Annotated in this window: 61 protein-coding genes, 1 pseudogene and 1 riboswitch (2 of these 63 cut by a window edge); of the genes and pseudogenes, 33 read left to right on the top strand and 29 right to left on the bottom strand. The window is 35.8% G+C overall.

The features are described 5' to 3' along the window. The 5 genes from IR022_RS18285 to IR022_RS18265 form a co-directional block, all read left to right on the top strand. A protein-coding gene (locus IR022_RS18285; protein WP_194204809.1) for a nitroreductase family protein crosses the window boundary here: on the top strand, positions 1-592 show its 3' portion. Its footprint begins 47 nt before the window's first position; the window shows 592 of its 639 coding nt (coding positions 48-639); its start codon lies beyond the left edge, outside the window; it ends in the stop codon at positions 590-592. Positions 593-926: 334 nt separating this feature from the next. Beyond that, a complete protein-coding gene (locus tag IR022_RS18280) occupies positions 927-1,997 on the top strand; it encodes a pyridoxal phosphate-dependent aminotransferase (RefSeq protein ID WP_194204808.1) in 1,071 nt (356 codons plus the stop codon). After that, positions 1,998-2,729 carry a sugar phosphate nucleotidyltransferase gene (locus IR022_RS18275; RefSeq protein WP_194204807.1) on the top strand — a complete coding sequence of 244 codons (732 nt, stop codon included), beginning with the start codon at positions 1,998-2,000 and terminating at the stop codon, positions 2,727-2,729. It begins immediately after the preceding gene. A 10-nt stretch (positions 2,730-2,739) separates the two neighbouring features. Further along, complete coding sequence (locus IR022_RS18270; RefSeq protein WP_194204806.1) at positions 2,740-3,792, top strand: CDP-glycerol glycerophosphotransferase family protein; 1,053 nt, start codon at positions 2,740-2,742, stop codon at positions 3,790-3,792. A gap of 86 nt (positions 3,793-3,878) precedes the next feature. Continuing rightward, the gene (locus IR022_RS18265) at positions 3,879-4,589 is read left to right on the top strand and encodes a hypothetical protein (RefSeq protein ID WP_194204805.1); all 711 of its coding nucleotides are present in this window, start codon (positions 3,879-3,881) and stop codon (positions 4,587-4,589) included. An 85-nt stretch (positions 4,590-4,674) separates the two neighbouring features. Here IR022_RS18265 and IR022_RS18260 read toward each other — a convergent pair whose 3' ends face one another. Further along, on the bottom strand, positions 4,675-5,016 hold the full coding sequence (locus IR022_RS18260) for a DUF2023 family protein (protein ID WP_194204804.1): 342 nt from the start codon (positions 5,014-5,016) through the stop codon (positions 4,675-4,677). 51 nt (positions 5,017-5,067) lie between these two features. Then, positions 5,068-5,568 (bottom strand): flavodoxin FldA, encoded by a 501-nt coding sequence (fldA, locus tag IR022_RS18255; protein ID WP_050709413.1) that lies wholly within the window; start codon positions 5,566-5,568, stop codon positions 5,068-5,070. Positions 5,569-5,816: 248 nt separating this feature from the next. On the opposite strand from fldA, the gene IR022_RS18250 reads away from it, so the two are divergent. Both IR022_RS18250 and IR022_RS18245 read left to right on the top strand, forming a co-directional pair. Further along, positions 5,817-7,940, top strand: coding sequence for a Tex family protein (locus IR022_RS18250; protein ID WP_194204803.1), 2,124 nt, complete (start codon positions 5,817-5,819; stop codon positions 7,938-7,940). A gap of 154 nt (positions 7,941-8,094) precedes the next feature. Next, positions 8,095-9,000, top strand: coding sequence for a sugar phosphate nucleotidyltransferase (locus tag IR022_RS18245; protein ID WP_194204802.1), 906 nt, complete (start codon positions 8,095-8,097; stop codon positions 8,998-9,000). Between the two features lie 82 nt (positions 9,001-9,082). Here IR022_RS18245 and IR022_RS18240 read toward each other — a convergent pair whose 3' ends face one another. The 4 genes and pseudogenes from IR022_RS18240 to IR022_RS18225 form a co-directional block, all read right to left on the bottom strand. After that, entirely contained in the window at positions 9,083-9,892 is an 810-nt protein-coding gene (locus IR022_RS18240) for a helix-turn-helix domain-containing protein (protein ID WP_194204801.1), read from the bottom strand. A 114-nt stretch (positions 9,893-10,006) separates the two neighbouring features. Then, complete coding sequence (locus IR022_RS18235; RefSeq protein ID WP_194204800.1) at positions 10,007-10,615, bottom strand: hypothetical protein; 609 nt, start codon at positions 10,613-10,615, stop codon at positions 10,007-10,009. A 199-nt stretch (positions 10,616-10,814) separates the two neighbouring features. Further along, a pseudogene (locus IR022_RS18230) lies at positions 10,815-11,945 on the bottom strand (class I SAM-dependent RNA methyltransferase); the annotation flags it as partial. Between the two features lie 94 nt (positions 11,946-12,039). Further along, the gene (locus IR022_RS18225; RefSeq protein ID WP_194204799.1) at positions 12,040-13,590 is read right to left on the bottom strand and encodes a glycoside hydrolase family 10 protein; all 1,551 of its coding nucleotides are present in this window, start codon (positions 13,588-13,590) and stop codon (positions 12,040-12,042) included. 269 nt (positions 13,591-13,859) lie between these two features. On the opposite strand from IR022_RS18225, the gene IR022_RS18220 reads away from it, so the two are divergent. The 7 genes from IR022_RS18220 (at position 13,860) to IR022_RS18190 (ending at position 21,345) form a co-directional block, all read left to right on the top strand. Next, on the top strand, positions 13,860-14,099 hold the full coding sequence (locus tag IR022_RS18220) for a hypothetical protein (protein WP_194204798.1): 240 nt from the start codon (positions 13,860-13,862) through the stop codon (positions 14,097-14,099). A gap of 16 nt (positions 14,100-14,115) precedes the next feature. Then, the gene (locus IR022_RS18215; RefSeq protein ID WP_194204797.1) at positions 14,116-15,378 is read left to right on the top strand and encodes a metallophosphoesterase family protein; all 1,263 of its coding nucleotides are present in this window, start codon (positions 14,116-14,118) and stop codon (positions 15,376-15,378) included. A 253-nt stretch (positions 15,379-15,631) separates the two neighbouring features. After that, positions 15,632-16,885, top strand: a complete 1,254-nt coding sequence (locus tag IR022_RS18210) for a hypothetical protein (RefSeq protein ID WP_194204796.1) — start codon at positions 15,632-15,634, stop codon at positions 16,883-16,885. An 85-nt stretch (positions 16,886-16,970) separates the two neighbouring features. Next, positions 16,971-18,530 (top strand): aldolase catalytic domain-containing protein, encoded by a 1,560-nt coding sequence (locus IR022_RS18205; protein WP_194204795.1) that lies wholly within the window; start codon positions 16,971-16,973, stop codon positions 18,528-18,530. Between the two features lie 74 nt (positions 18,531-18,604). Continuing rightward, positions 18,605-19,288: a cytidylyltransferase domain-containing protein gene (locus IR022_RS18200; protein ID WP_050710305.1), complete on the top strand. Its 684-nt coding sequence runs from the start codon at positions 18,605-18,607 to the stop codon at positions 19,286-19,288. Positions 19,289-19,376: 88 nt separating this feature from the next. Next, positions 19,377-20,417: a glycosyltransferase gene (locus IR022_RS18195; protein WP_194204794.1), complete on the top strand. Its 1,041-nt coding sequence runs from the start codon at positions 19,377-19,379 to the stop codon at positions 20,415-20,417. Next, positions 20,410-21,345 carry a glycosyltransferase family 2 protein gene (locus tag IR022_RS18190; protein ID WP_110310961.1) on the top strand — a complete coding sequence of 312 codons (936 nt, stop codon included), beginning with the start codon at positions 20,410-20,412 and terminating at the stop codon, positions 21,343-21,345. Before IR022_RS18195 ends, IR022_RS18190 begins: the two co-directional genes overlap by 8 nt. 75 nt (positions 21,346-21,420) lie before the next feature. Here IR022_RS18190 and IR022_RS18185 read toward each other — a convergent pair whose 3' ends face one another. Then, a complete protein-coding gene (locus tag IR022_RS18185) occupies positions 21,421-24,036 on the bottom strand; it encodes a valine--tRNA ligase (protein WP_194204793.1) in 2,616 nt (871 codons plus the stop codon). Between the two features lie 222 nt (positions 24,037-24,258). On the opposite strand from IR022_RS18185, the gene IR022_RS18180 reads away from it, so the two are divergent. From IR022_RS18180 to dinB, 4 genes are all read left to right on the top strand, one after another. Then, on the top strand, positions 24,259-24,600 hold the full coding sequence (locus IR022_RS18180; protein WP_194204792.1) for a TM2 domain-containing protein: 342 nt from the start codon (positions 24,259-24,261) through the stop codon (positions 24,598-24,600). 51 nt (positions 24,601-24,651) lie between these two features. Beyond that, positions 24,652-25,023, top strand: coding sequence for a TM2 domain-containing protein (locus IR022_RS18175; RefSeq protein ID WP_194204791.1), 372 nt, complete (start codon positions 24,652-24,654; stop codon positions 25,021-25,023). Then, positions 24,980-25,393, top strand: coding sequence for a DUF2752 domain-containing protein (locus tag IR022_RS18170; RefSeq protein WP_194204790.1), 414 nt, complete (start codon positions 24,980-24,982; stop codon positions 25,391-25,393). The genes IR022_RS18175 and IR022_RS18170 overlap by 44 nt, the downstream gene beginning before the upstream one ends. Positions 25,394-25,509: 116 nt before the next feature. Continuing rightward, on the top strand, positions 25,510-26,610 hold the full coding sequence (dinB, locus tag IR022_RS18165) for a DNA polymerase IV (RefSeq protein WP_262892257.1): 1,101 nt from the start codon (positions 25,510-25,512) through the stop codon (positions 26,608-26,610). Here the strand turns inward: dinB and IR022_RS18160 are convergent. The 11 genes from IR022_RS18160 to IR022_RS18110 all read right to left on the bottom strand — a co-directional run bounded on the left by IR022_RS18160 (position 26,591) and on the right by IR022_RS18110 (position 36,089). After that, complete coding sequence (locus IR022_RS18160; RefSeq protein WP_194204788.1) at positions 26,591-27,184, bottom strand: RNA polymerase sigma factor; 594 nt, start codon at positions 27,182-27,184, stop codon at positions 26,591-26,593. The genes dinB and IR022_RS18160 overlap by 20 nt on opposite strands. A 156-nt stretch (positions 27,185-27,340) precedes the next feature. Next, complete coding sequence (gene pdxH, locus IR022_RS18155; RefSeq protein WP_050710313.1) at positions 27,341-27,979, bottom strand: pyridoxamine 5'-phosphate oxidase; 639 nt, start codon at positions 27,977-27,979, stop codon at positions 27,341-27,343. A gap of 1 nt (position 27,980) precedes the next feature. Beyond that, positions 27,981-28,448: a hypothetical protein gene (locus tag IR022_RS18150; RefSeq protein ID WP_194204787.1), complete on the bottom strand. Its 468-nt coding sequence runs from the start codon at positions 28,446-28,448 to the stop codon at positions 27,981-27,983. A gap of 96 nt (positions 28,449-28,544) precedes the next feature. Continuing rightward, on the bottom strand, positions 28,545-29,369 hold the full coding sequence (tsf, locus tag IR022_RS18145; RefSeq protein ID WP_050710315.1) for a translation elongation factor Ts: 825 nt from the start codon (positions 29,367-29,369) through the stop codon (positions 28,545-28,547). 194 nt (positions 29,370-29,563) lie between these two features. After that, positions 29,564-30,406 carry a 30S ribosomal protein S2 gene (gene rpsB, locus IR022_RS18140; protein WP_194204786.1) on the bottom strand — a complete coding sequence of 281 codons (843 nt, stop codon included), beginning with the start codon at positions 30,404-30,406 and terminating at the stop codon, positions 29,564-29,566. A gap of 194 nt (positions 30,407-30,600) precedes the next feature. Beyond that, positions 30,601-30,987 carry a 30S ribosomal protein S9 gene (rpsI, locus tag IR022_RS18135; protein WP_050710317.1) on the bottom strand — a complete coding sequence of 129 codons (387 nt, stop codon included), beginning with the start codon at positions 30,985-30,987 and terminating at the stop codon, positions 30,601-30,603. 5 nt (positions 30,988-30,992) lie between these two features. Next, a complete protein-coding gene (rplM, locus tag IR022_RS18130; RefSeq protein ID WP_050710318.1) occupies positions 30,993-31,448 on the bottom strand; it encodes a 50S ribosomal protein L13 in 456 nt (151 codons plus the stop codon). A gap of 375 nt (positions 31,449-31,823) precedes the next feature. Beyond that, positions 31,824-32,618 (bottom strand): hypothetical protein, encoded by a 795-nt coding sequence (locus IR022_RS18125; RefSeq protein ID WP_194204785.1) that lies wholly within the window; start codon positions 32,616-32,618, stop codon positions 31,824-31,826. 38 nt (positions 32,619-32,656) lie between these two features. After that, complete coding sequence (locus IR022_RS18120) at positions 32,657-34,000, bottom strand: hypothetical protein (protein WP_050710320.1); 1,344 nt, start codon at positions 33,998-34,000, stop codon at positions 32,657-32,659. Then, the gene (locus IR022_RS18115; protein ID WP_050710321.1) at positions 33,997-34,545 is read right to left on the bottom strand and encodes an RNA polymerase sigma factor; all 549 of its coding nucleotides are present in this window, start codon (positions 34,543-34,545) and stop codon (positions 33,997-33,999) included. Before IR022_RS18115 ends, IR022_RS18120 begins: the two co-directional genes overlap by 4 nt. Positions 34,546-34,673: 128 nt before the next feature. Further along, the gene (locus IR022_RS18110; RefSeq protein ID WP_194204784.1) at positions 34,674-36,089 is read right to left on the bottom strand and encodes an ATP-dependent RecD-like DNA helicase; all 1,416 of its coding nucleotides are present in this window, start codon (positions 36,087-36,089) and stop codon (positions 34,674-34,676) included. A 198-nt stretch (positions 36,090-36,287) separates the two neighbouring features. Between IR022_RS18110 and IR022_RS18105 the strand changes: the two genes are divergently transcribed. The 8 genes from IR022_RS18105 to IR022_RS18070 all read left to right on the top strand — a co-directional run bounded on the left by IR022_RS18105 (position 36,288) and on the right by IR022_RS18070 (position 42,373). Then, positions 36,288-37,112, top strand: a complete 825-nt coding sequence (locus tag IR022_RS18105) for a DUF3822 family protein (RefSeq protein WP_050710323.1) — start codon at positions 36,288-36,290, stop codon at positions 37,110-37,112. After that, positions 37,109-37,657: an RsmD family RNA methyltransferase gene (locus IR022_RS18100; RefSeq protein WP_050710324.1), complete on the top strand. Its 549-nt coding sequence runs from the start codon at positions 37,109-37,111 to the stop codon at positions 37,655-37,657. The genes IR022_RS18105 and IR022_RS18100 overlap by 4 nt, the downstream gene beginning before the upstream one ends. Continuing rightward, positions 37,654-38,550 (top strand): glycosyltransferase family 2 protein, encoded by an 897-nt coding sequence (locus tag IR022_RS18095; RefSeq protein WP_194204783.1) that lies wholly within the window; start codon positions 37,654-37,656, stop codon positions 38,548-38,550. The genes IR022_RS18100 and IR022_RS18095 overlap by 4 nt, the downstream gene beginning before the upstream one ends. Positions 38,551-38,637: 87 nt before the next feature. Continuing rightward, positions 38,638-39,180, top strand: a complete 543-nt coding sequence (locus tag IR022_RS18090) for a DUF4924 family protein (protein ID WP_050710326.1) — start codon at positions 38,638-38,640, stop codon at positions 39,178-39,180. A gap of 77 nt (positions 39,181-39,257) precedes the next feature. Continuing rightward, positions 39,258-40,211, top strand: a complete 954-nt coding sequence (gene rfbD, locus IR022_RS18085; protein WP_194204782.1) for a dTDP-4-dehydrorhamnose reductase — start codon at positions 39,258-39,260, stop codon at positions 40,209-40,211. A gap of 96 nt (positions 40,212-40,307) precedes the next feature. Then, positions 40,308-40,757: a hypothetical protein gene (locus tag IR022_RS18080; RefSeq protein WP_194204781.1), complete on the top strand. Its 450-nt coding sequence runs from the start codon at positions 40,308-40,310 to the stop codon at positions 40,755-40,757. Between the two features lie 70 nt (positions 40,758-40,827). Continuing rightward, entirely contained in the window at positions 40,828-41,424 is a 597-nt protein-coding gene (locus tag IR022_RS18075) for a MarC family protein (RefSeq protein WP_373419311.1), read from the top strand. A 73-nt stretch (positions 41,425-41,497) separates the two neighbouring features. Beyond that, complete coding sequence (locus tag IR022_RS18070; RefSeq protein ID WP_194204780.1) at positions 41,498-42,373, top strand: aldo/keto reductase; 876 nt, start codon at positions 41,498-41,500, stop codon at positions 42,371-42,373. A 95-nt stretch (positions 42,374-42,468) separates the two neighbouring features. Here IR022_RS18070 and IR022_RS20280 read toward each other — a convergent pair whose 3' ends face one another. From IR022_RS20280 to IR022_RS18050, 4 genes are all read right to left on the bottom strand, one after another. Continuing rightward, the gene (locus IR022_RS20280) at positions 42,469-43,005 is read right to left on the bottom strand and encodes a biotin/lipoyl-containing protein (RefSeq protein WP_317174093.1); all 537 of its coding nucleotides are present in this window, start codon (positions 43,003-43,005) and stop codon (positions 42,469-42,471) included. 12 nt (positions 43,006-43,017) lie between these two features. After that, a complete protein-coding gene (locus tag IR022_RS18060) occupies positions 43,018-44,520 on the bottom strand; it encodes an acetyl/propionyl/methylcrotonyl-CoA carboxylase subunit alpha (protein ID WP_194204778.1) in 1,503 nt (500 codons plus the stop codon). Between the two features lie 17 nt (positions 44,521-44,537). Next, a complete protein-coding gene (locus tag IR022_RS18055; protein ID WP_194204777.1) occupies positions 44,538-46,079 on the bottom strand; it encodes an acyl-CoA carboxylase subunit beta in 1,542 nt (513 codons plus the stop codon). Positions 46,080-46,407: 328 nt separating this feature from the next. Next, a riboswitch (cobalamin riboswitch) is annotated at positions 46,408-46,617 on the bottom strand. 45 nt (positions 46,618-46,662) lie between these two features. After that, positions 46,663-47,523, bottom strand: a complete 861-nt coding sequence (locus tag IR022_RS18050) for a hypothetical protein (protein ID WP_194204776.1) — start codon at positions 47,521-47,523, stop codon at positions 46,663-46,665. Between the two features lie 231 nt (positions 47,524-47,754). Between IR022_RS18050 and eno the strand changes: the two genes are divergently transcribed. Further along, the gene (gene eno, locus IR022_RS18045; protein ID WP_050710335.1) at positions 47,755-49,050 is read left to right on the top strand and encodes a phosphopyruvate hydratase; all 1,296 of its coding nucleotides are present in this window, start codon (positions 47,755-47,757) and stop codon (positions 49,048-49,050) included. A 99-nt stretch (positions 49,051-49,149) separates the two neighbouring features. On the opposite strand, the gene IR022_RS18040 is transcribed toward eno, so the two are convergent. Further along, positions 49,150-49,773, bottom strand: a complete 624-nt coding sequence (locus tag IR022_RS18040) for an inorganic pyrophosphatase (protein ID WP_050710336.1) — start codon at positions 49,771-49,773, stop codon at positions 49,150-49,152. A gap of 127 nt (positions 49,774-49,900) precedes the next feature. Beyond that, positions 49,901-50,824: a site-specific tyrosine recombinase XerD gene (gene xerD / locus IR022_RS18035; protein ID WP_185099970.1), complete on the bottom strand. Its 924-nt coding sequence runs from the start codon at positions 50,822-50,824 to the stop codon at positions 49,901-49,903. A gap of 337 nt (positions 50,825-51,161) precedes the next feature. Between xerD and IR022_RS18030 the strand changes: the two genes are divergently transcribed. Next, positions 51,162-51,464 (top strand): FtsB family cell division protein, encoded by a 303-nt coding sequence (locus tag IR022_RS18030; RefSeq protein ID WP_050710337.1) that lies wholly within the window; start codon positions 51,162-51,164, stop codon positions 51,462-51,464. A gap of 18 nt (positions 51,465-51,482) precedes the next feature. Next, positions 51,483-51,830 carry a hypothetical protein gene (locus IR022_RS18025; protein ID WP_050710338.1) on the top strand — a complete coding sequence of 116 codons (348 nt, stop codon included), beginning with the start codon at positions 51,483-51,485 and terminating at the stop codon, positions 51,828-51,830. A 3-nt stretch (positions 51,831-51,833) separates the two neighbouring features. On the opposite strand, the gene IR022_RS18020 is transcribed toward IR022_RS18025, so the two are convergent. Further along, the gene (locus tag IR022_RS18020; protein WP_194204775.1) at positions 51,834-52,271 is read right to left on the bottom strand and encodes a hypothetical protein; all 438 of its coding nucleotides are present in this window, start codon (positions 52,269-52,271) and stop codon (positions 51,834-51,836) included. 272 nt (positions 52,272-52,543) lie between these two features. Between IR022_RS18020 and IR022_RS18015 the strand changes: the two genes are divergently transcribed. The 4 genes from IR022_RS18015 to IR022_RS18000 are packed head-to-tail and all read left to right on the top strand — an operon-like array spanning position 52,544 to position 55,095. Beyond that, entirely contained in the window at positions 52,544-53,386 is an 843-nt protein-coding gene (locus tag IR022_RS18015; RefSeq protein ID WP_082204164.1) for an RsiV family protein, read from the top strand. Positions 53,387-53,393: 7 nt separating this feature from the next. Beyond that, positions 53,394-54,014: a 16S rRNA (guanine(527)-N(7))-methyltransferase RsmG gene (gene rsmG, locus IR022_RS18010; RefSeq protein ID WP_194204774.1), complete on the top strand. Its 621-nt coding sequence runs from the start codon at positions 53,394-53,396 to the stop codon at positions 54,012-54,014. 18 nt (positions 54,015-54,032) lie between these two features. Beyond that, positions 54,033-54,401, top strand: a complete 369-nt coding sequence (locus IR022_RS18005; RefSeq protein WP_194204773.1) for a hypothetical protein — start codon at positions 54,033-54,035, stop codon at positions 54,399-54,401. Between the two features lie 49 nt (positions 54,402-54,450). Then, complete coding sequence (locus IR022_RS18000) at positions 54,451-55,095, top strand: MBL fold metallo-hydrolase (protein WP_194204772.1); 645 nt, start codon at positions 54,451-54,453, stop codon at positions 55,093-55,095. A gap of 129 nt (positions 55,096-55,224) precedes the next feature. On the opposite strand, the gene IR022_RS17995 is transcribed toward IR022_RS18000, so the two are convergent. From IR022_RS17995 to IR022_RS17980, 4 genes are all read right to left on the bottom strand, one after another. After that, positions 55,225-55,683, bottom strand: coding sequence for a DUF4293 domain-containing protein (locus IR022_RS17995; RefSeq protein WP_050711372.1), 459 nt, complete (start codon positions 55,681-55,683; stop codon positions 55,225-55,227). Next, a complete protein-coding gene (locus tag IR022_RS17990; RefSeq protein ID WP_050711371.1) occupies positions 55,684-56,016 on the bottom strand; it encodes a DNA-directed RNA polymerase subunit omega in 333 nt (110 codons plus the stop codon). It lies immediately after the preceding gene. A 30-nt stretch (positions 56,017-56,046) separates the two neighbouring features. After that, positions 56,047-56,910: an outer membrane protein assembly factor BamD gene (locus tag IR022_RS17985; RefSeq protein ID WP_194204771.1), complete on the bottom strand. Its 864-nt coding sequence runs from the start codon at positions 56,908-56,910 to the stop codon at positions 56,047-56,049. A gap of 120 nt (positions 56,911-57,030) precedes the next feature. Continuing rightward, positions 57,031-57,671: the 3' portion of a GH3 auxin-responsive promoter family protein gene (locus IR022_RS17980; RefSeq protein WP_194204770.1), read on the bottom strand. The gene runs 874 nt beyond the window's last position; only the last 641 of its 1,515 coding nucleotides appear in the window; its start codon lies beyond the right edge, outside the window; it ends in the stop codon at positions 57,031-57,033.

The following is a 57,671-nucleotide window of genomic DNA, read 5'->3' as shown; positions in this document are numbered from 1 at the left end:
ACGCCGCACAATTAGAAAATACAACCCTACCATAAAAATCAGCAAACAAGAAATGAGTAATATTTTGCAGGATGCATTAACTGCTCCTTCATCATTAAATCTTCAACCTTGGCGTTTTGTAATAATAGAGTCCGAAGAAGCTAAGAAACTACTAAGTTCACATATTATGTTCAATCAATTGCAGTGCGAAACATCTTCGGCTGTTATTGCAGTATTTGGAGACAGAGAAAACTTCACATATGCAGATGAAATATTTTCGGCAGCAGTACGATTTGGTTTAATTACCGAAGAGAATAAAAGATCGGCTCTTGAAAAATACGAAGCCTACCGATCGGTATTTACCGACGAGAGAATAAAAGATACTCTGCTACTTGATGGAGGACTTGTATGTATGCAAATAATGTTAGCCGCCAAAGGATATGGTTACGATACAAATCCTATCGGAGGATATCAAAAATTGGAATTAACGGAGGCATTGGGCTTAGATACGAAACGTTACATACCTATTTTACTAATATCAATAGGAAAAGCTGACGAAGAGGGGCACGACTCTATCCGTTTCTCCGCAGATGAGATTACCCAATGGGTATAAGCCAAACTTGGATTAAACAGTTTTCGATATAGCAATACGAGTAAAAAAAATCTTCCTTGAAATAAACGTTGGAGATATCACCTGCTTTACTTTAGCATAGAAATTAATCTATAAGAGATGGGGCTCATCTGTATATCGCAGATCATTAGTCCGAAAAGTATTTTTATATTAGTAACACAAAACACTCAATTTTTATCATGTTATTTTAATACCTTTGCAAGCAAATTTAAAAACACTTTGGCTACCCTTCTATATTCCATCAATAGAATTGAGATTGGTTTGCCTTGAGATCAGTCTAGTACTAGAACTTACAGTGTTTCATTAATTATGACTTATGAGTAATTCAGAAACAAAAGGTTTAATATACCTCGACCGAAATGAGTACAGCTACGAAGTATCTCCACTTGTAGCAAAAGTTCTGAAAGAATTCAATCCTCAGGATTTATGTACCTACACCCGCTGTTTTCAACATGGAATAAAAAGCGAGCTATCTCAATACATCGGAGACATGTATAATGTTGCCGAACAAAATGTAGTATTAGGATATGGTGGAGAAGATATTCTGAAAGGTATTATTCATTGCTTTCTTAGTCAAGGACATCAGCAACGTAAGATACTTATTCCCACATTCTCGTGGTGGTACTATAAATCTATTGCAGATGAGGTAAACGGAAAAACGATAATGTATCCACTTTATGAAGATGGATATGATTTTAAATATAATATTCCGGAAATAAAGAAAATAGCGGAAGCCGAAAACCCCGATATTGTTTTATTGGCTAGTCCCAATAATCCTACTGGAAATTCTCTTTCAGTAGATGAAATGAAGGATATAATTTCGAGCTTAGGTAAAGATACGATTGTAGTTATTGATGAAGCATATACATCTTTTGCAAATAAAGATATTACATACATTTCGAAACTGATAAAAGAGTTTCCTAATTTGCTTATTATCCGTACATTCTCTAAGTTTTACGGACTTCCCGGTTTGCGTTTGGGTTATGGATTTATGGGCGATGGTCTTAAGAAATTCACCAATTTCAGCACAATGTATCTGGGATATAACAAACTAACTGAAAAATTAGGTATTGCAGCACTTCAATCTACTGAATACTACAATGCGAATGCTGAAAAAATGCAACAGGATAAAGAATTATATAAAACAGGCTTAAACCCGATTGAAGGCTTTAAGGTATACAATTCGGATGCTAATTTTGTATTAGTAAAATATCCTACAGAACTAAAAGAGAAACTTCAAGAAGAATTCAAAAAAGACAACATCGTTGTAAAATTCATGAACGAAGAAGGTTTGCGTACTCATATGCGTATAACCTTGGGAACAACCCCCATCAATAAACAAGTTGTAGAAATAATACGAAGAGTTGCTCTTAATACAAAATCTTAAATGAAAGCAGTTATTCTGGCAGCCGGCATAGCCTCACGCCTGCGACCTCTTACTGATAATACTCCTAAATGCTTGCTCGAAGTAGGCCGCAAATGCTTATTAGGACGTACCATAGATTCTCTAATTTCGAACGGATTTAAAGAGTTTGTAGTTGTAACCGGATATTTAAAAGAGATGATTGAAGATTACATCTCAGTCAACTATCCAAAACTACAGGTAGAGTATATATTCAATGAAAAATATGCTTCTACAAACAATATATATTCTCTTTGGATGACTAAAGAGGCAGTGAAGGGTCAGGATATTATGCTACTTGATAGTGACATTCTATTTGACTCCCCCATCATTACAGCCCTATTAGAATCTCCACACAAAAACTGTTTAGCTCTTAATTCTCACGAATTAGGTGATGAAGAGATAAAGGTAATTGTGGATGAGACCAATAGAATAAAAGAAATAAGTAAAGTCTGTTCCATTAAAGATGCAGTTGGAGAATCGGTAGGAATTGAGAAATTCTCAGCACCATTAGTCAAACTTCTTTTTGATGAAATGGATGATATGATTCTTAACAAAAATCAGTCAGGCATATTCTACGAAGCAGCTTTCGAAAATATTATAGAAAAAGGAGCCGATATGTATATTGTAGACACTACTAATATATTTTCGATGGAACTTGATACCGTAGAAGATTTCGAAACTGCATGTAAGAAGCTACCCTCACACTTATTATAAAAAGACAGATATGAAAATCGTTCTTTTTTGTGAGCATAAATACGCAGTAAGTATTCTTGCTCCTTTGCAAGATGAGGCAAATAAAAGCCAACAACACGAAGTTCTTTGGTTTGTAGATGCTCGAAACATCCCTGACTTCTCTCTTAAAGATGAGGTTAGATGGACAAATTCGATACAAGAAACTTATGATTTTTTCCCCGAAGCAGTTTTCGTTCCCGGAAATATTGTACCCTATTATTTATCGGGCGTAAAAGCCGAAATATTTCATGGGTATGCTGCTGAAAAAAAAGATCATTGGGTTATTCGCCGATATCTGGATATGTACCTCACACAAGGACCTTTCTTCACAGAACCCTTTAAGAAATTAGCTGCTAAATATAAAGATTTTGAAGTAGTTGAAACTGGTTGGACTCGTCAGGACTGGATTTTCAACAATCTACATACTTTTGACGACTATAAACAACAGTTATTAGCTGACAATAAAAAAGATAAGGTTGTTTTATATGCACCTACTTTTTCGCCATCGCTTACCTCACTTCCTTTTATAAAAGAAAGCCTCAAAACATTAGCTAAAGAAAAAGATGTTGTTATACTTCTCAAATTCCATCCTCTAACAAAACAAGAATGGGTTGAAGAATATAAGCAACTAGCTAACGAAGTCGAAAATATCATCTGGATAGACGACCATAATATCACCAAATACATTTTGGCTTCTGATATTATGATCAGTGATACCTCATCGGCAGTATACGAATTCCTATTGTTAGATAAACCGGTGATTACATATAAAAATGTGGCTAAGGATAAATACTGGCTTGATCTGGATAATATTGATCTCCTAAGCGAAGCTTTTGAGACAGTACAAACCAGCGACGAATATAAAGAGAAACGCCAGTGGATTATAAACAACTACGATCCTTATCTGGACGGAAAAGTAGCTGAGCGAATGTTTGCTGCTGTTGAAGATTATATTGCCCGACATGGTGTTCCCAAAGAACGGAAGCTCAATCTTTGGAGAAAATACCAATCTATTAAAAAGTTTGGCAAAATCAAGCGAAAATAAAATCCTAGACTTTCTTATCACTTGACTAAATAAGTCTATTATAACTAAATCTAGAAATACCAATAATACATAATACTCTATCACACATGACCGAGAAAGAGCCATATTACGGAGATTTGGAGAAGACCACAATTTTAAACGAATTATTTAATGTTGAAGGAGAATTACGTGACGAAAATTGGAGAGCACAGTTCTTTGAAAATGTTGCCGACGCAAGTTTTGCTTGTAGTGATCCACAAATAATAAGTGGTCCCGATGGCTTTCCTTATTTTGTATTAAACACTCCAGAGCCTAATAAACAATTTCAATGTTATGTGATCAAGAATATGATTCCTGACTTTCTTTTAGAGCAAGGTTTTGGAGTCGTAATAAACCCTGAAAAAGGAAATCCTGATTGGGTATTCTCATACGGTGATATCGTAAACTATCATTTAAGAAACGAGTTCTATACAAAATCCGACAACTGGGATATGCAAAAATCCGATGAGGTTATAGCAGAAGAAGAGAAAGTATTAGTGGGACAACCATCCGAATATATAATACCTGTTCAGACAAGAGCTATCCTTCGTATGTTTTTCGAAAGTTTACAAATAAGCGATGCTAAAATAGCATTACTCAACCGACCTAAGGGTGAAGAATTCTCTCAACAACTTGTATTTAATCTTACTCCTGATAAATTTAAAGATCGAGAGCATTTTAATACCATTATGGCATACGTAGCTTGGTTCTTACCAAAGCACTACTCATATGCTTCGATGGACGAATCTACTCTTGGGAGTAATTTCTTACCCATATAAATTGGACTACAAAATATAATGCCCCAAGCTTCACAGCTTAGGGCATTTAATGATCAACTAAAAAACTATCAATAGAAATGATTCACTATAAACTGAATATGACGTTTGTTTCTTTTTTTCTTTTGCAATAACGTCTGCATTGTTCACTTACACTATATCCAAGCAGAGTACCGATCATAAAATCTTCTTCTGCCGATAATTGGTCTAAAGACTTATCTTTACATAGCTTGTCCACTACTACAAGACATTCCTTCTTTCCAAAAAAGACATTTATATTACCATTCTTCAATTTCTGTATCATATAACTAATCTCATTCCTTTCGAGCTTAGCCTTTACTTTCTCCTCCAGTTTCCCGGGAAGTGTACAGAGCACCATGTCTCTGACTCCTTTTTTGAATTCGTAAATATGATGATTAAATACTAACATAATTGAGAATTATGAGGTAAGGAACATATATTGTAAATTAGGTCTACGACCTTAAATTGCTTTTCTTAAATCCTCTAACCATAAAGCAACACGCTGATCGGTAAGATTAGATTCATTATCCTCATCGATAAGTAATCCAACAAACTGTCCGTCAACAATAGCCTCAGAGCTATCAAAAGTATAACCTTCGATAGATACGCGACCTATTACTTCGCATCCTTTATTTTTTATCACTTCATAAATTTTACCTAGAGCATCACCAAAAGTGTCGCTATAAGAAGAAGAGTCTCCACAGCCGAATAAAGCTACTTTTTTACCATTAAGGTCTGCATTCTTGACATCGTCGATATAAGATTCCCAATCGTCTTGAAAATCACCCATACCCATTGTTGATCCTCCAAACAACACCACATCATAAGCACTAAAGTCTGCCGAAGCTGATGCTACATCATGCACGTCAGCTGATGCTACGTCTAAAGCTTTTGCTAAACGCTCTGCTAAATCTTGAGTGTTACCGGTTGTAGAACCATAGTATATACCTATCTTTGCCATGTCTTTATTCTTTTGTATTTAGAATTAATTTTATTGATTTTGAATAATACAAAGAAAGCGGGCTTTTAGAGTATACACAATACCATAAAATAGGGATATTTTCATAAAATACTCATTATTAATAAGTACCAGACTCTAATAAGCAATTGATATACAAACGAATCTTGTTAATCTATTTTAACTAGCAAATACATAGCCTTAGATGGGGCAGGAAGTAGATTTGCAATAAAATATTATATACTGACTATATGACCATTAATAAGCTAATATCATCGGCTCTGAATATTAGAGAGAGCCAAATAGAAAAGACAATAGCCTTACTTAACGATGGAGCTACCATCCCATTTATCAGTCGTTACCGGAAGGAAGTAACCGGAGGACTAGACGAAGTTCAGATTGCCGACATCAAAGAGCAATACGACAAGCTGATAGAACTAACAAAGCGAAAAGAAACCATTTTAAAAACGATAGAAGAACAAGAGAAACTAACTCCCGAACTGAAATCGAGAATAGAAAATTGCTGGAATTCAACCGAACTCGAAGATATTTATCTACCCTACAAACCCAAACGTCAAACCCGTGCCGAAATAGCACGTAAAAAAGGGTTAGAAGGATTGGCTCAGGCTTTGATGCTACAACAGAAGTTTGATGTAGAATCTAAAGCTCTCACTTTTGTAAAAGGAGATGTGCAGGATACTAAAGAAGCCATAAATGGTGCTTGCGATATTATTGCCGAATGGGTAAGCGAAGACGAAGCTGCCCGTAATACAATACGTAATCTTTTTCAACGCGATGCTTTCGTAACATCTAAAGTAGTGAAAGGCAAAGAAGCGGAAGGAGACAAATACAGAGACTATTTTGATCTGGAAGAACGATTGAGTCGTTGTTCGTCTCACCGCATACTAGCTATGCGACGTGGTGAAGCAGAAGGATTCCTCAGAATAAATATTGCACCTCTAGAAGAAGACGCTTTGGAACGCCTCAACCGTAAATTCGTAAAAGGAGTTACAGAAGCATCCGAATATGTAGAAGTCGCTATCAAAGATGCTTATAAACGATTACTTAAGCCATCCATAGAGACAGAATTTGCTACCATGTCGAAAGATGTTGCAGATGAAGAAGCTATACGTGTATTTGTCGAAAATCTCAGACAACTGCTCCTAGCTGCTCCTCTAGGGCAAAAGCGAGTATTGGGTATAGATCCCGGATATAGAACAGGCTGTAAGGTCGTTTGTTTAGATGCGCAAGGAAATTTACTTCATAACGAAACGATATACCCTCATCCACCTCAAAACGAATCGTCTAAAGCTGCAGGAAAGATTTCACAAATGGTATCGACTTACAAAATTGATGCTATTGCCATAGGTAACGGAACTGCCAGCCGCGAGACAGAACATTTCATAACGAAGATCCGTTACGAAAAAGAAGTACAAGTATTTGTAGTAAGCGAAAACGGTGCATCTATTTATTCTGCATCTAAAATTGCAAGGGAGGAATTTCCAGAATACGATGTAACAGTTCGTGGAGCCATATCTATTGGTCGCCGCTTGATGGATCCTTTGGCTGAATTGGTAAAAATAGATCCTAAATCAATAGGTGTAGGTCAATATCAACACGATGTAGATCAAACGAAGTTGAAACGATCGCTTGACTTAACGGTCGAAAGTTGCGTAAACATGGTTGGTGTAAATGTAAATACTGCAAGTAAACATTTACTCACTTATATATCGGGATTAGGTCCTACCCTAGCCCAAAACATTGTAAATTACAGAGCCGAAAACGGAGCATTCAAAACTCGCAAGCAATTGCTTAAGGTTCCTCGAATGGGTGAAAAAGCTTTTGAACAATGTGCTGGATTCTTACGAATTGCCGATGGAGAGAACCCTCTTGATAATTCGGCTGTACACCCAGAAAGTTATGTCGTAGTAGAAACTATGGCTAAAGATTTAGGTTGCAACGTAAAAGAGTTGATCGAAAACAAGGAACTGAAAAAGAACCTGAATCTAAATAAATATGTGAATGATAAAGTAGGTTTACCTACTCTCAACGATATTATTGAAGAATTAGATAAACCGGGACGTGACCCACGAAAAGGGATTCAGGCTTTTGAATTTGATCCTACAATCAAGACCATTGCAGATTTAAGAGAAGGCATGGTTCTACCCGGTATAGTTACTAACGTTACCAATTTCGGATGTTTTGTTGATGTAGGTATTAAAGAAAATGGCTTGGTACATATTTCAGAATTAGCAGACAGGTTTGTATCTGACCCTACTGAGATTGTATCTCTACATCAGTACGTTCAAGTGAAAGTATTATCAGTTGACTCCGACAGAAAACGAGTAGCTTTATCGATGAAAGGACTCGATTAAAGTCTCTTACCCTTTTTATTGCTTTAGCAAACAGAATATCTATAGACTGCTATATTTCTAAATATATCATTCGATACTTTCTTTTGCCTAAACAAATAAAAACTTAACTTTGACGTTATAAACCTTATAATATTACAACATAAAATACATTAGAATGAAACCTACATTATTTGTGCTTGCTGCCGGTATGGGTAGCCGTTACGGAGGTCTTAAACAATTGGATGGATTGGGTCCCAGTGGCGAAACAATCATGGATTATTCTATCTATGATGCCGTAAAAAGTGGATTCGGCAAACTAGTATTTGTAATCCGTAAATCTTTCGAAAAAGAATTCATAGACAAAGTTGCATCTAAATACAACAAACATATTCCGGTAGAAATAGTATTTCAAGAACTCGACAATCTACCCGAAGGCTTTACTGTAAGTCCCGACCGTGTTAAACCATGGGGAACTAACCATGCAGTGCTAATGGGTAAAGACGTTATCAACGAACCTTTCGCTGTAATCAATGCCGATGACTTCTATGGTCGCGACGGATTTGCTACTCTTGCTAAATTCCTTACCGATCTTGAAGGAAGCAAAAACCATTATTGCATGGTAGGATACCGTTTATGTAATACACTTTCAGAAAGCGGATCTGTTGCACGTGGTGTTTGTGCCAGTGATGATAAAGGCTTCTTGACTACGGTTACTGAGCGTACTCACATCGAACGCAAAGATGGTAAGATTCAGTATAAAGAGGGTGAAAACGAATGGCATGAATTGGAAGAAAACACTCCCGTATCTATGAATATGTGGGGATTCACTCCTGAGTATTTCCAATATTCGGAAGATTTCTTCGTAGACTTCTTGAAAAAGAATCAAGATAACTTGAAGTCTGAATATTTTATTCCTCTTATGGTAGATCATTTGATCAAAAATAAAACTGCAGATGTAAAAATATTAGATACTACTTCTAAATGGTTTGGTGTAACTTACGCTGAAGACCGTCAATCGGTAGTTGACAAGCTTCAAGGTCTTGCTAATAGCGGTGAGTACCCTACTCCACTTTGGAAATAAGATTATAGAATTAGAATATAAAAGCAGCAGGAAAATCTATATTCTCCTGCTGCTTTGTTTTAAGATTAATCTATTATATAGATTACTTGCTATGTTGATGATGGTTCTGCCTAAATTCAACAGGAGTCATCTTTGTATATTTTTTAAAGAAGCGACAGAAGTAAGATTCATCAGAAAAGTTTAAAGCTATCGCAATCTGACTTACAGTATAATTAGTCTGTATCAGATACGACTTAGATTCCATCAATAGTTGTTCCAGAATATATGTACTGGCAGGTTTACCTGTTATTGCTTTCACCAGATCATTTAGGTAATGCGCATTAATATATAAGAGGTCAGCATATTCCGACACTTTACGCAATTGTAAATAATGCTGAGATACCAATTCCTGAAACTGCATAACTATTTGCTGCTGCCTAGGAATACTCATATTACCGGTATCCGATTTGTGCTTATATATACGTTCAATCTCTATCAAAAGAACATTCAGATAAAGTCGTACCAATAAGTCATCATTTAAACTTTTCTTACGCGAATATTCAATGTTCATCTTTTTGAAAACTTCAATCAGCATATTCCTCTCCACTGTCGAAACTTTCATAAAAGGAGTCTTTCCCAATTGGAAAAATGGAAACTGAGTCAGTTTAATCTGATTATGAATACAAAGAAGAAAATATTCGACATCAAAAGTGCAATGAAACCCTTTTACATCACGGCTCCATGAATCTACCGAATGCAATGCATTTGCAGGAATACAGTACAAAGTATTGGGCTCGAAACTGTATGTTTTATAGCCGATTGTCTCGGTTATACTTCCCGATGTCAGCAATACAATAGTATAATAATCCTGTCTGTCGGAACCTGAGTTAAACTGATTCTGCAAAACTTTCAAATTCTCTAGGGGTATTATTTCCAGAAAATTATGATTTCATCCCTCCTGCAAATAAGAGGTATTATTCACTATATACTTGTCTTTATTTTCCTGAGTTGCCATTCGATTAAATCTTTAAAGCTTTTTTCTCAATAAGAAATTACAATAAGATACACAACAGATATTTATAACGCCCAAATAAAGATACCAAAAACTAAATCCAAACAGACATAAAACAGGTATCCAATAACTGAATATACTCCAAAACGAAGCCATACACATAGGACATTGTATAAGGGGTTTCCTTAAATACTTGCTAAATCGCGGCTCTTGATATACTTTGTAGAAACTTATTGCATTATTATTAATTTGAATCTTTATTTGTGAATCTATTTGAAATAATACACTATTTAAAGAGTTAAGAAACGAAGTATTATTACCTCTTTCGCCATTCAAAAGAAGAGTTTCATCTATCACATTCAAATTCACTTCCGGTAGAACCATCTGGATTTTATTAATCAGATTGGTAAATTGGTCCCCTGAAAAATAAACAGTTTTCGTTTCAGACTGCATAAGGAACTTTTTAAGAGGATAAAGAATCATCTCACTATCCTTATCCTTACCATCGGGCATTACCTCTGTCTCTCCAGCCGCTGCAATCCAAACACCCATAATGAACAACGATTGCAGTAACACATATCCTAAAGCTGCTAATATAGCGTAAAAAACCAAATCTATTTCCATTTTGTTTCTATTTTAAAATTATAGCAACAAAGGTAGATACCAGCCAATATATACTTATGACATTAGATGCATACGTTATGGGACAAATCGTAGATTTACACAAAAAAGTGGGATTTAAAATAAGCTCCTTCGTCTTATTTTAAATCCCACATATCTCAGTTAGTAATATAAATTACTGCTATTCTCTTTCTTCTCGATTCTTCTTGTCGTACTTCTTTCCTGCAAACAGGTCGTATCTACGAAATTCACATTCCAAAGAACCATTTATAAGAGGTACTTTCTTTGATGGTTTCAAACCTATCTTATCAAAGCAGTCTTTTCTATAACTAAGTATCCAAGCAGTATATCCTGCGAATACGTGCTTTAATCTTTCACCTATCATTTCGTACATACCATATAAGTCATCCGATTTGATACGCTCTCCATAAGGAGGATTCGTAATAAGAATACCTTTTTCGGATGGCGCTTCTTTGTATTGCTGAAAAGGCATTGCTTTAAGCTCTACATATTTGGCAACTCCCGCACTTTTAATATTCTCGGTCGAAATAGCAATAGCACTTTTCAAGATGTCAGAGCCGTAGATTTTGTGCTTGAATTCTCTCTCGTTACTATCATCCTGATAAATGGTATCGAATAGGTCCTGATTAAAATCAGGCCATTTCTCGAATGCAAAACCGGGACGATAAATACCCGGAGGAATATTCATGGCAATCATAGCAGCTTCGATAAGCAATGTTCCCGATCCGCACATAGGATCAACAAAATCACATTCGCCTCTCCACCCTGTTTTAAGAATCATTCCCGCAGCCAATACCTCATTCAATGGAGCTTCGGTTTGAGCTACTCGGTATCCTCTTTTGTGTAAAGACTCTCCCGAGCTGTCGAGTGATACTGTACACTGATTTTCCGAGATATGCACATTGATAAATATATCGGGGTTGGTAATACTCACCGATGGGCGTTTACCTGTTTTCTGTATAAAATAGTCTGCAATAGCATCCTTTACACGATACGCCACAAACTTAGAGTGTGTAAACAACGATGAATAGACTACTTCGTCTATCACAAAGGTATTTTTCTCTGAAAGGAAATCATCCCATTTGAATTTCTTGATCTCTTCGTATACCTCATCGGCATTTTTTGCTTTGAACTTGAACAGAGGTTTCAATATTCGTAAAGCTGTACGACAATGTATATTTGCTTTGTACATCAACATCTGATCGCCTGTAAACGAAACCATTCTCCGCCCGATCTGAAGATTATCAGCACCTAAGGCGGTCAATTCCTCTGCCAAGACTTCTTCGAGTCCCGACATTGTTTTAGCAACCATTTCAAAAGTATTCCTACTCATCTAATTCTATTTCTATTTTTAAATAACTTCAATTATACGCTCTAAAGTAACAATGGCTTAAAAAAGTTTCTCGTTACAATGATAGCTTCTTAGCAATACCCTTCGACTCGTTATGAAAAGCATCAACTGCCGTCACAACATACTTGTATTTCTTTTTTCCACCTTCATAAGGTAGTGGGTATTTTGTATCGCGTGTAATACCTACAATGTTTCGGGCATCCTCTAAATTCTCAGATTGTCCTTGTACAAATCTGTAAACCACGAAGTAAGTACCTGCTAAAGGATCTCCCTTTTCGCCATCTCTATCCCAAACCAGAAGATGAGCCGCCTCTGTGTATTTCTCCTTTACATTTTTCACCTTCTTGGGTGTACCTCTATACATGTGTGTATAAGCAGGTATAAGTGACGGGTATTTATGATAGGTAGATATCAGACTGCTGGTAACGCCTCTATAATTCTCAACTATATTTTGACCATACCAAAAACAGTTGCCATTTACGGCTTTGTAGCTTCTTGATAATCTCATCTTTTCAGCCAACTGATTATCGCCCGAAGGCATTACAGCATCCATAGTCCGCTTTACATCTTGCCCAATATACAAGGGTTGTTCAAAATTATTGTTTGCCCACCACTCTACAAGTGTTGCATAATCGGCTGCTTTATGACCTATTTCCCAATAAACCTGAGGCATATTATAGTCAATCCAACCATTTTTCACCCACAGCTTCACATCAGCATATAAGTCATCATAATTTTGCAATCCGGTTGTATTACTTCCCGTTCCATTGGGTGTACTTCTTTTGTTACGATATATGCCGAAAGGGCTGATACCAAAACGTACCCAAGGTTTTGTTACTATGATAGTTTCTTTGATTTCTTTTATTAGCGAATTTACATTGTTACGACGCCAATCGTCACGATGTGCCTGATCGAATCCCTGAGATGCACCATAGGTTGCAAAGCTGCGATCATCGGGGAATGGTTTTCCTGCAATGGGGTATGGATAAAAATAGTCATCCATATGGATAGCATCCACATTATACCTTTTTACAATATCTTTTACTACTTGACAAATAAAATCTCTGTTAGCAGGAATTCCTGGATCAAAGAAAATTTGTGTTCCGTATTTTACAAAACGATCGGGATATTGATAATACATATGACTCTTAGTGAGTACCTGATTCTCGGATAGAGATACACGATAAGGATTCAACCATGCATGCAATTCCATATTACGCTTGTGGCATTCTTCAACCAAAAAAGTCAAAGGATCGAATCCATCAGCCATTGGCTTACCCTGGGTTCCGGTTAAAAAGCTACTCCAAGGTTCTAACTCCGAATAGTAGAAAGCATCTGCCTGAGGACGTACCTGAAAGATAACTGCATTGATACCTGCTGCTTGAAATTTATTCAATACATCGGAAAAATATGCTTTCATCTGCGTACTGTTCATCGACTTGTACTGACCTTGCCATGCCGTTTGAATCCATGCTCCTCTAAATTCTCTTTTGGGATATTGGAGATCTGCCGAACTGGTTACCGTTTTCTTGCTTCCGCACGAAGATAAGATAAGCCCTACCAACAAAACAGTCAATAAATATTGATATCTGAAACACCTTTTCATCACTTGTTTTTGATATTTTAAATTTTGTTTTGCAAAAATAGAATAATTAATGCGAAGACTAAAGCTTTTGGGCAGTAAACAAAAGATAATCTAAATCTTAACCTAATTTCCCCATATTATTTATAGCTTTTTAAGGGCTAACAAACTTTTATTTCTCCGAGAAATGAACAATGTAGAGACAATAAGCATTTAACTTTAGTAACACAAACTGTATATTAATATACCTTTTATTATTTTTGTAAAATTCACTAATAACATTTTTATAGAGTATGATGCCCGACCAGATAACCGAAATAGCCGTTTTCGCAAAATATATCTTAATAGCCTTAGCATCCATAGGAGCAATTGTGCTTGCTTTTGGGATCTATCATCGCAAGAGGCAATTGATAGAGAGAGGTGGATACATGATTATTCTATCAATAGTTTTAGGTGTATGTGGATACCTAATCTACGAGAAGACCAAACAAAAGTCATACGAGATGCTCCAAAATACATACATTTCCTATTAAAGCAACCCTAATAACAATGAGATATCATATTATACTCTCTATTATACTTTTTTTCGGGTGGAGTTTCACTTCGTGTGCCCAAGAAACCCAAAGCCTCAAAATAGGGGTAATAAGTGATCCTCATTATTTATCGGAGCAATTGATGGATAATGGTTCAGCCATTCAAAATGCTGTGAACTCAGGCGGGAAAGCGATAACCGATGTACCTCAAGTTTTAGATCAGGTTTTGGCCGAATATTTAAAGAGTGATATAGAGGTATTGCTTATTCCCGGAGACATGACCAAAGATGGAGAGAAGCAAAGCCATATTGATTTCGTCAAAAAGCTTCAACCTCTCATTGATAAAGGTGTAAGAGTTTTTGTTGTTCCCGGAAATCACGATGTAAATGTGCCAAATCCGGTACGTTACGAAGGAGATAAAACATACCCCGTAGAAAGTGTCACCCCTATGGAATTCAGGCATATTTATAGCGACTGTGGTTATAACAGAGCATTAAGGCGAGATACAGCATCGCTCAGCTATGTAGCTCAGTTAAATAATGATACTTGGTTACTAGCTATTGATGGCTGCCGATATAAAGAACACACCACATCAACGATCTCTTCGGGGCAAATATCTCCTTCAACCGAACGGTGGATCGTAGAGATAATGAACGAAGCCAAACAAAAGAACATTCAGGTGGTGAGTATGATGCACCACGGATTGGTAGAACATATTATGTTTCAGGCAACATTTTTCAAAGATTATGTGATCAATGACTGGCAACGACTGGCTCCTCTTTTTGCCGATTTGGGCATGAAAGCAATATTTACGGGGCATTTTCATGCTAATGACATAACAGAATACAGATCGCCATCGGGTAACAAAATCTATGATATAGAAACCGGCTCTCTTTGTGCTTACCCGTTTCCTTACCGTTTTGTGGAATTGAATAAAAAAGGAATGAAAGTTTCGACAAAAAACATAACTTCCATTCCCAATAATCCAACAATATCCGAAGATAATAAAGCTATTATGCACGAACGTGGTCGTGCAATTGCCATCAGCAAAATACGCTCGATGGGCTTACAATTACCCGATGCCACTTTATCATTAATGGCTGATATGATCGGAAAAATATTTGTAATGCATCTTGCAGGAGACGAAGTTGTAGACGAAGAGTTAAAAACAACAATCAAACAATTGTCTAAAGAGCTGGATTCGTCGATGCCTGTTCCTACTGATAATATAGAATTAGATTTTTACCCGGCTGATAATAATGTAGAGATATCATTCTGATACATTCAGTGATATTTAATTCTATTTTTCTAAAAGATTGCTCAGAAGTATAAGATTCTAAAATAATCCATTGATTATTAAATTTATCCAAGATGTATCTTACTATAATGGTGAATTGATTAACTTTGTTCCTTTATACACATAATGAACATCATTGCTGTATTGGGTCAGTTATAACTCTAAGGATAGATCAAAAGTCAGAATAATAAAGAGGTCTCAGACCTTAAGATAATTACAGATATTCACTATTTACATGGATAAAACCTATTATAATCGGTATAAATCTTTACTCGAAAAGTTAAATTATACATACAAAGGGTATAATGTAAAGTATTTGGGTCCAGGTTATTTTACTTTCCTGTTTAGTGACGATGCTATTTCGGCAAGAGAAGTATTTAAAGAGTTTTATATCAGCACACAGATTAAAGACCTGGGACAAGTTCTTGACACCAAATCATCTTCTGTTATATCATTTCTGATAGATAGAGACGATTATCAGGATTTGGCAAATTCCGTAAAATCCATTTATCCCGACTCTTCAATTGTTAAACTGTCTGCTCTACCCAATAAGAAAGTGTCATTCCTTAGTTTCTCTTATTTAAAGCACTTGGCAAAAGCATTCAAACTCATTTTTGGTCGTCCAATTGATGAATCTTTTATGACTAAGCTGTTTTTAGTAGGCTTATTGACCAAGTTGTTTAACCAGATAAACGTACTTGAAAAGGTGCAATGTCCCGAAAATATCCAAAGATATATTTGTTTCAATGCAGCTTATAAGGAAGAAAGCTTACTTACCCTTTACTTTAAAAACAGAGGGATAGAAACCATATCGATGCAGCATGGAATCTTTTGCAATTTCAAGCTAATGATTCCTTTCGATTATATTAATTTCGACAATATGATAGCTGACAAGCTTTTGTGCTGGGGGCAATCAACAGTTGATTATCTGACCTCAAAAGGTATAGACAAATCAAGATTAATATTGATGGGGAATCCCAAGTATAAAGATTTAATGATCTCTCATATCGATCAGTCTTTCACTAAATGTTTAGTACTATTAGGAAGAGCCATTTATATTCCATCTAATGATAAGCTACTTTCGTTATTAAAAGACTTCAATAAGAAACATAACAACAAAGTATTATTCTATATAAAGAAGCATCCTTTTTTGATGGATGTAGAACATAAATCATTTGCCAGCATTTCCGACAATATGATTTTCCTTGGACGGGAACATTCGGTACAAGAAGTGCTAAGATCAGATATGGTCAACTTTACCATTGCCGTTAATACAACTGCTTATTACGAATCGTTGGCTTTGGGTAAGATTTCTTTACGATGGTCTGAATCAGAAAATGAAGAATTTATCGGCATGGACGACAAATTCGTAAACCTATCGGAGTTCGAAACTAAACTAAATGAGTTTAGCCAAAAACCAGAGGGAGAAGTTAGACAAGAGATGAAAGAGATTATTAAGTATGTATTTAATCCAGAATTGAGGTCTTAGACCTTTTTATTGCTTCGGTTAGTATAATAATCACAATAAATTATACTTATCGAGATGTATTTATAAATAGTTGAAATTACTTATTATGATAGATATAGTAGATTGTACCCTTAGAGACGGAGGATATTATACCAATTGGGATTTTAATGAAAACCTGACTCTCAATTATTTTCAGGCAATGGAAAAACTGCCTGTATCATATATTGAAATCGGGTACCGATCTTTAGTTCAGGATGGATATAAAGGGGAGTATAATTACTGCCCCGATTATATATTGAAATACGCTCGCCAACATATGCCTTCGAAGAAGATAGGTATTATGTTGAATGAGAAAGAAGTTAAGATAGATGATCTTGAAAAGCTCTTATCTTCTTGCAAAGGAACAATAGACATTATAAGAATGGCTGTGGATCCTGCCAATATAAAGCGTGCAGGGGAAACTGCTGCTCGCATCAAGGAAATGGGATTCGAAATGGGATTCAACGTAATGTACGTATCCAAATGGATGACCGAGTATCCCAATTTCATGACAGATGTAGCCTCCTTAAATGGTAAAGTTGATAGTTTCTCTATGGTTGATTCTTATGGGGGTATATTTCCAGAAGAAGTAGAAACTATAACTCGACACTTAAGATCGGTACTGCAATGTAAAATTGGCTTTCATGGTCATAACAATACCGAATTGGCATTTGCCAATACGCTGGCAGCCATAAAAGCTGGATGCGAACTTATTGATACTACCATCACGGGAATGGGACGAGGTGCAGGTAATATGAAAACCGAACTGTTGCTATCTTACTTCTCCTCAAAAGAAGGTGTATCGCTAGATTTCAACAGCCTTAGCACTACTGTTGCCGATTTTGAACGTTTAAAAGAAGAATACGGTTGGGGAACCAACCTTCCTTATATGGTTTCGGGTTTCAATTCACTACCACAAAAGGATGTGATGGATTGGGTTACTCGCCGCTTTTACTCTATCAATAGTATCTTGCAGGCATTGCATAATATGAAAGATAAAAAAGGAGATAACCTGAAACTTCCTATTTTCAATTCAAACAAATCACATTTCGACACTGTCCTTATTATAGGAGGAGGTCCTAGTGGAGCCAATTGTGCTACTGCAATAAAACAGTTCATAAAGAAACAAGAAGACAAGACAATTTGCATCATTCATGCAAGCAGCAAAAATGCAGGTTATTATAATGATATAGATATTCCTCAGTTTTTCTGTTTAGTAGGAAACGAAGGACACCGTTTAGAGAAAGTATTTGCTGACTTCGACCTGAACAAGATCTCATGTGTTCTGCCTTCTTATCCTCGAAAAATGGGAACTTATATTCCTCAAAAGCTAATCGACAAAAGCTTTGAGCTAAAAGAAGTAACATTCTCTCCACTTTATCAGGATTCGCATACAGCGTTGGCATTGCAAACAGCAATAGAATTATCTGCAACAACTGTATATATTGCAGGATATGACGGCTACGATGGCTTGATAAATGAGAATGAAAGACTACTCACTTCCGAAAACGAATATCTGCTTTCACTGATTGTAGATAAAAGACCCGATATAGAGGTAGCAACCATAACTGCTACAAAATATCAAGGAGTGAAAAATTTATCGGTATACCGATTATTAATAGATTAAAGGTCTCAGATCTTGTTATTGCTTTCATAAATATAAATACGACAGTTAGTTATAACTAAATAATGTTTCATTAAATGAAAATATCCGTTTTTCTTCCATGTAGGGCAGGCAGCGAAAGAGTTCCTCATAAGAACACCCGTATTTTTGCAGATATTGAGGGTGGACTATTAAAGATAAAATTACAACAACTGGTAGCTTGTAATGCTATTGACTCTATTGTTTTGTCTACTAATGATGAAGAGGTTATTCAACTAGCCGAAACAGTATCAAGCGATAAAATAAAAATAGACAGACGACCTGAGCATCTGGCAACATCAAGCACATCTACTGATGATCTCGTAAAATATGTACCTACTATCATCACAGAAGGAGCTGTGTTGTGGACTCATGTAACATCACCTTTTATTGACGGTAAGATATACGAAGAAGCAATTGATGCTTATAGAAATGCCCTAAGTAAAGGCGATCATGATTCTCTAATGTCGGTTACCGCCTTGAGAACTTTCATCTGGAACAAAGAAGGTGCTGTAAATTATGACCGCAACAAAGAGAAATGGCCAAGAACTCAAACTATTGAGCCGCTTTACGAAATCAATAGCGGGATATTTCTGGCAGATATAGATATATACAGAAATCTTGAAGACAGAATCGGAAAGAAACCATTCTTATTTGAGAATAACGATATAGATTCTTTCGACATCGATTGGGAAGAAGATTTTTTTATAGCAGAAGCTATCTATAAAAAACTAAGGTCGTAGACCTTTTTAGTAATTATGTAGTAATTCGGACAGATATACAAATCTGCCACTACAAGTAAACATACAACGATATTATTGAATGTAACTTATGACTCCTACTATCTCTATAATAATCCCGATCTATAATATGGAACAATTTCTGGGGCGTTGTCTGGATTCCGTTGTGAATCAGACCTACACCGCTTTAGATATTATTCTTATAAATGATGGATCAACGGATTCTTCGGGAGATATTTGTAATGCTTATGCCCAAAGCGACCCCCGCATAAATGTAATACATCAAGCAAACGGAGGAGTTTCATCTGCTCGTAATTCAGGATTGGATATCGCAACGGGAGATTATATAAGTTTTGTAGACCCCGACGATTACATAGAGCTAAACACATACGAAACTCTTATACCCTATCTGGATAATAACAGTATAGATATACTGAGATTCAATGCATATCGAAAAGGTGAAATATTGAATCAACTGCCTTTTAAAGGAGAATATGCTGGGGAAAGATTTGAGCAAGAAATCGTATTGCCAATGGTGGGATCAGAAAAATTCGGAGGTATGTTTATCCTCGGAGTTCTTTGGATCCATCTATTCAGAAGAAAGGTTATCGAGAAAAATCATATCCGCTTCAACAAAGAATTGAGGAGATGCGAAGACCGACTATTCACTATTACAGCAATGTTACATTCAAACAGAATGTTCTTTATAGATTCAGTCCTCTATCACTATCAAGTAAATGATGAATCTCTGTCTAACAGATACGATCCTATCCGTTGGCAACAAGAATTAATATTTCTTGATGACCTTAAGAAAGCATATACTCACGCAAAATCTGATTCTTTTATAGCAGAAGCTAATAAACGGATTAAAAACGATTACACCTTAAGGGCTGTTACGTCTATTAATAATGAGTATTTTACAAATAACACGAACAGCTTCTTCAAGCGATATAAAAATATTAAAACAATAATAAACAATCCGAACACTAGATTGTCTATAAAAGATATACAGAGAGAGAAATCAGGATTAAAAGGAGATTTAATAATCGGAATGATAAAATATCGCCTTATTCTTTTGCTCAACCTCTTCAACACTCTAATTTTATACAAAAACAAAGTTATAAATGGATAAAATATCAGCAATTGTTCCCTGCTACAACGAAGAACAGGCTCTTCCATATTTATATGAAGAACTAGTAAAAGTAGCTCAACAAATGAATGGACAAGATTTCGAGTTCATTTTTGTGAATGATGGCTCTAAAGATAAAACGCTACAAGTTATCAAAGAACTCAGGAAAAAGGATGACAGAGTACGTTATGTCTCATTCTCTCGAAACTTCGGTAAAGAAGCAGCTATATACGCTGGACTTGAGGCTGCAACGGGCGACTATGTTGCCATGTTGGATGCCGACCTTCAAGATCCTCCACATTTGCTGGTTGAGATGTATGAGTCTCTTAAAACTGAAGATTTTGATTGCGTTGCAACCCGTCGCGAAGACCGAAAGGGAGAACCTATCATCCGTTCATTTTTTGCCAAACAGTTCTATCAACTAATCAATAAGATATCAGATACTGAAATTGTAGATGGTGCCAGAGATTTCAGATTGATGTCTCGTGCAATGGTAAATTCTATCTTGCAGGTAGGAGAATATAACAGATTCTCGAAAGGCATTTTTGGATGGGTAGGCTTCAATACCAAATGGATTGCTTATGAAAATGTAGAACGTGTAGCCGGAGAGACAAAATGGTCGTTCTGGGGACTATTCTTTTATTCACTCGAAGGTATTATAGCTTTCTCTACTCGTCCCTTGGCTATAGCCTCTGTATTTGGGTTTGTATTCTTCCTTATATCACTCGTTTGGATTTGTATGATTATCACCAAGACTTTACTATGGGGCGACCCCGTTCCCGGTTATCCGTCTTTGATATGTGCCATATTCTTTATTGGAGGTATTCAATTGCTTTGCCTTGGAATACTCGGACAGTACTTATCGAAAACTTATCTGGAAACAAAAAAGCGTCCTATATATATAGCTAAAGAAACCGAAACAACTGCTTAATGCATATCTTAAATAAAAAAGAGCTCTACCGTTGGTAGAGCTCTTTTTATATAGGTATAGTATAAGGTCGTAACCTTATTTCTTTAAGCTTTGAATAGTTTCTTCAATGGTTTTGATCTTACTTTCAGCATCCGCTTGTTTTTTACGCTCTGCATCTACTACATCAGCTTTTGCATTAGCTACAAACTTTTCGTTACTCAGCTTCTTCATAACCGAATTCAAGAAACCTTGTTGATAAACAAGATCTGCTTCAAGTTTTGCAATTTCGGCTTCCACATCAATATTGTTACCCATAGGTACAGCAAATTCTGTAGTTCCTACAAGGAAAGATATTGCCAATGGATTTTTATCCGATGTCTTTCTTATCTCTGAGATATTACCCATTTTAGAAATAACAGAATTAAATGAGTCATCATGATCTCCCATAATCTCTAATTCCAACGGATCTTTATTGGCTATATTCTTCTGTAATCTGATGGTACGGATACCCGAAATAATTTCTTTAACCTTCTCAAAAGAATTCAGAAGTTCGCTATCTACTGTCTTTGCAGCAGGCATAGAAGTAATCATTATACTTTCGCCATCTTTTCTTTCCGAAAGAGCTTGCCATAATTCCTCCGTAATGAAAGGCATAAATGGATGCAATATCCTTAATAGTGAATCGAAGAAACCAAGTGTTTGTTGATAAGTTTTAGCATCAATCGGTTTTTGGTAAGCTGGTTTAATTACTTCCAAATACCACGATGAAAACTCGTCCCAGAACAATTTATAAACAAGCATTAGAGCTTCCGACAAACGGTATTTAGCAAACAGCTCATCTACTTCTGCAATTGTTTTCGACAATACATCATCAAACCATTTAACAGCAATAGCTGCTGCTTCGGGTTGCTCTATTGAGCTATCAACCTCCCACCCTTTTACAAGACGGAAAGCATTCCATATTTTACTATTGAAGTTACGTCCTTGTTCGCAAAGAGCTTCATCAAAAGGAATATCATTTCCTGCAGGAGCCGTAAGTAATAAGCCCATACGTACCCCATCTGCTCCGTACTTAGCCATCAGCTCAATAGGGTCAGGAGAGTTTCCTAATTGTTTAGACATCTTACGACCTTGTTTGTCGCGAACAATTCCTGTAAAGTATACATTCTGAAAACATGGCTTCTTGCGATATTCATAACCCGACATTATCATACGGGCTACCCAAAAGAAGATAATATCCGGACCTGTTACCAAATCGCTCGTAGGATAATAATATTCTATATCCTTATTATCAGGATGATTTATGCCATCAAATACCGATATAGGCCACAACCATGAAGAGAACCAAGTATCCAGACAGTCTTCATCTTGACGAAGATCTTCCATTGTTAAGCTTGGATTCTTTTTTTGAGCTTCAATCAAAGCCAGTTCGGGAGTCTCCGCTACTACATAACCACCTTCGGGCAAATAGTAAGCAGGAATACGATGTCCCCACCAAAGTTGACGGCTGATACACCAATCTTTGATGTTCTCCATCCAATAACGGTATGTATTTTTATAGCGTGCCGGATAGAATTTTATTGTATCGTCTTCAACAGCATCAAGAGCAGGCTTTGCCAAATCTTCCATTTTCAAAAACCACTGCATAGATAGCTTTGGTTCAATAGGCACATTTGTACGCTCCGAAAATCCAACTTTATTGGTATAAGCCTCAACTTTGTCCAATAAGCCAGATTCTGCTAAATCTTTTTCGATCTTCTTACGAACATCGAATCTGTCCATTCCTTCGTATTGAAGACCATGCGCATTGAGTGTTCCATCATCATTGAAGATATCAAGAGCTTCAAGATTGTGTTTCTCGCCCAACATATAGTCATTCACATCATGAGCAGGAGTAACTTTCAGAAATCCTGTTCCAAACTCCATGTCTACATAATCATCCTCGATGATAGGAACAACACGGTTTACAATTGGAACTATAACTTTCTTACCTTTCAGATGCGTTGTTTTTTCATCATTCGGATTGATGCAAACAGCAACGTCTCCAAAAATAGTTTCGGGACGTGTAGTTGCTACAACAGCAAAACCATCTTCGCCTTCGACCTTATATTTTAAGTAATATAATTTACTGTTTTCTTCTTTATGTATCACCTCTTCGTCCGACAGAGCAGTTTTGGCAGCAGGATCCCAATTGACCATACGAACTCCACGATATACTAAACCTTTGCGATAAAGGTCTGCAAATACTTTGAATACACTTTCGGAACGTTTCTCATCCAGTGTAAAACACGTACGATCCCAATCACACGAAGCTCCAAGTTTACGTAGTTGCTGAAGGATGATTCCACCATGTTCGTCAGTCCATTCCCAAGCATGTTTCAAAAACTCATCACGAGTAAGATCTCTTTTATTGATTCCTTGAGAAGCTAATCGGCCTACCACTTTAGCCTCGGTGGCAATAGAAGCATGGTCGGTACCTGGAACCCAGCAAGCATTTTTACCCATCATGCGTGCACGACGGACTAGTATATCCTGTATCGAATTGTTCAACATGTGTCCCATATGTAGAACACCTGTGACATTAGGAGGAGGAATGACGACAGTAAACGGCTCGCGACTGTCTGGTTCAGAATGAAAAAGATTATTTTTCATCCAATACTCATACCATTTATCCTCTACTTCCGCAGGATTGTACTTACTTGCAATTTCCATAATTAAAAAATATTTTTCGAACTGCGAAAATACGAAAATGTTTGCAGATATAGATGCTTACCAAAACATTAAATCATTCCTACCAAGTATTAGCACCATAAGAAACTGTACTATAGCATTATTATACAAAAAAACAAAATGGATTTTAGCCTATTGCATAGTCCGTTTATTATGAATACTTTTGCCTTAATTTTTATAAAATAACTAACAAAAAAACACCCAATGGATCAAAACAAAATTGATATGTTTTTGGCTACAAACGGAAAGAAATTTTCAACAAGCCAACTTTCTTTAATTTCCAATAAACTAAGCCAATTAGATGACAGCAAATTTCAATTAGCTTTATCTTTGGATTATAAAGACCCAACAACCATGCTTATAATATCTCTTTTGGCTGGTCCTCTAGGTATAGACAGATTTATGCTAGGTGAAACTGGTTTAGGTGTATTAAAACTACTTACTGCTGGTGGATGTTGTGTATGGACAATTGTTGACTGGTTCTTAATACAAGATAAAGCAAAAGAATACAACTTCAATTTATTCACACAAGCTCTGGGTGTATAAAACAAAAATATAAAGGCTCCCTTATAAAAGAGAGCCTTTTTTTATTATACTATGAATGAAAACGATATAATTCTGTTTACTATAAATAATCAGAATAAGTTTCCCTCTCACCGCTTATCTATCATCAAAGAGAGGCTGGAAGGAATGACTTCTCAAGAATCTATTATTGCAACATCATTAGATTATCAAGATACATCTATGATTATCTGCTTATCAGTACTGGTCGGATATTTAGGTATTGACCGAATGATGATCGGACAAGTTCTATTAGGAGTCATCAAACTAATTACTTTTGGAGGATGTTTTATTTGGACTATTATAGATTGGTTTATTATAGGCAATCTAACCAAAGAGTATAACTACAATATGTTCATGTCCTATGTCAATAACCTCCCCAATAAAGCAATTACGCCAGAGCCTTAAATATGCTCTAGCAATTGTATTAGCTTATACCGCCCTTTTGCTCATGGATCTTCACAAAAACCACGAGCACAACAGCACTATCTGTATTTTCAAGAATCTTACGAATATACCTTGTCCCGGTTGTGGATTGGGGCGCGCAACTTTAGCACTTTTCAACGGTAACTTCATTCAATCGTTCCACTACCATATTCTTGGAATACCTCTCACAATCTTCGTCCTTATTAGCTTCTTTCTATTATTATTTGATGCTATAAGAGGAAAAGACCACTTCGTATCAAAAATGAATCAACTGATAACTTGGAAAGTATACATTCTATTTCTCCTCTTAACCTTATTTAGTTGGTACATAAATATTCAGAGAGGAGTATAAGTCTCATCAAGTATTTACGCATCCTCCCACACATACCCAATTCATTTTCAGCACCTTTATCAAATACACAAAAAGGTCTACTCCCTTAATAGTTTTTATCCCTATATTCTTTAAATTTGTATGTGAGGAAAATCATCCACATAGATATGGATGCCTTTTATGCTTCAATCGAGCAAAGAGACAACGAACTATATAGAGGTAAGCCCCTAGCCGTAGGTTATGCCGGCGACAGAGGTGTAGTTGCTGCTGCCAGCTATGAGGCACGCACCTATGGAGTGAGATCTGCAATGCCATCTAAGACAGCATTACGAAAGTGCCCTCACCTAATATTTGTGCCTGCTCGGTTTGATGTCTACAAATCGGTATCCAATCAGATTATGGATATATTTTTAGATTATACCGATCTTGTGGAACCATTATCTTTAGATGAAGCTTTTCTTGATGTAACCGAAAATCACAAAGCATTACCCTATGCCACACAAATAGCAAAAGAGATAAGAAAAAAGATATATGAAGAAACTTCGCTCACTGCGTCTGCAGGAGTTTCTTATAATAAATTCTTAGCGAAAATTGCTTCTGATTACAAAAAACCCAACGGATTATTTATAATAAGACCTAAGGATGCCGAAAGCTTTGTAGAAACCTTACCTATTGAGCGTTTCTTTGGTGTGGGAAAAGTCACAGCGCAAAAGATGCATCAACTCGGCATAAAGAACGGGGCGGACCTTAAAGCGAAGAGCGAACCCGAACTTGTGTCACTTTTCGGGAAAGCTGGACATATGTATTATATGAATGCCAGAGCAATAGATGACCGCAAAGTAGAACCCAACAGAGAACGTAAATCCGTAGGATCTGAGAATACTTTCAGCAGAGACATAGACTCTTTTGAAGAACTCGCCATAGAGCTAGATGAGATTGCGAAAGATGTAGTAGAGAGAATAACAAGAAGTGAATTTTTGGGACGCACAATTACGTTAAAGGCAAAGTATGCCGATTTTAAAACAATAACAAGAAGCAAAACTCTGCTATCAATGGTCACCGATTACGAAACTCTATACAAAGTGGGTTTCGAGTTAATGAAGGATATAGATATATCGGCAAAAGTACGCTTATTAGGTTTAAGTATAAAAAACACAGATAGCATCATCTGGCATGATGCTATACAATTATCTTTAGAGTTTAAGGATTGGGACGATTTTACCCGACTGAAAGAATAATACCATTCTCTTCCGCCATTTTACGTATATTCAATATAGCATAACGCATCCTGCCCAAAGCAGTATTAATGCTTATTCCTGTTTGTTCCGAAATTTCCTTGAAGCTTAGCCCTTGATAGTATCTCATTTCCAATACCTCTCGTTGGCTTTCGGGTAAGTATTGTATCAACTTCTTTACATCTTGCAAGATTTGCCCATAAATAAGTTGATCTTCTATTGTGCCTTCACATAGATTTGCGTTATTCAACAAATCAATCTCAGTTTCGTCATTAGATACCGTATTCTCATTTCTCTCTTGTCTGAAATAATCTATCACAAGATTATGAGCTATACGCATTATCCATGCCCTGAACTTACCATTTTCTACGTACCGACCTTGTTTTATTGTGGTAATAGCTTTAATGAATGTTTCCTGAAAAACATCCTCTGCCATTTCTCTATTTCTTATTATGAAGTATATATAATTATATACATTCTTTTGATGACGAAGAAGAAGTTCATCAAAAGCTAGATTATTACCAATCGAATAAGAAATAACCAACTCTTCATCAGTCATGTTCTTTAATACATCCATTACTATATGTCTAAATTACTATGAGTAATGTTTTTTCGATAGGCTTCGTAGTTTTGGTTTATAATTATTACAAATGAATAATATTTATCTCACATTTGCAAATCTTTACTACCTATTTTACAATATAAATTAACCTTTTCAGTTATTCGGCTAAAATTAAGGAGCTAATCTATTAATTATCCATTCCTTATTTTCATAAGTATATTGAATTCTGTCATGTAAACGATTTGCGCGTCCTTGCCAAAATTCGACCAAAGTAGGACGAACAAGATACCCTCCCCAATTTGCGGGTCTTGATATTTCAACATTAGCAAATTTCTGCTCAAAATCGGCAACCAAGTTTTCCAGATATTCACGATTAGGCATTATTGAACTTTGAGGCGAAGACCATGCCCCCAGTTTACTAGCTACAGGACGCCTCTCGAAGTACAAATCAGACTCCTCAGGTAGAATCTTCTCTACCCGCCCCTCAATGCGAACCTGCCTCTCTAACTCTTGCCAGACAAAAGTTAGGGCACAGTTCGAATTCTCAGCCATTTGTTTTGCTTTTCGGCTATCATAATTTGTAAAAAATACAAAGCCCTCACTTCTTACCTGTTTTAACAATACAATTCTTGATGATGGCTTCATATCAAACCCTACGGTAGCCAAATTCATGGCATTAGGCTCTAAAGCTTCCGCCTCAATAGCCTCTTTAAACCATATCTCAAACTGTGCTATTGGATTTAGCAAAACATCCTTTTCATCTAAAGTACGAAGTGTGAAATCTCTCCGCAAATCAAAAATATTAATCATACTATTTTACACCTTTCTTTATAAGATTCTTTTTCACAAGCGAGATAAATTCCATTTTTTCATCATCAGAAATCTCCAATGATATAGACAAGTTTTTTCCATTTTTGTAAAGAACTTTGATCTTCTTATCCACATTCAAATATATCTCTTTTATTTCAACAAAATATGTATACTTTATGTTGTTCAATCTCGTAAGATAATACAGACCATTTTCGTCGACTTCCGCCACAACCATATGCTCTCTTCGATAGTACGAAATTGATCTAGATATATAAACTATTGCCACAATGACAATTACAATAAAAAGTACTATAAACTCATCCAAAATATTAAGAAATAATGCCAGCGAAAACAAAAGTAATAACGCAACTAACACAGCGATTAAACAACCTAGAATAAATAATCCAATTATAAGATATGTTAGAGCATATAGCTTAGGTCTTCGGGTTGAGAAATATTGTTTTTTCATTTTCTACTAAACGTTTCAGCTAAAGAATATAAAAAAGAAAGCCGCACTCTTGGAGAGCACGGCTTTCGTATACTATAATATATTGAAGTCAATCAATTACTCTGCATTCAAGGTAACACGTTTGAATTCAGTAACTGTCAATTCTTTATCTACTGATTGAAGATATTGCTCAATATTTTGTTTTGGATTCTTAATGAATTCTTGTTGAAGAAGAGTAAATTCTTTGTAGAATTTAGTCAATGCACCTTCAGCAATTTTGTCGATAAGATTTTCAGGTTTTCCTGCTTCCAAAGCTTTTTCTTTAGCAAGAGCTAACTCTCTTTGTTTGATTTCTTCCGACACATGTTCAGCTTTCAAAGCAACAGGATTCATTGCTGCAATTTGCATAGCAATGTCTCTTCCTACTTGAGCATCAACATTAGGCTTGTTAAATCCTACAATTGTAGCTAATTTGTTACCTGGGTGAACATAAGCAACTACAGTTGGAGCAATAATAGTTTCGTATGCACCGATCTCCATTTTCTCACCAGTTATACCCATACGGTCTACAACTACATCTGAGATTTTACGACCTGCAATTTCCAAGTTATTTAGTGCATCCAAATCAGCAGGTTTGTTTGCTAATGCTACGTCTAAGATAGATGTAGTCATTCCAACAAATTCAGAGTTGATTGCTACGAAGTCAGTTTCACATCTTACAGCAACAATTGTTGCGAAATCGCCATTTGTACCTGCAAGTACGCAACCTTCAGAAGCTTCACGATCGCCACGTTTTGCTGCGAAAGCTTGTCCTTTTTTACGAATTACTTCGATTGCTTTTTCGATATCTCCTTCTGCTTCACTCAATGCATTTTTACAATCCATCATACCCGCACCTGTTCTCTTACGAAGGTTTTGGATATCAGCCATAGTAACTGCCATATCTTTATATTATTTTTTGATTATTAATATTCTAGTCTAGAACTTTCTTATTCTTTGGGCAGGCACAATATCGACAGATAGTTATAACTTTCAAATACGACATTCAATACTGCTTTTTCTTAAGAAAGCAAAAGGTCAAGAGTGAGCCCAAGAAACTTATCCTTAGTACTTACTCTTAACCTTTAGTATAATTATTATTCTTCGTCTTTAACGAATTTGCTTGTAACAGCAGCTTTCAAAGCATCGTCATCATCTTTCGTGGTGCGTTCTTTTTTAGCTGTAGTTCTTTTGCTGTCTTTTTTAGCACCATCTTCTTGTGCTTCAGCAGCAGTACTATCTGCTTTCTCTACTTTTCTTTCTTCCAAACCTTCTTTGATAGACTCGCAAAGGTGAGAAAGAATTACTTCGATAGATTTAGAAGCATCGTCATTTGCTGGAATAACAAAGTCGATATCAGAAGGGTCTGAGTTTGTATCTACCATAGCAAATACTGGAATACCCAAACGTTGAGCTTCTTTAACTGCAATATTTTCTTTCAATACGTCAACGATAAACAATGCTGCTGGTAAACGAGTAAGATCTTGGATAGATCCTAATGTTTTTTCCAATTTAGCACGTTGGCGAGTAACTTGAAGTTTCTCTCTTTTAGAAAGAGTATCAAATGTACCGTCTTTGATCATTTTGTCGATAGTCGACATTTTTTTCACTGCTTTACGGATAGTTGGGAAGTTAGTTAACATACCTCCTGGCCAACGCTCAATAACGTAAGGCATATTTATTGATAGTGCTAAATCAGCAACAACTTCTTTCGCTTGCTTTTTAGTAGCCACGAATAAAATTTTCTTTCCTGATCTTGCTATTTGTTTCAATGCAGCAGCAGCTTCGTCAGCTTTTGCGATTGATTTGTAAAGGTCGATAATGTGAATGCCATTACGCTCCATGAAAATGTAAGGAGCCATTGCTGGATTCCACTTTCTTTTTAAGTGTCCGAAGTGTACACCAGCTTCTAATAATTGGTCAAATTCTAATTTTGCCATTTTTGTTTTTTTAATGCGTTTACTTTCTTTTTCTGTAATTGAATTGTCGGGTAGCTCTTTGTATGAAGTCCCGCCAATTTAGATACTAAACGTAACTTTTGACCGACGTATCATATCTACGTCTATATTTCTATTCTCTCCTATAAACTTATGCAACCAAAAGCAAATGTTCGAGGGAGAAAGCCATATCCAAATTAACGTTTTGAGAATTGAAATTTCTTTCTTGCTTTAGGTTGTCCTGGTTTTTTACGTTCAACAACACGAGGATCACGAGTCATGAAACCTTCAGCTCTTAAAGCAGGTTTATCATCAGCGTTGATCTTCACTAGAGCACGAGCAATACCTAGACGAGCAGCTTCTGCTTGACCTTTGTATCCACCACCGTTCAAATTGATCTTTATGTCATATTTCTCGGCAACACCTAATTTATTTAGAGGTTGGTTTACAACATATTGAAGAATTGTTGATGGAAAATAATTTGCTAGTTCTCTTTTGTTGATAACAATTTTCCCAGTTCCTTCGCTTAGGTATACGCGAGCTACTGCAGCTTTGCGTCTTCCAATTGCATTTATTACTTCCATTGTTATTATTTAAGAGTGTTAATATCTATTACTTTTGGCTGTTGAGCATCATGTTTGTGCTCTGTTCCACCATACACATAAAGGTTTTTCAATAAAGCTGCACCTAATTTATTCTTAGGTAACATACCTTTAACCACTTTATGCATTAAGCGATCAGCTCCTTTACCCATCAATACTTGAGGAGTTGTTGCACGTTGTCCACCTGGATAACCTGTATATCTCAAATACACACGTTCTGTCCATTTGTTACCGGTAAGAACTACTTTATCAGCATTAATGATGATAACATTATCTCCACAATCAACATGGGGAGTAAAGCTTGGCTTGTACTTTCCTCTCAAAAGCATAGCCACCTTTGAAGCCAAACGGCCTAAAGTTTGACCTGATGCATCAATCACAACCCATTCTTTTTTAGCAGTTGCTTTGTTTGCAGAAATGGTCTTATAACTTAAAGTATCCACTTTCTTTATTTTTTAATTTGGTTAATGACTTTTATTTGACAACATTGGTTTTACTTATTTACTAAGGACACTTATTTAAGCAAATAACCAGCTATATATCAAATATTTATATTCACATTTATAATAATCGGCTCGCAAAGGTACAGATTTCCTGTCAATTATCAAAAAAATACTATAAATTATCAAGAAAAAGAGAGAATAAAAAAACTGCATCCTTCGCGAGTCATGTATTTCTGATATTTTCAAGGTAATATCTACACCTATTACCTTTTAGACCAATCGACTTTTTGAAGAATAAAGCAAAAAGGGTTGTCCACAATCATGGACAACCCTTACTATATATCATATCAAAATTACTCCTTGGAGTATTCTCTATTATTTTTCAGTTTCTTTCCAATATCCTAAACCAACTCCCGATTTCAAGTAGTAAAGTTCTGCTTTCTTAGTGGTTGGATTTTCATAAAAATATCTAAACCAAACATACATCAACACGCCATTGTCTGGAATAGTTGATGGTGTATGCTCATTTCTGAAACTTGTAAAATCAACTACTACAGGTTTGGTCTTAGGTTTCGCTGTTGCACCTTCTGTAGCAACACCTGTTTTCACTAAAGCAACATCTACTATAACTGTATTTTCAGCCAAGGCATTTCCATCTTTATCTTTTTGACTATCCTTGTCATAAGAGAAAACCACATCAAAATTTTGGTTATCACCTTTCATGTCTGCCGAAAACAGGAATAACCATCTATTTTTGAAAGACATGTTCTGATCTGGCACATCTATAATTACAGATTTAAATGGACTATTATTTACGAGAGTATCCACTGGTTGATTTCTTACAACCTTATGAGGTCTAGGAAATACTTCATTTACCGAAATATATTCTGCTTGGCTTATAGTTGTACCACCACCCAGATTATTTAGATTTACTTTATAAGAGATCAATGCTGCATCTCCTGCACTTACATCGGTTAAACCTGTACCAGTTATATAAGCTAGTCCGTAACCTATTTTTATAGCAGCATACAATTTACCTGTAGCTGGATCTTCTTGGATAAAAGTAAAAGTTTTAGAAGCCGATGTTGTAGATTCATTATCTCCCAAACACGAGGAGAAGACCGTAGCCAACACAGCTATCACGCACAAATACAAAGAGGTCTTTTTCATAATTAATTATTTCTATTGTTTCTATTTAGTATATTAATTTAAAAGCCAAACTTCAATCCTAGATTGAGATTAAACAGCCATTTTTTATCTGAAAATATAGTTTGATACTCATTTCCTGCATCAAAATAATAAGCTCCTCCAAAACTGGAAAAAACAGATAACTTATTATACAAAGGATAACTTATACCTAATAAACCTGTTACCGAAAACTGGGGTCTGTCTTGAGAGACCTTACGGCTTGTAGACTTACCAAAATTAAGCAAACCATCTACATTACTATCGCTATTTAGTTTTCCATAAATATCTTTTTGAATCATACCTCCCACTGAAGTATAAAATTCGATTTTCTTCCACTCAACCAATTTATAATTTACAGACAGAGGCACACCCAGATAGTGGAAATATTGCAAATCATTTTGCTTAAATTCCATATTCGGATCTTCCTTTATTCTTGCTGAAACATAAGTATATACAATACCGCTTTCTATCGAAATTCTATTCGTTATTTTTTTATTGACAGCAATTCCAAAAGAGACTGGCTGGTTATGCTCCATCTTCAACCTCTCTCTCTTCAACATGTTTACAGCCCCATCTGAAGAAGCATTCGCATAGCGAAGAGCGTTTGTAACATCATCAGATTTAGACAATCCACTACCTCCCCCCAAACCTAGAGTTATTCCTTTAGGCTCAGAATCGCTTCGTTTTGTTTTTTTAGGAATATTATTGTCTGCCAAAATATTCTTAGCCCTATCGCCCTCAGCCTCAAAAGCCGCTATTCGGGCTTTCAGATCCTCATCAAAAGCTGCATCTTTTGGCTGAAATTTCTCAGAGCTCTTTTCTTCTGCAACATAAATATCATTATTAACTATTGATGAGCTTCTATTTTCTGAGGTTGCAGTAATGGTTGCTTTTCCGGATGTTGTTTTTTCCGATAGCACTTCTGCCTTTAGAGGAGATTCAACAGTGGCTTTTTCAGACACAGCTTTAGTCTCTACTTTAGATTCAGCCAATAGCATATATGAAGAGTGTTTCTTTACAGACTCTTCACCGATGTCTGACAAACTAGACTTTTCTGAGTTTATTATTTTATACTTTTCCTGAATCTGACTATCTCTTGTTGTATTGTCATTCATCAAAAGGGCAACACTTTCAGAATTCTGTTCCTGAGGTATAAAAAACAAAACACCTAAAACCACAGCAGCAGCGGCAGTAGCCCACGTCAAAATTCTATATATAGGAGTTTTAGCAGGCGCTTTCTCTATCACCGGAAGAGCTGGCAGATCAGCCTCAATCCTCTCCCATAATAATGGAGGAAGCTCAGGCTCAAAACCATTTAGCTTTGAGGAAAAAATATCCTTTATGTGATCCTTGTCCGGTTTCATTGTCTTTTTAAGTATGCTTTAATCTTTTCTTGTAATAACAACCTTGCTCTGATGTATTGAGAACGAGATGTCCCCTCGGCTATGCCTAGCGCTTCACTTATTTCTTTATGAGAATATTCCTCTATTGCATACAAGTTGAAAACCGATCTATACCCTTGAGGTAATTCTTGTATCATTTTCATCAATTCCGTTTCTGAAATTTTAGCCGTATCATCCTCCGAATCATCTCTTATTTCATCAATATCAGACAGATTTTCAATATCTTCCGAGTATTGTTTTTTTATTTTATCCTTACGAATGGTTTCTAATGCCAAATTTATAAAAACTCGTTTCATCCACCCCTCAAAAGAACCTTTTCCTTCGTAAGAAATTATATGTGCAAAAACTTTTAGGAACCCATCATGCAATAAATCCTGTGCAGAATCTGCATCTGACGAATACCGCAGACAAATACCATACATCACACGAGCATATCGTTCGTAAACGATTTGCTGTGACCTACGATCTTGTTGCTTGCATCCCTCTATTAGTTGCAATTCTTCCATTCGGATTTTTAGGTTCAGTTATTAGATGAATACAACTTCAGAATGTTGCTTTCTGTTGTTGCATTTTAATTAAATTAACAAAATATTAAGAATTGAAGTCTCCCTTATTATATATCAATATGATCCTCTTAAAAAAACTCATCTGGCAAATTCACCAAATAAAGTCGTTTAGAGGCACGGGTTAAAGCAGTATATAACCAACGATAGAAATTTATGCCCAGATGTTCTTCCGTTATATACCCAATATCCAAAAAGATATTCGTCCACTCTCCCCCTTGTGCCTTATGACAAGTAACAGCATATCCATACTTTACTTGTACCGCATTGTAAAAAGGATCGACTTTCATCTTCTGCATTTTTCCATTCTTGGTTGTTATATCAGCGTAATCCTCCAATATATTATAGAACAGTTCTGCGTTCTTCTCTTGAGACAGTCCGGTAGTATCAGAATGTAAGGTATCTATTAATATCTTTATTTCCAATTCTATATCATAATCGGGATGCTTCACTAAAACATCACAAAATCGGAAACCATATATCTCTTGTGTACGTCTGACTCTTAATATTTCAAGTAGTTCGCCATTCGCCAAGAAATCAATCTGCTCAACATTCTCAGTCCAAAAGTAATTATTTTTAGTGACCATGAGCATATCTCCCGACGACAATTCTTCTTCTCTATACAATATTCGATTGCGAACACCCTCATTATATATATTAGCTCTCTTATTTGAACGAGATACAATCATGGTCTCTTCTATACCGTCTCTATCATAAGCTGCTGATATTTCATCGATCAGTTCTTCACCCGAAACCTTTCGAATATCGTCGAAGCCTTCTAATTTCAATTTAGGGAATAATTCGGTCGTATTTTCCAATAATGCATTTCGTATATGTGTTGCATTAAATAATATACCTGAGTTTTCTGCCTGCCTTACAATTTGGGTCATCGTTGTACTCCAAACCTCCAAACCGTATCCTTTCAGTATTTCTATCTGCAAAGCTGGGCTAGTCTCCTGCATCACGGGTGGTAACTGAGCCTCATCGCCAATAAGCAATAATCGGCAATTCTCTCCACCATATACATAATGAATCAAATCGTCTAAAAGTCTACCCGAACCAAAACTAAAGGAATCAATACCATCATTACTAATCATCGACGCTTCATCTACAATAAATAAAGTATCTTTGTGCAGATTATCCATAGGCACAAAGCCCGAAGCCTCGCCCGAAAAGCGTTTCTGCCGATATATTTTTTTATGGATCGTAAATGCAGGATGGTTGGAGTAGCTTGAGAAAACTTTTGCTGCACGTCCGGTAGGTGCTAACAAAACCGTTTTTTGTTCAAAATCGGTCATCGTTTTTACCAAAGCTCCAATTAGTGAAGATTTTCCTGTTCCCGCATATCCTTTGAGCAAGAAAACACCATCGGAAGTTCGCGAAAATAGAAAATCAGTTATCTGATCCAAAGACGACGCCTGTTCGCCGGTCGGTTCAAACGGAAAGTTTTTTTTAATCTGTTCTAGGAAGAAACTATTTAGAGACATTTGATATTTAAATTCAGGTCACAGACCTATTTTGCATTTTAGCTTTACAAGAGTTATTCTTGCTGTCATCACAACTCGCAAGTGAAAAGTTTTATCTTGACAAAAGCAAGGCTCTATTTATTTTGCCTCACTTATTAAGGTATAAAAATAGTACATAAAGTTTCTTTTTCTAAATTTGTAAACATTAAATAAGATATTATGTTTCTACCAGACAATATTGATCTCGGAAAATCAGAAAAATACATTCTGACAATTCGTATAACACCCAACGGCTTAGCGTTCTCCATACACGAACCGCGCATGGGTGGCAATTATTGTTATCGGGAAACTTCTTTTTCGAACGAATCGGATAGACTGAGCAACATTCAACGTATAATTTTCGACTACAATTTTCTGACACAAGTTTTTATACAAACCAATGTTGTCTTTGTTTCGAAAGAGTATGATATTGCCCCCCGTTATTTATTCGAAAAAAATAAAAAAGAAGCATTATATAACTTTACCCATCAGGAACAAGTTGAACAAGTTCTGATTAGCCCTGACCCAATTCAAGACAATATTACCATATTTAATGCTGACAAAGAAATTTATAAATTTCTGATGCGCAGTTTATATAATCCTACCTTTTTTCATCATTCCAATTTATTAATGAAATACATTGAGGGCAAAAACAGAATTGCTGAAAAGCGTTCGAAGATGTACCTCAACTTTCACAACGAGTTTCTCGATGTATTTTGTTATGATGAAAAATCTAATTTGCTTCATGCAATTACATTTCAACATGAGAATGGGCATAATCTCATATATTTCATTCTGAATATCTGGAACAAATGCAACTTTGACCAGAATCAGGATTACCTGTATATCCTTGAAAATTTTGCAGGTTCTGATAAGTTTGTTCTTCCAATTCTTCGCGATTATATCAAACGCATAGAAACGGTTGGAGTACCCAGTGAAGTAGAGTTTATGGAAACAGACAGTAGAAAAGCCCCTCTTGACTTATTAATATTAGCAACCATATGAGAATTGTTAGCGGACGATATAAAGGACGTCGATTAGAACTTCCTAAAAACTTCAAAGCGAGACCGACAACTGATTTTGCGAAAGAAAATTTATTCAATATACTTAGCAATTCAATTGATTGGGAAGATGTAAAGGCTCTCGATTTATTTGGAGGAACGGGTAGTATCAGCTTCGAACTGGTATCAAGAGGATGCCCTCAGGTTACATGTGTAGAAAAATTCGCCCCTAATTATTCTTTCATCGAGAAAACTCAAAAACTTCTCGAAGCCAACGAATTAAGAATATTCAAGATGGATGTTTTTAAATTTCTGGACATTTCCAAAGATCAGTTCGATTTTATTTTTGCAGATCCGCCTTACGATCTTCCTTTCCTGAAAGAGGTACCTAAACTTATCTTTGAGAAGAATCTTTTGAAACCCGGAGGAGTGTTTGTGATGGAACATTCGAAATCAGACGATTTTTCATCAGCTCCTTTATTCAAAGAGAAAAGAGTTTACGGCAGTGTCAACTTTTCTATATTCGAGAAAGAAGAAAGTGTTGAATGATTTCAGTATGTATCCCGATATATAATACTGATGTTACAAAGCTTGTAACAGACCTACATCTACAATGCGAGGCTTTGGATGCTCCGTATGAAATACTTTTGATTGATGATGCTTCGGACTTGCCCTTTCAAACGATCAATAGAGAATTATCGAAACTTGAAAATATACATTACGAAGAACTTCCTGTTAATATTAGCAGGGCTAAAATCCGTAATCTTTTCCCGCAAAAAGCAGCGCATCCTTATCTTATTTATATAGATAATGATGCTCAGGTCTGTTCGCCACATTATATTTCTACTTACATAAAAATGCGATCGCCAGGCATAGTGTGTTATGGTGGATGCGAGTACCTACCTTGTAAAGACAGTCAGCATTCATTACGTTGGCTTTTCGGGATGTATAGAGAAGCTATTTCGATAGAGACACGAAAAGAACATCCTGATCAGTATTTCTCGACTTTCAATTTCATGATAGATAAGCGGGTTTTACTACTTACTCATTTCGACGAAAGTATACAGGAATACGGATATGAGGATGTTGTATTTCATACCGAAATAATAAAACAAGGACATCATATTACTCAAGTCAATAATCCATTGATTCACACAGGCATCATCTCAAACGATGAATTTCTTAAAAGAACAGAGTCAGCTCTGGAGAATCTATATTTATTACAAGAATCGGGAAATGACAAAGTAGACTTAACCGAAACTGTAAAACTTCTTAAGACTAAGTCTAAGATTGACAGATTAAAGCTAACGCGGCTTGTTTCCTTCTCTTTTCAATTGCTGAAAAAGAGTTTCATTAAGAATCTTTTAGGAAATAAACCCAGTTTATTTGTTCTCGATCTCTATAAACTAGGTTATCTTTGCACCTATTCAAGGCAAAAATAATTACTTTGATAAATACAATAATAAGAGACAGTTATAGTTATAAGATTTAGCAATCGTTACTTAAACATCTTACTTAATCGAAAAAGAATGCTAATAGCCAAACAAAAAAAGAACGAAAATATTGCTGAATATTTGCTATATATGTGGCAAATAGAAGATATTCTAAGGGCAAACAAATTAGATATTGATGTTATAGAAGAAAGTATTATTAATAAATTTGACCAGACTGATGATATTAAAAAAGAAATAAAAGATTGGTATGAAGGCTTAATCGAGATGATGAAACTAGAAGGTATAACTGAAAAGGGACATCTTCAAATCAACAAAAATGTAATTATCGATCTAACCGACCTTCATTTAAGATTACTTAAATCGCCCAAAGAACCCGAATACATCTCAAACTACTACAAAACGCTGCCTTTTATTGTAGAGCTGAGAGCAAAATCTGAAGACAAAAGTACCCCCGAACTAGAAACTTGTTTCTCTGCTTTATACGGATTCTTATTACTACGCTTACAGCAAAAGGAAATTTCGGGAGAAACTCAAGCAGCAATATCTCAAATCAGTTCATTTCTTCGAATGCTATCTAACAGATACCATTTAGACAAAGAAGGGAAGTTAGAGATATAAAATCACATACCGTTTTACTTTCTAAGCAAGCAATAATAAAAAAGCATATATTTCAACAACCATAAAAACTAACTATAATGGCATTTTTCTCAGGAAACAAACAAGCTGATGACGAAGACAAGTCAGCAAAAAATATTTTCGTATTTCAATTAGTTCCTAAAAATGTATTAGTAACCGGCTCTAATGGTCAGTTAGGGAGCGAGCTTAAGCGTGCAACCGCAGATCATGAAGCGAATCTTAATTTTATTTTTACTGATGTTGCCGAATTAGATATTACAAACTTACAAGCTGTTGAGCAATTTGTAAAAGACAACAATATCAAATACATTGTCAATTGCGCAGCTTATACAGCAGTAGACAAAGCAGAGGATGATGTTGAACTTTGTTATAAAATAAACAGAGATGCAGCTCGTAATCTAGGTATTGCAGCAACCAACAATGAAGCTAAAGTAATTCATACATCTACCGATTATGTATTTGATGGTACAGGAAGTCGTCCTTATTTGGAAACCGATCCTGTAAATCCAAAATCGGTATATGGAAAGTCTAAACAAGAAGGAGAAACCGCTTTACTTGAAGTATGCCCCGATTCAATCATTATCCGCACAGCATGGTTGTATTCTATCTATGGAAATAACTTTGTAAAAACAATGATTAAACTAGGTAAAGAAAGAGATGCTCTAAATGTAGTAGCGGATCAAACCGGTAGTCCAACTAATGCCGCCGATTTAGCTAAAGCCATCGTTAAAATATTAGATCATAGTGAATCTTACAGCCACTTCAAAGCAGGTATCTATCATTATACCGACGAGGGGATTACATCATGGTACGATTTCACTGTGGCTATTCATAAATATGCAGGTATCACAAGTTGCAAGGTTACCCCTATTACAACAGAGCTGTATCCGACAAGAGCAAGCCGTCCTCAATACAGTGTTTTAGATAAAACTAAAATAAAGACTACTTTCGAAGTAGAAACTCCTCAATGGGAGGACAGTCTTAAAGTTTGCGTAAACGAACTAATCAAGTAAAATTACAGCACAAATAAATATAAAGGTTACACCATTCGTGTAACCTTTTTTTATTATATTGCACTCTCCTCTGATTTACCGTAATCTAGATCACATATGAGATATCTTATAATATTGTTTTTCGCCTTAACTCCTCTTATTGGGAACTGTAAAGAAACGATCGAAACCTCAACTAATAGTAAGGATTCGACATTAAACATAGAGTCCAACCAACTCAAATATCGCAAACACTCAGAATCGAGTCTACACAGGAATAGCACAGTTATTAGAGAAGATGAATACTTGCCTGAGAATACTCCCAAATCATCTCTTTATATTTACATTGAAAAAAGAATGAGAGAAGAATTGAGCATTGACGAGAAAACTGCCCACTCTAAATTTCCTCTGATAGTGGTTGATAATCAAACACATTATCTAAAAGATCTAAATAATATAGAATACGGTCAGACAACGAAAATCACAGTGCTATCTGGAGATATCCCGTCTACTGCAGCTATATATGGGACAAGAGCTCTTAATGGAATAATTCTAATAGAAACTAAATAAACTCCCAGTGCTTTATCCTTAAAAGATAAAATAAGATGATTATTATGATATATTTTTGTATTTAAATTGAATTACCATGGGTATAAGTTTCACTCAGATACTAAGTGTCTTTGTTGTATTATTTGCACTGATTGACGTCTTAGGGTCAGTTCCTATTTTCCTCAACTTTCAACAAAAGGGGGAAGATGTAAACCCTAAACAGGCAGCCATATATTCGTTTGTCATAATGACTGCTTTTCTTTTTGTTGGGGAACTGATATTACATTTATTTAATGTCGATGTTTCTTCGTTTGCTATTGCAGGTGCATTAGTTATCTTTATTATATCTGTGGAAATGATTTTCGGAATAGAAGTTTTCAGAAACGATGCTCCTCCGGGGTCTACCACCTTAGTTCCTATCGTATTTCCTCTGATTGCAGGTCCAGGAACATTTACAGCATTATTATCAATGCGAGCCGAATTTCAAGTCAGCAATATTATTATCGGACTTCTTCTTAATATGATAATCGTATTCTTGGTTCTCAAAAATCTGAAATTTGTAAAACGGCTTCTTGGAGTAGGTGGTGTATATGTAATGCGTAAATTTTTCGGTATTATCCTTATGGGAATTGCTGTAAAACTATTTACGTCTAATTTGCACATCTTATTACAATCGTTTTCTCAATAAGATACTATCCAAACTTTCTCGCAACCTTACAGATTAAGACTATAATTGTTACATAAACTAATATTGAAAGTGTATGAAGAAATATTTAGCACTCTGTATACTCTGTTTTTTGTCTATTAGTATTTACTCTCAGATTGGTCAATCCGTACCAAAGCAAACTCTTAACAATGGGGTTTCAATGCCAATTCTTGGCTTTGGGACTTTATACCTTACAGATTCCATTGGTGAAAGATGTGTTGCAGAAGCTATTTCTGTTGGCTACCGTCTTCTGGATACTGGTAAAATATATGGAAACGAAGAAGCCGTAGGAAAGGGAATCAAAAAGAGTGGAATCAAAAGAGAAGAACTTTTTGTTACAACAAAGGTTTGGGTTAGCGACATGGGCTACGAAAGTACCAAAAAGGCTTTTGAGGAATCTCTGAATAAATTAGGCTTAGATTATATAGACCTCTATCTAATCCACCGACCAAGGGGAGATGTAAAAGGTACTTGGAAAGCTATGGAAGAGCTGTATGAGGCAGGTAAAATCAAAGCCATCGGGGTAAGTAATTTTGAGCCTGACCAACTAGAAGATTTGCTTACGTATGCTAAAATTAAACCTGCGGTCAATCAAATAGAAACCAATGTATTTTTTCAGCAACACGAAGCACAAGCAGCGATGGAAAAATTAGGCATACAAATGGAAGCATGGTCTCCTTTCGCTCAAGGACGCAATGATCTTTTCAGTAATCAGACATTGGCAGCCATTGGCAAAAAGCACAACAAGAGCATTGCACAAGTTACATTGAGATGGCTTATACAAAGAGGTATAGTAGCCATTCCCAGAACATCAAGTAAAGAACATATGATGGAAAATATAAATATCTTTGACTTCGAACTTGATGCCTCAGATATGCAGCAAATCTCTAAATTAGATTTAAACACCAGCCAGTTTCCTGAATGGGAGTAGTATTAGTAATTTATTACATCAATATATAATAGAAAGAAAGAGCGTGAACCAACATTCACGCTCTTTCTTTCTATTATATCAAAGTATATAACTTCTCAATTATCCTTTTCCAATTCTATAAGTAGATCGCTTTTGCTAGTAGTATCACCTACTTTTACCACTACTTTCTTTACAATGGCTTTGGTACTTGCTAAGATTGCATTCTGCATCTTCATTGCTTCTAAGATCACTAATGTATCTCCCGCTTTTACAGTATCACCTGTTTTCACCAATACATCCAATATTTTACCGGGCATTGGAGCTTTTAGCAATATAGTACTAGATTCATTAGCCTGCGAACTCAGAATTTTTCTTCTCTGCAAAGAGAATGGTGTTTCTACCGAAAAACAATAGCTGATACCATTAATCAGAATCTCATATTCATTCTGCTTCTGAGCAACTATTTCTACGGGATAACTCACTCCATTGACATTCATAAAAGTAAAACCATCAGGAGTTTCTTCCAAATGAGCATTCAGCTCTTTATCCTCAATTGTGTATGTATCATTGTCTCCAATAAGAAACTCATACTCTTTAGAATTATCTAAATCGAGAGCAACTAATTGTTTTTGAGTTGTATTTTGCTTGTTCATTATCATTCCAGATTACATATTATTAATTCTGTTTCTCAAAGACCATGCATCTAACGATTGCTTCTCTTCTTTGATTGGCTCGTTTTCTATACGATGATTGGTTATCGCTAATAGAGCACCAAATAGAGCCTCATCTTTTTCGTGATGAACCAGAGAATCCATATCTTTTTCAATGAATGAAGTATCGAAACTTCCTCCTTTAAAAACTTCATTATGCAGAACAGCTTTGCAAAATGGAATGGTTGTTTTAATTCCCTTGATATGAAAATCATTCAACGCCTTCAATGTATTTTCAATAACCGTTGGGCGGTCTTTTGCATGAACAATCAATTTAGCAACCATAGAATCAAAATAGGGAGTAATTTCGGAACCTGTAACAACTCCTTTATCAACTCTCACGCCTTCGCCTTCGGGAGTTCTCAATCCTTTAATGATTCCCGTACATGGAGAAAATCCTGATTGAACGTCCTCTGCATTTATACGACACTCAATAGCCCAACCATTCAACTTCACATCACTTTGAGCAATTGGAAGTTTTTCACCTCTGGCAATACAAATTTGTAATTCGATAAGGTCAAGACCTGTTATCATTTCCGTCACAGGATGCTCTACTTGTACACGAGTATTCATTTCCATAAAGAAGAAATTACCTTGTTTATCAAGCAGAAACTCAACTGTACCTAAACTTACATATCCTGCACCTTTTGCTAAAGAGACAGCAGCTGTGGCCATTTTTTCACGAAGTTCTTCAGAAAGAGCTGGTGATGGAGCTTCCTCTAATAATTTTTGATGTTTGCGCTGTACAGAACATTCACGCTCTCCTAAATGAATTACATTTCCGTGCGAATCACCCACTATTTGAAATTCGATATGCTTGGGGTTTTCCAAAAAGCGTTCGATAAATACTGATGGATTGTTAAATGCATTCTGAGCCTCAGATGACGCAGAGAAATACATTTGTTTCATTTCCGATTTCTTGTACACCACACGCATACCACGTCCACCACCTCCGGCAGAAGCTTTTATAATAAGTGGAAATCCAATCTTTTCGGCAACATCCAAAGCATCCTCAAGTGTATCAACGCTTCCATTACTACCTCCCAACATGGGAACATTATTCTTCGCAGCTATTTCTTTGGCAATTACCTTATCACCCATGTTCTGAATAACACGTGGCGAAGGACCTATAAATATAATACCTTCTTCGGTACAGCGTGTTGCAAATTGTGCATTTTCAGACAGATAACCATATCCGGGATGAATGGCATCTATATTATTTCTCTTGGCTAATAACACCAATGATTCTATATCGAGAAATTCGGGAATACCGCCATTATCAATATCTGGGAAATCTATTACTTTATCGACTGACCATAAATATAGTGCATTCGGTTCTTTAAGGGTACGAATACCCACCGAAGTAATACCCATTATTTTAGTGGTCTTAGCTATACGAATAGCTATCTCACCACGATTGGCTATTAATATTGATTTTATTTTATTCTTTTGTTTCATCTTGATTCTTATCCAAATTAAAGAGGCATATTACCATGTTTACGCTTAGGCTTATACTCAGTTTTTCTTTCCAGTGTTTTTAAAGACCTGATTATTTTGTGACGAGTCAGAGCGGGATCAATAACCTCATCAACAAATCCTTTTTCGTCAGCAATATAAGGATTGGTAACCTCTTCTCTATATTTCTGAGTCAGCTCCTTTTTAAGTACTACCGGATTTTCTGATTCCTTTAATTCTTTTCTGTAAAGGATAGCAATTGCTCCATCGGGTCCCATAACTGCAATTTCGGCAGTAGGCCATGCAAAACTAAAATCGCCACCTATACCTTTACTATTCATTACAATGTATGCACCTCCATAGGCTTTACGCAAAATTACGGTAATCTTAGGCACTGTTGCATAAGTATATGCATACAATAGTTTCGCTCCATGGCGAATAATACCATCATGCTCCTGATCTGTTCCGGGTAAAAATCCGGGAACATCCTCCAATGTTATAATAGGTATATTAAATGAATCGCAAATATTAATAAAGCGCGCCGCTTTTATAGACGAGTCAATATCTAACGTTCCGGCCATGACTTTAGGTTGATTGGCTACAATACCTACCACTTGACCATCCAGACGTGCAAATGCTGTAAATATATTTGCTGCATGGTTTTCGGCAACTTCCAAGAAATCACCTTTATCTACGATTAGTCTTACGATATCTTTTACATCATAAGGTTTATCGGGATCATCGGGTACAATATTCCTCAAACTCTCCTCTACCCTACTTATCGGATCTTCCGATTTTACCAAGGGAGGATTTTCCATATTATTAGAAGGTAAGTAAGACAATAGCTTCTTTACTCCTAAAATTGTATTCTCATCATCATTATATACAAAGTCGGCAACACCCGATTTAGTTCCGTGAACAGATGCTCCACCCAAATCTTCGGTCGATACAGTTTCATTCAGAACCTCTTTCACTACATTTGGACCTGTTACAAACATATAGCTTGTATCGGCAGTCATAAATATAAAATCGGTAAGAGCTGGTGAATATACTGCACCACCTGCAGCAGGTCCCATTATTACCGAAATCTGAGGAATTACCCCCGACGACATTACATTCCGTTTAAAAATATCGGCATAGCCATTCAAACTACTTACACCTTCCTGAATACGGGCACCACCCGAATCGATAAGCCCAACAACAGGAGCTCCCGTCTTAAGAGCCATATCCTGTATTTTTACGATTTTAGCTGCATGAACTGTACCTAAAGAACCTCCAAGCACACTAAAATCCTGAGAAAAAGCGTATACCAAACGTCCGTTTACGGACCCAAATCCTGTAACTACACCGTCTCCGAAAGCTTCTACGGTTTTCCCAAAAGATGCTGTTGCCGGTGGCGTATAAGCATCTGTTTCTTCGAAAGTACCCTCATCAAACAATAATAGAATACGTTCGCGGGCGGTTAACTTCCCTCTTTGATGTTGTTTTTTATAGTACGCCTCATCGTACTGCTTATTTAGCAGATTTTCGCGGGCTACAAACTGTTCGTAAATTTTTCTCATTTTATTACTATAATATCTTTAATCTTCTTTTGCTACAATAATATAAAGTCTAAGATTCACTTATCATTTCAGCAGATACCTGCACAATTGAAAACTACAACCAGACAATTCGTTATCAAACAATTACGCACTCAACAATTACATACTTTCAGAATATGTAATTATAATTTTGCCTTTTATTATCTAAAATTAGCGCCACAAGTTATAAAAAAGAAAAAACATAGTTCTCTTCTTATCTATAAAATAACAATATGTAAAAAAACCGACCGAATATTTACTAATTGTAAACTTCTATGGTTAAGATTCATTGCCTTGTTTCCCGAAAGCATCCGAATTTATATATTTTGGCAGGTCTTCTGACTTACTTCATCCCTAAACATCCTTCCCATTCGCATTAAGGAACAGTGGTATAGAGTGTTATTTAGAGACTCTTTATGAAGTTTACAGCAGCGGGTCTGTTCTCGATTTTCACGGGATTCCCTTTTCATTATTCTTTCAGCAAAAGTGACTGAATAACACCAAAACTGTGAAGCAAATATAAGCGATTTATTTTATCTATATCTTTTTTCGATCTCTTTTTATTTTAGCATCCCACACTTGAGTGCAAACCTACCACTTTTACCAATTGATCTTTATCGGCAAATGATGATAGATAAACCGTTGGTCTATAAAGGTTATAATGATAGCTTGTGTTTAATACTAAATCTGGAAATCCATCATTATCAATATCACCTATTAAGAATACTCTAAACATAGTATCATCAAAAGTAGGGGTAGATGCCAACAATTGATTTATTTCTTTTCCTTCTTTGTATCCCTTGAGATATAGTTTATAATTACTTATAATCATTTCATCTTTATTGTACTCAGCAGGTTTTAAATCGCCTGTTGAATATAGTGTATAAGATGAACCATTATATGTAAATGTTTTTTTCTCACTCAGGTCAATAAAATCTTTGTCTAATGGTATTGTTTTTATTTCATGAGATGATAGACGAGGCGAACTACTTATCAAAACCAAAGACGTGTCAATATGAGAAGTCTTAACTTCCCACCCTGTCCAATTCGAGGAGTTGTGTTCATCTACCGTTTCATCCAAAACAACGTCAAACGCTTTTTGAATACTAAGAGTGGTAGGTGCAATATAATATCGTCCTCTATCCTGAAAAACACCAAACCATCCTTTATTTATCATTTCGGGAGACGTTTCATCTCCATGAAAAACTCCTGTAGATAATACCGATAGAGGTAAATCCTTACTTTTAGGATAAAGCTCTTCATCTATCCAATCTATATTGTCAATGGAATCGGAACTAGCAATACTATCTTTTATTGCTAAAGAATCTCCTGCTATCTGAATATCATTTCCATTCTCCGCTTTTGAGATCTCTTTACAGGCTACTATCGAGACACATACTACTATCAACACTACTATTTTTCTCATTATCATACTAAAGTTATTATTAGTTATAGCAAACACATAATGCAATATTATTTAAGTATAACAGTTAGTTGCACTTATGCTTACCAAAGTATAAAAAAAGGTCTGAGACCTTAAAAAACATTTTACACCACAAAAGTATTTCAATAAACGAAAAAAAAAAGTATTTTTGTTACGCAAACGTGAGAATTAAAAATTAAGACATATTATTTATTCAAACTAAAATAAACAAACATGAGAATCGAACGTATTTTCGGACGTGAAATCTTGGACTCAAGAGGAAATCCAACAATCGAAGTTGACGTAACACTAGAGTGTGGTGCATTTGGACGTGCTGCTGTTCCTTCAGGAGCATCTACAGGAGAGCATGAAGCTCTTGAACTTCGTGATGGAGACAAAAAAAGATACTTAGGTAAAGGTGTACAAAAAGCTGTAGAGAACGTAAACAACGTTATCGCTCCTGCACTTATCGGAGACTGTGCTTTGGATCAAAGAGGTGTTGACCTTAAAATGATTGCTCTTGACGGAACTCCTACTAAATCTAAATTGGGTGCTAACGCTATTCTTGGTGTTTCTTTAGCTGTTGCTAAAGCTGCTGCCAATGCTCTAGATATTCCATTGTACCGTTATATTGGTGGTACTAATACTTATACTCTTCCTGTACCTATGATGAACATCATCAATGGTGGATCTCACTCTGATGCTCCTATCGCATTCCAAGAGTTTATGATTCGTCCAGTTGGTGCTGCTTCTTTCAAAGAAGGTTTGAGAATGGGTGCTGAAATTTTCCACGCTCTTGCAAAAGAATTCAAAAGCAGAGGTCTTAGTACTGCTGTTGGTGATGAAGGTGGTTTCGCTCCTAAATTAAACGGTACTGAAGATGCTCTTGAATCTATCCTTAAAGCTATCAAAGCTGCAGGATATGAGCCAGCTAAAGACGTAACTATCGCTCTTGACTGTGCTGCTTCTGAATTCTTCGACAAAACTGCTAAAGTTTACGATTATACTAAATTTGAAGGTCCTAACGCAGCAAAACGCACTTCTGCTGAACAAGCTGCTTTCTTGAAAGAACTTTCTGAAAAATATCCTATCGATTCTATCGAAGACGGTATGGACGAAAACGATTGGGACGGATGGAAAAACCTTACAGATGCAATCGGCGACAAAGTACAACTTGTTGGAGACGATTTATTTGTAACTAACGTTGATTTCTTGAGAAAAGGTATCGAACTAGGTTGTGCTAATTCAATCCTTATCAAAGTTAACCAAATTGGTTCTCTTACTGAAACTTTAGATGCTATCGAAATGGCTCACCGTGCAGGTTACACTTCAGTAACTTCTCACCGTTCGGGTGAAACTGAAGATGCTACTATCGCTGACATCGCAGTTGCAACTAACTCAGGACAAATCAAAACTGGTTCATTGAGCCGTTCTGACCGTATGGCTAAATACAACCAACTACTTCGTATCGAAGAAGAATTGGGTGACAAAGCTGTATATGGTTACAAACGTGTACAACGCAAAAAATAAGAAGTAATTCTTAATTATATAGCAAAAGCCGATATTCAATTGAATATCGGCTTTTATATTTTTTATATCGTCAAAAAAAAAGTCGAAGAATGTGAGGTCTTATATTCCACACACACTAAAATAATCATTGTAATCATCTATTGATCGTCTGATGACCTCGTATGCAACATCTACATTATAAACATGAGTCAGCACACATTTACGCTCACTATCACCGGGAATATCTTTGTAAGTTGTAAAATAGTGTTTCAAACGATCTATAACAGCAAACGGAACATCACTAATATCGCGATAAGAGCTGTAAATAGCATCATTATCTAAAACAGCTATCAGTTTATCATCTGCTTGCCCATGATCTATTAAACGAAAACCTCCAATAGGGCGTGCATTTACAATAATATCACCATGAGTAATATCCTTCTCGGTCAACACACAAATATCTATCGGGTCGTTATCACCCACAATATCAGTTCTGTCAAGCCTGTTATTGCTCAGTTCGGCTACTCTAGGGCCACTTATTGTCTGAGGTAAAAATCCATATAATGCAGGTATGATATTCGAATATTTCTGAGGACGATCTATACATAAATACCCCGTTTGCTTATCAACCTCATACTTAACTGTATCAGTTGGAACAATCTCTATAAATGTTCTCACGACCTCAGGTGCTTCATTCCCTAGAGAGATACCATGCCAAGGATGCGATTTATATTTCTTAATCATCTTTTATGTGAATTTATTCGTTCTGTTTTATCAAAAGTAAAGAATCCCTAAGGATATTTCAAATATAGAAACTACATTTTCCTCTTTTTATTATGTTCTTACAGTTTTGCTGTACAAAATGAAAGGATTATCGCTTATCCATATTACGTGGATGGTGTTCTATTATTTCCTGACGAAGATATTCCCTATCCATATGCGTATAAATTTCGGTAGTCGTTATTTTTTCATGCCCAAGCATCTGTTGTATTGCTCTAATATTTGCACCTCCTTCTAACAAATGGGTTGCAAATGAATGCCTGAACGTATGCGGACTTATATTCTTTTTTATTCCTGCCAGTTCAGCATATTGCTTTATAAAATGAAATACCATAATACGAGATATAGGCGTACCTCTTTTACTGAGAAAAACCATATCTTCCGACCCTTTTTTCACATCCAGATGCTTACGATCGAGTAAATAATTTCCGATCTCTTTAATTGCAGTTGGCGATATGGGCACTAAGCGCTGTTTACTGCCTTTCCCTTCGACCCGAATAAATCCATCATCTAAGAATAAGTCCGAGAATTTTAGGTTCGTCAATTCCGATATACGCAAACCACAGCTATACAGTACCTCAATAATGGCACGGTTACGTTGACCCTCTTTTGTAGATAGGTCTACTACCGAGATTATGTTCTCTATTTCTTCGAGACTTAAAACAACAGGGAGTTTTAACCCTATCTTGGGAGTCTCCAATAATTCAGTCGGATCATTTTGGATATAACCGTCTAAGATCAGAAAATTAAAGAAAGACCTCACCCCCGACAAAACGCGAGCAACAGAACGCGCATTGATTCCCAAATCATACAATTGTGTAACAAACTGTTGAAGATTCTCTAAGCTTATCTCTTGTATTTTAAGATTCTCTGTTTCAAAATACTGCAATAGTTTAGACAAGTCATCCAGATATGCTTCAATTGAGTTTGGCGACAAAGCTTTCTCCAACAATAAATATGATTTATATTTCGAGATTAAACTCGCAGACTTTTTTATTTCTTCTTCAGATGCCATAAATATAATTTACTATAATCAGCCTATTTGCTACACCCATTCCATACAAATGTATCGTTTTCTATGTCAGTTACACAAAAATATTTCAATTAAAGAACTAATCTCGTTTTTACTTAGATAAATATAACAATAACCAGGGCTATCTAAAACAGCTAAGTACAATAATAAATATTTCACACTACTTAGATATCATCTGATTAAATATCTATATATTTGTATTGAATATTAATTTTCGAATCCACATTCAGGTCAAAAGCCCTCTTTATTACTTAGACAGGTTATAACAATCAGAGATAGTTATAAGTTATATGGCAAGAAAAGAATAATATTACTCAATATGGAACAGTTAAAGAGAATCGGAAGATATATCCTGCGAAAATTCAGCAAAATTCAGTTGGCAATTATAGTTGTCCTTATTATTTGTTGTTTTGTAATTGGAGATAGTAATATCTTCTCTCGATTCGGTTATGATTTAGAGATTCATAATTTGAAAACTCAAATTGAGTATTACCAAGAGAAAACAGAAACTGACAAGCGTAAGTTGAACGAACTTCGCTCTGATAAAGACAATATTGAGAAATTTGCTCGTGAAAATTATTTGATGAAAAGAGAAAACGAAGAAGTATTCATCATCGAATAGATTACAGACCTACAAATTATGACCAAACCTAAAGATTTTATATTTAAACTTTCGGCTCTACTTATACTAGTTGCTGCAATATCCTATATCTTCAATCCTGTAGTAGCAGCATTTATTATGGCTATAGGCGTACTTGGTTTTGCAGGTGTGACTTTTACAACGCCATACCCAGGTAAAAGCTTAAGAGGAAAACGTTTATTCAGCATTCAGATATTTGGAATCGCTTTCATGGCAATAGCTACCTACTTGATGTTCGAACAGAAAAACGAATGGGTAATTTCTATGCTCGTAGCAGCATTTTTACTACTCTATACCACTTTTATGCTTTCGAAAGAATACAATAAGGAGAAGAACGAAAACAAGTAAATATCAGTCTATTGAATAGACCCAATTTGTTATCTGCTCCATTTTTCGTTTTCGTTTCTTAAACTTTGCAGCAGTAAACCAAGCCTTTGGATTACTTAAGTTCAAGCCGCCAATTATCACCCCAAATCCATTCTCTGAAAGTCCGGGAGGTTCAAGCATCATATTTTCGATCCCTACCTTTATAGAGTTATTCAAATAATCAACCGTATATTTTTCTTTCTTCTTGTCATCTACAAGTTTATAAGTAGAGAAAATATCCGTCCTTGATGTTATCATTTTAGATTGGGGAGCTAACAGTATAGATGATTTTAACTGATCTTTTCGCTCCTGCCTCAGCCATATTTTCGAATCCTCCAATGTTTGACTTCTAGCACATAAAACGAGAGAGAATAATATTCCCAAAGTAAAAAATAACTTCGTGTGATAGTTAGTTTTCAGCATCAGATTTGAAATATTTAATTCGGTTAACTCTTATTACTCTCCTAAAATAAACATTAATACATTAAAGGCCAAGAGTGTTAACACAATATAAGACTCTAAGCTAATAGAGTCAAAACGCCGTATATTAACATTCGACATTCAGAACTCAATAAATACAATAAGCTTGAGCATTCACAAAATACCACCTCTAATTAAGATCTCTAAAATCCCCTTTTTTAACTAGATTACTCTAATATTATTGGTACATTTGTAACTAGATTTATGAAAGTCTTATGAAACATTTTAGTATATACTTAGGGACATTGTGCATTATTGCAATGTCTTTGTTTTCTTGTAACACAAAGAAGACCCCCACTCGTGATAATAGTATTGAATTTGACACAATCCATTCTGTACAAAACTATCATTGGGACAACGATTCTACACAGCCATCGTGTAATCTGAAGTTGACTTTTACATACCCTGTATCTTATGATGATCGGGCAATATTAGATTCACTTCAACGTATTTTCATCTCGTCTTTTTTTGATGAAACATATGCCCTATTTACACCTCAGGAAGCAGTAGATAATTATGCCAAAGCATATATTGAAAATTATAAAGAGGATGTGAAGATATTCGCAGAGAATAATGATGCTCATGACGACAACGAAGAATACTTCTCTTATTATGAGACAACTTCAAATCAAATAACCTTCAACAAAGGAGACATCCTTGTATTTCAAATCACGCAGTCCAATTATAAAGGCGGAGCTAGTTCTTATGAGTTCTTTAAGAATCACGCTATCAATTTAAAAACAGGGAAGCTTATAACCGAAGAGGATATTTTCAAACCGGGATATGAAAAGCTTTTGACCTCTATCTTTAAAGATTATCTGATTAAATCGAACAAGGTACAAACCATTAATGAGCTTGAAGATTTAGGTTATTTAGGTATTGATGAAATGATTCCTAATGATAACTTCCTACTTGATGATAAGGGGATAACATATGTTTTCAACAAAGGAGAATATTCAGCTTATAAGCTCGATGCAATTAAAATATTTATACCCTACAACGAGATAGAGTTAGCTTTGAAAAATGATTCTCCTATCTCTCATTTTTTTGCTAAATAAAACATTAATGGATATACTATTAAAATATTTCCCGAACCTTACAGATAAGCAGAAAGGTCAATTTGCGGCGTTATATGATCTGTATCTTGACTGGAACTCGAAGATAAATGTAATCTCACGAAAAGATATAGAAAATCTGTACATACACCATGTACTTCATTCTTTAGGAATAGCTAAGGTTATTCAATTTAAAGAAGGCAGTAAAATTTTGGATGTAGGCACCGGCGGAGGCTTCCCAGGAGTACCGCTAGCTATACTCTTTCCCGAATCAACCTTTCTTTTAGTTGATAGCATTGGTAAGAAAATAAGAGTAGCAACAGAGGTATCCGATGCCATAGGTTTGACCAATATCAGTTTTAGACATTGCAGAGCAGAAGAAGAAAAAGGCAAATTTGACTTTGTAGTAAGTCGTGCTGTTATGCCTCTAGGTGACTTGATTAAGATTATCCGTAAGAATGTATCTCAAGAACAAAAGAATCCTCTACCTAATGGGCTTATCTGCTTAAAAGGTGGTGAGCTTGAGGGAGAAATACATCCATTCAGAAAATATGCAGAGGTAGACGACCTTAAGAACTTTTTCGAAGAAGAATTTTTCGAAACTAAAAAAGTAGTCTACGTTCCCATATAACTATATCTTTAATTGGATATGAGAAAACAATATCATCTTCTTAAAAGCGAAAAAGGTCTTTTGGCTTGGGACGTACATCGTCTTATAGAGCTGACTAAAGATTTACCTATACAACTAATAGCTTTGGATGATATTAAGGAAATTGACGAATCATATTGGTTTAACGATGCTCCTACATGCAGAAAGATTGCCGAACACATTACTCTAGTAACAGAGGCTGATTTGTCTTATCCCATTATACTATCGCCCGAAGGCAGAGTTCTGGACGGAATGCACAGAGTAATAAAGGCATTGCTTAACAAAGATAAACATATCAAAGCTGTACAACTCAAGACTAATCCATCACCAGATTATATAGGTGTAGCCGAAGAGGATCTACCCTATTAATATAACAAAAGGTCAAAAGACCTCATTTTTTGATTTAATTTTCAGTTCTATGAATATCAAGACTTTCGAATTTAACCCTATAGCAGAAAATACTTATGTTTTGTATGACGAAACAAACGAATGTGTTATCATCGATGCAGGTTGCTTCTATCCTGATGAAAAACAGGAACTTCTCGATTTTATCTTAGATAATAATCTAGTTGTAAAACACCTCTTAAATACGCATTTACATTTTGACCATGTATTTGGTAATAAGTTTATTCTAGATCAGTTCGATTTGAAAACAAAAGCACATCAGGCCGATCAGTTCTTACTAGAGGGCATGCCTGCTCAAATGAAAATGTTTGGATTTAAGGATGGCGAAGACGCTCCAGAAATAGGTACATACATAAAGGAAAATGATACAATTGAATTCGGTAATCAAAAACTATTGATTCTGGAAGTTCCGGGACATTCACCCGGCAGTGTTGCCTTTTATAGTGCTGAAGGTAATTGTGTTATTGTAGGCGATGCATTATTTAGAGGCAGCATCGGACGTACCGATTTAGCTAAAGGTAATCAAGATCAACTTCTGGAAGCTATACGCCAGAAACTATTCACATTACCTGCCGAAACGGTTGTTTATCCTGGTCATGGTACTAAAACTTCCATTGCTGAAGAAATGAGAAGCAATCCTTTTTTTGCTGGTAGATAATTCCTAGCCCTTTTAATAAACTCACCTATACCGTTTAAGGTAAGGTATAATTATAATAAAGAAAGAGATTACCTAGGGGTAATCTCTTTCTTTATTATGTACAACCTCTTATGAGGCTAGATATCGTACTTATCTGATCCTATTCAATGACTGAATAAGTTTCTCATCAGCCTTGATTTTCGATAATGCCAGCACTGTCAATATCAATGATATTGCAGGAAATGCCAGCCCATACTCTACTTTTGTAAACTCTGCGCTCAATACTATCTGCCCTGCATACAAGTAATATGCAAATGCTGCATAAAAAAGAATGATACATGCTATCGAAACATAACACATCTTTATTTGTACTTTTCGTTTCTTAAACAAGAATATAGCCACGAAGCTCAATAAAGCACTCACTACCGAAAGAGCTGCTACAGCCCATGTCGGATAAGAAAGAGCTATTGCATCTTCGAAAATACCCATACTCTTGAAAAGATAGAAACTATCGGGTGTACCAATCAGCACAGCCAGAGGACTACATACAGTTACAGCCATAAGAATGGCTGCAATTAGTAGATATACGGATTGTATACGTTGTATCATTTAGAAATTATCTTTATCCTTATTTGGATTTCTATAATATACTTTACCTTCAGTATATTCCTGAGCAGCAATTAAAGCAGCTTTAGGCAATTTTTCGTAATATCTAGAAATTTCGATTTGCTCACGGTTTTCGAAAACCTCTTCCAAATTATCGCTATAAGAAGCAAACTCTTGAAGTTTTCTATCCAGATCCTGTTTCATTTCTACAGCTATCTGATTTGCTCTCTTACCAATAATTCTTACTGTTTCGTAGACATTTCCAGTATCTGCAGACAAGGTCATCATATCTCTGGTGATTGTATTGCTTGGTGCATTGGTCTTCTTGTAATCCATAACTTTAATTCGCTATAATGAATGTGATGTTTATTTTCTTTCTAATTTATTTTCGTTTTCTAGTTCTTCATCTGTCATACCTTCGATCTTAAGATCAAGAGCTCTGACAGCTCGTCGATAATATCTATCAGCCTCTCTTTTATATTTCCCTTCTGGAAACATATTCAAATAATTATAATGCTCATCAATAACATCCCTGTAACGTTCGGCTGTACGCTCTACAATACTCTTAGATGCTACCTCATGACGAGATCTTAAAATAAGAATCTGAAATTCTTCTCTGTATTGTGAATATGGATACGTTTTTAGAGCTTCACGTGCAGTAACTACACACGATTCGTAATTGTTACCCATGTAATTACCTAAATTGAAATACAAACGGCATGCCATAAGTTCTTTTAATGCCAATTTTTCTTGCATCTCGAATAAATAGTCTTGCACTAACTGTATTTTATCACTTTGCGGGTATATTTCTAAGAATGTTTGAAACTCCTGCATCGACTTGTATGTATTAGTCTGATCGAGTCTTACATCGGGAATATCTAAATACAAACCATAAGCGGCATTAAATCTAGCCAATTCGGTAAACTCACCCTTAGGATAAGTTGTATAATAAGCCTTGAAATATTGGGTTGCTGTGGTATAATCTTTATCGTAGAAAAAACTCTGAGCTAACAAAAATAATGATTCTTCGGCATGAGACGTTCCTTTAAAAATAGGAACTAACTCCTCCAACAAAGTGGATGCTCTACCGTACTTCTTCTCATCAAAATACTTCTTTGCATAAGTGTACTTCAATTCATAATCGGTGCTTTTAAGTATTTTGTTGTATTCGCCACACGAAGTAGCCACCAACAGAGTAAGTACAAATACTAAGAGAATTCTTATTTTCATTATTTCAGAATGAGATTTTGAGTCACAAATTTAAGTAAAGCTTTTAGATTTTGAAAATAAAGTTTTTTTTTTAAGTTATTTTGAGATACTTACCTTTTTAGGCTTTCTTTCGAAACAACTCTAAACGCCACTCATATTCAAGAATATCAACATTTTATCTACATAATCTCTATTATTCGATAACCGAGGTACTTTATTCTGTCCGCCTGCTTTTCCTTTATATTTTAGCCAATTATAGAAACTGTCTTTAGGTAAAACACGAATTACCGGATCTTGGAGCGATAAATTATGGGATCTTTTTGCCTCATAATCCGAATTTACCTTCTTCAAAGCATTATCCAAAGTTACTCTAAATAAATGAATATCCGCGGGTTCTACATCGAATTCGATTAACCACTCGTGAGCTCCTGCCGAATTGTCTCCAAAATAAATAGGAGCAGCCGTATATTCAACAATATGAGCACCCGTTACTGCACACGCCTCACTCAAAGCACTCTGCGCATTATCAATGATAACTTCTTCGCCAAAAGCATTAATAAAGTGCTTGGTACGACCTGTTATTTTGAATAGATAAGGTGTTGTAGATGTAAATTCGATAGTATCTCCAATCATATACCGCCAAAGACCTCCATTTGTAGTGATCAATACAGCATAGTTCTGACCTATTTCAACTTCTTCAAGCGTCAGAGTCGTTGGATTATTAGAATCCCACTCACTCATGGGAACAAACTCGTAATATATATTATTATCGAGCATCAAAA

Origin of the sequence: Dysgonomonas sp. GY617, from assembly GCF_015233815.1 — a bacterium.
GTDB lineage: Bacteria > Bacteroidota > Bacteroidia > Bacteroidales > Dysgonomonadaceae > Dysgonomonas_A.
This window is presented reverse-complemented; position numbering and strand designations above follow the sequence as displayed.

Coding starts and splice junctions, on each gene's coding strand:
- IR022_RS18280 (WP_194204808.1), top strand. CDS start 927: ATGAGTAATTCAGAAACAAAAGGTTTAATATACCTCGACCGAAATGAG.
- IR022_RS18275 (WP_194204807.1), top strand. CDS start 1,998: ATGAAAGCAGTTATTCTGGCAGCCGGCATAGCCTCACGCCTGCGACCT.
- IR022_RS18270 (WP_194204806.1), top strand. CDS start 2,740: ATGAAAATCGTTCTTTTTTGTGAGCATAAATACGCAGTAAGTATTCTT.
- IR022_RS18265 (WP_194204805.1), top strand. CDS start 3,879: ATGACCGAGAAAGAGCCATATTACGGAGATTTGGAGAAGACCACAATT.
- IR022_RS18260 (WP_194204804.1), bottom strand. CDS start 5,016: ATGTTAGTATTTAATCATCATATTTACGAATTCAAAAAAGGAGTCAGA.
- fldA (WP_050709413.1), bottom strand. CDS start 5,568: ATGGCAAAGATAGGTATATACTATGGTTCTACAACCGGTAACACTCAA.
- IR022_RS18250 (WP_194204803.1), top strand. CDS start 5,817: ATGACCATTAATAAGCTAATATCATCGGCTCTGAATATTAGAGAGAGC.
- IR022_RS18245 (WP_194204802.1), top strand. CDS start 8,095: ATGAAACCTACATTATTTGTGCTTGCTGCCGGTATGGGTAGCCGTTAC.
- IR022_RS18235 (WP_194204800.1), bottom strand. CDS start 10,615: ATGGAAATAGATTTGGTTTTTTACGCTATATTAGCAGCTTTAGGATAT.
- IR022_RS18225 (WP_194204799.1), bottom strand. CDS start 13,590: ATGAAAAGGTGTTTCAGATATCAATATTTATTGACTGTTTTGTTGGTA.
- IR022_RS18220 (WP_194204798.1), top strand. CDS start 13,860: ATGATGCCCGACCAGATAACCGAAATAGCCGTTTTCGCAAAATATATC.
- IR022_RS18215 (WP_194204797.1), top strand. CDS start 14,116: ATGAGATATCATATTATACTCTCTATTATACTTTTTTTCGGGTGGAGT.
- IR022_RS18210 (WP_194204796.1), top strand. CDS start 15,632: ATGGATAAAACCTATTATAATCGGTATAAATCTTTACTCGAAAAGTTA.
- IR022_RS18205 (WP_194204795.1), top strand. CDS start 16,971: ATGATAGATATAGTAGATTGTACCCTTAGAGACGGAGGATATTATACC.
- IR022_RS18200 (WP_050710305.1), top strand. CDS start 18,605: ATGAAAATATCCGTTTTTCTTCCATGTAGGGCAGGCAGCGAAAGAGTT.
- IR022_RS18195 (WP_194204794.1), top strand. CDS start 19,377: ATGACTCCTACTATCTCTATAATAATCCCGATCTATAATATGGAACAA.
- IR022_RS18190 (WP_110310961.1), top strand. CDS start 20,410: ATGGATAAAATATCAGCAATTGTTCCCTGCTACAACGAAGAACAGGCT.
- IR022_RS18185 (WP_194204793.1), bottom strand. CDS start 24,036: ATGGAAATTGCAAGTAAGTACAATCCTGCGGAAGTAGAGGATAAATGG.
- IR022_RS18180 (WP_194204792.1), top strand. CDS start 24,259: ATGGATCAAAACAAAATTGATATGTTTTTGGCTACAAACGGAAAGAAA.
- IR022_RS18175 (WP_194204791.1), top strand. CDS start 24,652: ATGAATGAAAACGATATAATTCTGTTTACTATAAATAATCAGAATAAG.
- IR022_RS18170 (WP_194204790.1), top strand. CDS start 24,980: ATGTCAATAACCTCCCCAATAAAGCAATTACGCCAGAGCCTTAAATAT.
- IR022_RS18160 (WP_194204788.1), bottom strand. CDS start 27,184: ATGGATGTATTAAAGAACATGACTGATGAAGAGTTGGTTATTTCTTAT.
- pdxH (WP_050710313.1), bottom strand. CDS start 27,979: ATGATTAATATTTTTGATTTGCGGAGAGATTTCACACTTCGTACTTTA.
- IR022_RS18150 (WP_194204787.1), bottom strand. CDS start 28,448: ATGAAAAAACAATATTTCTCAACCCGAAGACCTAAGCTATATGCTCTA.
- tsf (WP_050710315.1), bottom strand. CDS start 29,369: ATGGCAGTTACTATGGCTGATATCCAAAACCTTCGTAAGAGAACAGGT.
- rpsB (WP_194204786.1), bottom strand. CDS start 30,406: ATGGCAAAATTAGAATTTGACCAATTATTAGAAGCTGGTGTACACTTC.
- rpsI (WP_050710317.1), bottom strand. CDS start 30,987: ATGGAAGTAATAAATGCAATTGGAAGACGCAAAGCTGCAGTAGCTCGC.
- IR022_RS18125 (WP_194204785.1), bottom strand. CDS start 32,618: ATGAAAAAGACCTCTTTGTATTTGTGCGTGATAGCTGTGTTGGCTACG.
- IR022_RS18120 (WP_050710320.1), bottom strand. CDS start 34,000: ATGAAACCGGACAAGGATCACATAAAGGATATTTTTTCCTCAAAGCTA.
- IR022_RS18115 (WP_050710321.1), bottom strand. CDS start 34,545: ATGGAAGAATTGCAACTAATAGAGGGATGCAAGCAACAAGATCGTAGG.
- IR022_RS18110 (WP_194204784.1), bottom strand. CDS start 36,089: ATGTCTCTAAATAGTTTCTTCCTAGAACAGATTAAAAAAAACTTTCCG.
- IR022_RS18105 (WP_050710323.1), top strand. CDS start 36,288: ATGTTTCTACCAGACAATATTGATCTCGGAAAATCAGAAAAATACATT.
- IR022_RS18100 (WP_050710324.1), top strand. CDS start 37,109: ATGAGAATTGTTAGCGGACGATATAAAGGACGTCGATTAGAACTTCCT.
- IR022_RS18095 (WP_194204783.1), top strand. CDS start 37,654: ATGATTTCAGTATGTATCCCGATATATAATACTGATGTTACAAAGCTT.
- IR022_RS18090 (WP_050710326.1), top strand. CDS start 38,638: ATGCTAATAGCCAAACAAAAAAAGAACGAAAATATTGCTGAATATTTG.
- rfbD (WP_194204782.1), top strand. CDS start 39,258: ATGGCATTTTTCTCAGGAAACAAACAAGCTGATGACGAAGACAAGTCA.
- IR022_RS18080 (WP_194204781.1), top strand. CDS start 40,308: ATGAGATATCTTATAATATTGTTTTTCGCCTTAACTCCTCTTATTGGG.
- IR022_RS18070 (WP_194204780.1), top strand. CDS start 41,498: ATGAAGAAATATTTAGCACTCTGTATACTCTGTTTTTTGTCTATTAGT.
- IR022_RS20280 (WP_317174093.1), bottom strand. CDS start 43,005: ATGAACAAGCAAAATACAACTCAAAAACAATTAGTTGCTCTCGATTTA.
- IR022_RS18060 (WP_194204778.1), bottom strand. CDS start 44,520: ATGAAACAAAAGAATAAAATAAAATCAATATTAATAGCCAATCGTGGT.
- IR022_RS18055 (WP_194204777.1), bottom strand. CDS start 46,079: ATGAGAAAAATTTACGAACAGTTTGTAGCCCGCGAAAATCTGCTAAAT.
- IR022_RS18050 (WP_194204776.1), bottom strand. CDS start 47,523: ATGAGAAAAATAGTAGTGTTGATAGTAGTATGTGTCTCGATAGTAGCC.
- eno (WP_050710335.1), top strand. CDS start 47,755: ATGAGAATCGAACGTATTTTCGGACGTGAAATCTTGGACTCAAGAGGA.
- IR022_RS18040 (WP_050710336.1), bottom strand. CDS start 49,773: ATGATTAAGAAATATAAATCGCATCCTTGGCATGGTATCTCTCTAGGG.
- xerD (WP_185099970.1), bottom strand. CDS start 50,824: ATGGCATCTGAAGAAGAAATAAAAAAGTCTGCGAGTTTAATCTCGAAA.
- IR022_RS18030 (WP_050710337.1), top strand. CDS start 51,162: ATGGAACAGTTAAAGAGAATCGGAAGATATATCCTGCGAAAATTCAGC.
- IR022_RS18025 (WP_050710338.1), top strand. CDS start 51,483: ATGACCAAACCTAAAGATTTTATATTTAAACTTTCGGCTCTACTTATA.
- IR022_RS18020 (WP_194204775.1), bottom strand. CDS start 52,271: ATGCTGAAAACTAACTATCACACGAAGTTATTTTTTACTTTGGGAATA.
- IR022_RS18015 (WP_082204164.1), top strand. CDS start 52,544: ATGAAACATTTTAGTATATACTTAGGGACATTGTGCATTATTGCAATG.
- rsmG (WP_194204774.1), top strand. CDS start 53,394: ATGGATATACTATTAAAATATTTCCCGAACCTTACAGATAAGCAGAAA.
- IR022_RS18005 (WP_194204773.1), top strand. CDS start 54,033: ATGAGAAAACAATATCATCTTCTTAAAAGCGAAAAAGGTCTTTTGGCT.
- IR022_RS18000 (WP_194204772.1), top strand. CDS start 54,451: ATGAATATCAAGACTTTCGAATTTAACCCTATAGCAGAAAATACTTAT.
- IR022_RS17995 (WP_050711372.1), bottom strand. CDS start 55,683: ATGATACAACGTATACAATCCGTATATCTACTAATTGCAGCCATTCTT.
- IR022_RS17990 (WP_050711371.1), bottom strand. CDS start 56,016: ATGGATTACAAGAAGACCAATGCACCAAGCAATACAATCACCAGAGAT.
- IR022_RS17985 (WP_194204771.1), bottom strand. CDS start 56,910: ATGAAAATAAGAATTCTCTTAGTATTTGTACTTACTCTGTTGGTGGCT.